Source organism: Prevotella sp. BV3P1, from assembly GCF_000479005.1.
GTDB lineage: Bacteria > Bacteroidota > Bacteroidia > Bacteroidales > Bacteroidaceae > Prevotella.
Genome location: NZ_AWXC01000041.1, coordinates 115343 through 173013, shown reverse-complemented (window position 1 = coordinate 173013; position 57671 = coordinate 115343). Strand labels below are relative to the sequence as shown.

At 45.5% G+C, this 57671-nt stretch carries 49 protein-coding genes, 1 tRNA gene and 6 pseudogenes (2 of these 56 running past the window's edge); 33 read left to right on the top strand and 23 right to left on the bottom strand.

What is annotated here, in order from left to right; genetic code table 11:
- On the top strand, positions 1–662 hold the 3' portion of the coding sequence (locus HMPREF1254_RS07760; protein ID WP_023058085.1) for a uroporphyrinogen-III synthase. It extends 133 nt beyond the left edge of the window; the window shows 662 of its 795 coding nt (coding positions 134–795); its start codon lies off the left edge, out of view; the stop codon is at positions 660–662.
- Between the two features lie 122 nt (positions 663–784).
- Here HMPREF1254_RS07760 and HMPREF1254_RS12345 read toward each other — a convergent pair.
- Positions 785–923 (bottom strand): annotated as a pseudogene (locus HMPREF1254_RS12345) (IS1380 family transposase); the annotation flags it as partial.
- Between the two features lie 147 nt (positions 924–1070).
- Between HMPREF1254_RS12345 and HMPREF1254_RS07750 the strand changes: the two are divergent.
- Positions 1071–2111, top strand: coding sequence for a hypothetical protein (locus HMPREF1254_RS07750; protein ID WP_231385830.1), 1041 nt, complete (start codon positions 1071–1073; stop codon positions 2109–2111).
- A 2-nt stretch (positions 2112–2113) separates the two neighbouring features.
- Here the strand turns inward: HMPREF1254_RS07750 and HMPREF1254_RS12340 are convergent.
- Both HMPREF1254_RS12340 and HMPREF1254_RS11780 read right to left on the bottom strand, forming a co-directional pair.
- Positions 2114–2293 (bottom strand): annotated as a pseudogene (locus HMPREF1254_RS12340) (hypothetical protein).
- Between the two features lie 12 nt (positions 2294–2305).
- Positions 2306–2521 (bottom strand): annotated as a pseudogene (locus tag HMPREF1254_RS11780) (IS1380 family transposase); the annotation flags it as partial.
- A gap of 435 nt (positions 2522–2956) precedes the next feature.
- On the opposite strand from HMPREF1254_RS11780, the gene HMPREF1254_RS07745 reads away from it, so the two are divergent.
- The 7 genes from HMPREF1254_RS07745 to HMPREF1254_RS12180 all read left to right on the top strand — a co-directional run bounded on the left by HMPREF1254_RS07745 (position 2957) and on the right by HMPREF1254_RS12180 (position 8196).
- Entirely contained in the window at positions 2957–4084 is a 1128-nt protein-coding gene (locus tag HMPREF1254_RS07745) for a nucleoside recognition domain-containing protein (protein WP_051331305.1), read from the top strand.
- 134 nt (positions 4085–4218) lie between these two features.
- The gene (locus HMPREF1254_RS07740) at positions 4219–4674 is read left to right on the top strand and encodes a hypothetical protein (RefSeq protein ID WP_155945444.1); all 456 of its coding nucleotides are present in this window, start codon (positions 4219–4221) and stop codon (positions 4672–4674) included.
- A gap of 216 nt (positions 4675–4890) precedes the next feature.
- Complete coding sequence (locus HMPREF1254_RS12040; protein ID WP_023058017.1) at positions 4891–5040, top strand: hypothetical protein; 150 nt, start codon at positions 4891–4893, stop codon at positions 5038–5040.
- Positions 5041–5202: 162 nt separating this feature from the next.
- Positions 5203–6144 carry an IS30 family transposase gene (locus HMPREF1254_RS07730; RefSeq protein ID WP_023058054.1) on the top strand — a complete coding sequence of 314 codons (942 nt, stop codon included), beginning with the start codon at positions 5203–5205 and terminating at the stop codon, positions 6142–6144.
- A 265-nt stretch (positions 6145–6409) separates the two neighbouring features.
- Complete coding sequence (locus tag HMPREF1254_RS07725) at positions 6410–7051, top strand: hypothetical protein (RefSeq protein ID WP_023057986.1); 642 nt, start codon at positions 6410–6412, stop codon at positions 7049–7051.
- Between the two features lie 268 nt (positions 7052–7319).
- A complete protein-coding gene (locus tag HMPREF1254_RS07720) occupies positions 7320–7967 on the top strand; it encodes a hypothetical protein (protein WP_023058084.1) in 648 nt (215 codons plus the stop codon).
- 91 nt (positions 7968–8058) lie between these two features.
- The gene (locus HMPREF1254_RS12180; RefSeq protein ID WP_196806300.1) at positions 8059–8196 is read left to right on the top strand and encodes a hypothetical protein; all 138 of its coding nucleotides are present in this window, start codon (positions 8059–8061) and stop codon (positions 8194–8196) included.
- 60 nt (positions 8197–8256) lie between these two features.
- Here HMPREF1254_RS12180 and HMPREF1254_RS12335 read toward each other — a convergent pair.
- Positions 8257–8420: pseudogene (locus HMPREF1254_RS12335) on the bottom strand (IS1380 family transposase); the annotation flags it as partial.
- Positions 8421–8593: 173 nt separating this feature from the next.
- Between HMPREF1254_RS12335 and HMPREF1254_RS07710 the strand changes: the two are divergent.
- From HMPREF1254_RS07710 to HMPREF1254_RS12175, 3 genes are all read left to right on the top strand, one after another.
- On the top strand, positions 8594–9658 hold the full coding sequence (locus tag HMPREF1254_RS07710; protein WP_023057992.1) for a hypothetical protein: 1065 nt from the start codon (positions 8594–8596) through the stop codon (positions 9656–9658).
- A 361-nt stretch (positions 9659–10019) separates the two neighbouring features.
- Positions 10020–10970, top strand: a complete 951-nt coding sequence (locus HMPREF1254_RS07705) for a hypothetical protein (protein ID WP_023058049.1) — start codon at positions 10020–10022, stop codon at positions 10968–10970.
- Positions 10971–10975: 5 nt separating this feature from the next.
- Entirely contained in the window at positions 10976–11236 is a 261-nt protein-coding gene (locus tag HMPREF1254_RS12175) for a hypothetical protein (protein ID WP_196806299.1), read from the top strand.
- On the opposite strand, the pseudogene HMPREF1254_RS07700 reads toward HMPREF1254_RS12175, so the two are convergent.
- A pseudogene (locus HMPREF1254_RS07700) lies at positions 11154–11327 on the bottom strand (IS1380 family transposase); the annotation flags it as partial. The gene HMPREF1254_RS12175 and the pseudogene HMPREF1254_RS07700 sit on opposite strands and share 83 nt — an antisense overlap.
- A 268-nt stretch (positions 11328–11595) precedes the next feature.
- Here HMPREF1254_RS07700 and HMPREF1254_RS07695 point away from each other — a divergent pair.
- Entirely contained in the window at positions 11596–11964 is a 369-nt protein-coding gene (locus tag HMPREF1254_RS07695; RefSeq protein ID WP_155945442.1) for a hypothetical protein, read from the top strand.
- 334 nt (positions 11965–12298) lie between these two features.
- Here HMPREF1254_RS07695 and HMPREF1254_RS11775 read toward each other — a convergent pair.
- Positions 12299–12472: pseudogene (locus HMPREF1254_RS11775) on the bottom strand (IS1380 family transposase); the annotation flags it as partial.
- Between the two features lie 17 nt (positions 12473–12489).
- Between HMPREF1254_RS11775 and HMPREF1254_RS12170 the strand changes: the two are divergent.
- Both HMPREF1254_RS12170 and HMPREF1254_RS07685 read left to right on the top strand, forming a co-directional pair.
- Complete coding sequence (locus tag HMPREF1254_RS12170; RefSeq protein ID WP_196806297.1) at positions 12490–12903, top strand: hypothetical protein; 414 nt, start codon at positions 12490–12492, stop codon at positions 12901–12903.
- Positions 12904–13172: 269 nt separating this feature from the next.
- Positions 13173–13820: a hypothetical protein gene (locus tag HMPREF1254_RS07685; RefSeq protein ID WP_023058094.1), complete on the top strand. Its 648-nt coding sequence runs from the start codon at positions 13173–13175 to the stop codon at positions 13818–13820.
- A gap of 323 nt (positions 13821–14143) precedes the next feature.
- Here the strand turns inward: HMPREF1254_RS07685 and hemG are convergent, their stop codons facing one another.
- Both hemG and hemN read right to left on the bottom strand, forming a co-directional pair.
- Positions 14144–15550, bottom strand: a complete 1407-nt coding sequence (gene hemG / locus HMPREF1254_RS07680; protein ID WP_051331304.1) for a protoporphyrinogen oxidase — start codon at positions 15548–15550, stop codon at positions 14144–14146.
- Between the two features lie 254 nt (positions 15551–15804).
- Positions 15805–17175, bottom strand: a complete 1371-nt coding sequence (gene hemN / locus HMPREF1254_RS07675) for an oxygen-independent coproporphyrinogen III oxidase (protein WP_023058009.1) — start codon at positions 17173–17175, stop codon at positions 15805–15807.
- 636 nt (positions 17176–17811) lie between these two features.
- Here hemN and HMPREF1254_RS07670 point away from each other — a divergent pair.
- Together HMPREF1254_RS07670 and HMPREF1254_RS07660 are read left to right on the top strand one after the other, a co-directional pair.
- A complete protein-coding gene (locus HMPREF1254_RS07670) occupies positions 17812–19152 on the top strand; it encodes a UDP-N-acetylmuramoyl-tripeptide--D-alanyl-D-alanine ligase (protein ID WP_036878299.1) in 1341 nt (446 codons plus the stop codon).
- A 570-nt stretch (positions 19153–19722) separates the two neighbouring features.
- Positions 19723–19795: transfer RNA gene (locus HMPREF1254_RS07660), tRNA-Pro, on the top strand.
- Positions 19796–19868: 73 nt separating this feature from the next.
- Here HMPREF1254_RS07660 and HMPREF1254_RS07655 read toward each other — a convergent pair.
- The 3 genes from HMPREF1254_RS07655 to HMPREF1254_RS07645 all read right to left on the bottom strand — a co-directional run bounded on the left by HMPREF1254_RS07655 (position 19869) and on the right by HMPREF1254_RS07645 (position 23919).
- Positions 19869–21536: a formate--tetrahydrofolate ligase gene (locus HMPREF1254_RS07655; protein ID WP_023057990.1), complete on the bottom strand. Its 1668-nt coding sequence runs from the start codon at positions 21534–21536 to the stop codon at positions 19869–19871.
- A gap of 206 nt (positions 21537–21742) precedes the next feature.
- The gene (locus HMPREF1254_RS07650; protein ID WP_023058060.1) at positions 21743–22918 is read right to left on the bottom strand and encodes a CobW family GTP-binding protein; all 1176 of its coding nucleotides are present in this window, start codon (positions 22916–22918) and stop codon (positions 21743–21745) included.
- 80 nt (positions 22919–22998) lie between these two features.
- Complete coding sequence (locus HMPREF1254_RS07645) at positions 22999–23919, bottom strand: helix-hairpin-helix domain-containing protein (protein WP_023058091.1); 921 nt, start codon at positions 23917–23919, stop codon at positions 22999–23001.
- A 152-nt stretch (positions 23920–24071) separates the two neighbouring features.
- On the opposite strand from HMPREF1254_RS07645, the gene HMPREF1254_RS11770 reads away from it, so the two are divergent.
- Positions 24072–24476 (top strand): VanZ family protein, encoded by a 405-nt coding sequence (locus HMPREF1254_RS11770; protein ID WP_081699055.1) that lies wholly within the window; start codon positions 24072–24074, stop codon positions 24474–24476.
- Here the strand turns inward: HMPREF1254_RS11770 and HMPREF1254_RS07640 are convergent.
- The 9 genes from HMPREF1254_RS07640 to dut form a co-directional block, all read right to left on the bottom strand.
- Complete coding sequence (locus HMPREF1254_RS07640; protein ID WP_023058022.1) at positions 24424–24924, bottom strand: CYTH domain-containing protein; 501 nt, start codon at positions 24922–24924, stop codon at positions 24424–24426. The two genes, HMPREF1254_RS11770 and HMPREF1254_RS07640, sit on opposite strands and share 53 nt — an antisense overlap.
- Before the next feature lie 3 nt (positions 24925–24927).
- On the bottom strand, positions 24928–25065 hold the full coding sequence (locus HMPREF1254_RS12165) for a hypothetical protein (RefSeq protein WP_023058109.1): 138 nt from the start codon (positions 25063–25065) through the stop codon (positions 24928–24930).
- Positions 25066–25088: 23 nt separating this feature from the next.
- Complete coding sequence (gene prfB / locus HMPREF1254_RS07635; protein WP_023058031.1) at positions 25089–26213, bottom strand: peptide chain release factor 2; 1125 nt, start codon at positions 26211–26213, stop codon at positions 25089–25091.
- Complete coding sequence (locus tag HMPREF1254_RS07630; RefSeq protein ID WP_023058042.1) at positions 26213–28021, bottom strand: AMP-dependent synthetase/ligase; 1809 nt, start codon at positions 28019–28021, stop codon at positions 26213–26215. Before HMPREF1254_RS07630 ends, prfB begins: the two co-directional genes overlap by 1 nt.
- 73 nt (positions 28022–28094) lie before the next feature.
- Positions 28095–29429, bottom strand: coding sequence for a Na+/H+ antiporter NhaA (nhaA, locus tag HMPREF1254_RS07625; protein ID WP_023058032.1), 1335 nt, complete (start codon positions 29427–29429; stop codon positions 28095–28097).
- Between the two features lie 104 nt (positions 29430–29533).
- Positions 29534–31168, bottom strand: a complete 1635-nt coding sequence (locus HMPREF1254_RS07620; protein ID WP_023058095.1) for a murein hydrolase activator EnvC family protein — start codon at positions 31166–31168, stop codon at positions 29534–29536.
- Positions 31169–32068, bottom strand: a complete 900-nt coding sequence (locus tag HMPREF1254_RS07615; protein ID WP_023058026.1) for a DUF4292 domain-containing protein — start codon at positions 32066–32068, stop codon at positions 31169–31171.
- Entirely contained in the window at positions 32065–33861 is a 1797-nt protein-coding gene (locus tag HMPREF1254_RS07610) for a tetratricopeptide repeat protein (RefSeq protein ID WP_023058102.1), read from the bottom strand. The genes HMPREF1254_RS07615 and HMPREF1254_RS07610 overlap by 4 nt, the downstream gene beginning before the upstream one ends.
- 15 nt (positions 33862–33876) lie before the next feature.
- Positions 33877–34314 (bottom strand): dUTP diphosphatase, encoded by a 438-nt coding sequence (gene dut / locus HMPREF1254_RS07605; protein ID WP_023058006.1) that lies wholly within the window; start codon positions 34312–34314, stop codon positions 33877–33879.
- A gap of 101 nt (positions 34315–34415) precedes the next feature.
- Between dut and dgt the strand changes: the two genes are divergently transcribed.
- Positions 34416–35753, top strand: coding sequence for a dGTP triphosphohydrolase (gene dgt / locus HMPREF1254_RS07600; protein ID WP_023058075.1), 1338 nt, complete (start codon positions 34416–34418; stop codon positions 35751–35753).
- 723 nt (positions 35754–36476) lie between these two features.
- Here the strand turns inward: dgt and HMPREF1254_RS07595 are convergent.
- The 3 genes from HMPREF1254_RS07595 to HMPREF1254_RS07585 all read right to left on the bottom strand — a co-directional run bounded on the left by HMPREF1254_RS07595 (position 36477) and on the right by HMPREF1254_RS07585 (position 40934).
- Complete coding sequence (locus HMPREF1254_RS07595) at positions 36477–38834, bottom strand: GH92 family glycosyl hydrolase (protein ID WP_023058080.1); 2358 nt, start codon at positions 38832–38834, stop codon at positions 36477–36479.
- 152 nt (positions 38835–38986) lie between these two features.
- The gene (locus tag HMPREF1254_RS07590; protein ID WP_023058097.1) at positions 38987–39988 is read right to left on the bottom strand and encodes a GNAT family N-acetyltransferase; all 1002 of its coding nucleotides are present in this window, start codon (positions 39986–39988) and stop codon (positions 38987–38989) included.
- Between the two features lie 97 nt (positions 39989–40085).
- Positions 40086–40934 carry a 1-acyl-sn-glycerol-3-phosphate acyltransferase gene (locus HMPREF1254_RS07585; RefSeq protein ID WP_023058016.1) on the bottom strand — a complete coding sequence of 283 codons (849 nt, stop codon included), beginning with the start codon at positions 40932–40934 and terminating at the stop codon, positions 40086–40088.
- Between the two features lie 324 nt (positions 40935–41258).
- Between HMPREF1254_RS07585 and mraZ the strand changes: the two genes are divergently transcribed.
- The 14 genes from mraZ to HMPREF1254_RS07515 all read left to right on the top strand — a co-directional run.
- Complete coding sequence (gene mraZ / locus HMPREF1254_RS07580; RefSeq protein ID WP_023058116.1) at positions 41259–41729, top strand: division/cell wall cluster transcriptional repressor MraZ; 471 nt, start codon at positions 41259–41261, stop codon at positions 41727–41729.
- Positions 41730–41731: 2 nt separating this feature from the next.
- The gene (gene rsmH / locus HMPREF1254_RS07575; protein WP_023058117.1) at positions 41732–42673 is read left to right on the top strand and encodes a 16S rRNA (cytosine(1402)-N(4))-methyltransferase RsmH; all 942 of its coding nucleotides are present in this window, start codon (positions 41732–41734) and stop codon (positions 42671–42673) included.
- Positions 42670–43158: an FtsL-like putative cell division protein gene (locus HMPREF1254_RS07570; protein ID WP_023058018.1), complete on the top strand. Its 489-nt coding sequence runs from the start codon at positions 42670–42672 to the stop codon at positions 43156–43158. Before rsmH ends, HMPREF1254_RS07570 begins: the two co-directional genes overlap by 4 nt.
- On the top strand, positions 43155–45311 hold the full coding sequence (locus tag HMPREF1254_RS07565; RefSeq protein ID WP_023058055.1) for a penicillin-binding protein: 2157 nt from the start codon (positions 43155–43157) through the stop codon (positions 45309–45311). Before HMPREF1254_RS07570 ends, HMPREF1254_RS07565 begins: the two co-directional genes overlap by 4 nt.
- A 43-nt stretch (positions 45312–45354) precedes the next feature.
- The gene (locus HMPREF1254_RS07560; RefSeq protein ID WP_023058037.1) at positions 45355–46803 is read left to right on the top strand and encodes a UDP-N-acetylmuramoyl-L-alanyl-D-glutamate--2,6-diaminopimelate ligase; all 1449 of its coding nucleotides are present in this window, start codon (positions 45355–45357) and stop codon (positions 46801–46803) included.
- 36 nt (positions 46804–46839) lie between these two features.
- Positions 46840–48108 (top strand): phospho-N-acetylmuramoyl-pentapeptide-transferase, encoded by a 1269-nt coding sequence (mraY, locus tag HMPREF1254_RS07555; protein WP_023058112.1) that lies wholly within the window; start codon positions 46840–46842, stop codon positions 48106–48108.
- A gap of 151 nt (positions 48109–48259) precedes the next feature.
- Complete coding sequence (murD, locus tag HMPREF1254_RS07550; protein WP_023058053.1) at positions 48260–49591, top strand: UDP-N-acetylmuramoyl-L-alanine--D-glutamate ligase; 1332 nt, start codon at positions 48260–48262, stop codon at positions 49589–49591.
- Positions 49591–50868 (top strand): FtsW/RodA/SpoVE family cell cycle protein, encoded by a 1278-nt coding sequence (locus HMPREF1254_RS07545; protein ID WP_023057991.1) that lies wholly within the window; start codon positions 49591–49593, stop codon positions 50866–50868. The genes murD and HMPREF1254_RS07545 overlap by 1 nt, the downstream gene beginning before the upstream one ends.
- A 94-nt stretch (positions 50869–50962) precedes the next feature.
- Complete coding sequence (gene murG / locus HMPREF1254_RS07540; protein ID WP_023058078.1) at positions 50963–52075, top strand: undecaprenyldiphospho-muramoylpentapeptide beta-N-acetylglucosaminyltransferase; 1113 nt, start codon at positions 50963–50965, stop codon at positions 52073–52075.
- Positions 52076–52198: 123 nt separating this feature from the next.
- A complete protein-coding gene (gene murC / locus HMPREF1254_RS07535; RefSeq protein WP_023058089.1) occupies positions 52199–53572 on the top strand; it encodes a UDP-N-acetylmuramate--L-alanine ligase in 1374 nt (457 codons plus the stop codon).
- Positions 53569–54360 carry a cell division protein FtsQ/DivIB gene (locus tag HMPREF1254_RS07530; protein WP_023058063.1) on the top strand — a complete coding sequence of 264 codons (792 nt, stop codon included), beginning with the start codon at positions 53569–53571 and terminating at the stop codon, positions 54358–54360. Before murC ends, HMPREF1254_RS07530 begins: the two co-directional genes overlap by 4 nt.
- A gap of 62 nt (positions 54361–54422) precedes the next feature.
- On the top strand, positions 54423–55862 hold the full coding sequence (gene ftsA, locus HMPREF1254_RS07525; protein ID WP_023057988.1) for a cell division protein FtsA: 1440 nt from the start codon (positions 54423–54425) through the stop codon (positions 55860–55862).
- 51 nt (positions 55863–55913) lie between these two features.
- Positions 55914–57245: a cell division protein FtsZ gene (gene ftsZ / locus HMPREF1254_RS07520; protein WP_023058041.1), complete on the top strand. Its 1332-nt coding sequence runs from the start codon at positions 55914–55916 to the stop codon at positions 57243–57245.
- Positions 57246–57298: 53 nt separating this feature from the next.
- Positions 57299–57671: the 5' portion of a GatB/YqeY domain-containing protein gene (locus HMPREF1254_RS07515; RefSeq protein WP_023058067.1), read on the top strand. The gene runs 77 nt beyond the window's last position; 373 of the gene's 450 nt are visible here — the first part of the coding sequence; its start codon is at positions 57299–57301; its stop codon lies beyond the right edge, outside the window.

Below are 57671 nucleotides of genomic sequence, written 5' to 3'. Positions count from 1 at the left end.
ATGAGATGCAGAAGCTATGCGCCGACTTGGGCATGTTTGATTTCGTGGTATGCCTCAGCCGAAAGGCCGTTGACGCCATGCACAACTGCTGTGACCGTGCAGAACAACTGGACAAGACGCAGTTCCTGGCCATTGGAAAAGACAACGAATATCTACACGACGTGCTGGGTGTAACGCCTCCGTTCATCTCAAAAGAGCCAAGTCCCATAGGCATCGCCCATGCACTGAAAGAGCATGGCATCAACGAAGGATGCCGCCTGGCAGCCCTCGCGCCTGCGTTTGTTGGCATGGAAGAGCCTCGAACCGTTCCCGACTTCATGGCAAAACTGAGCGAACTGGGCGTACAGGCCCACCGTGTTGATGCCTACGTCAACATGGCAACAGAGCTTTCCGCAAGGAAACAAGCCTACGACCTCATCATCGACAAGCGCATTGACTGCGTAGCCTTTACCAGCGGAAGCGAGGTGATGGCGTTCAATGATGGACTGAAGGAAGTGTATGGCACCGATGCCTGTTGTATTCTCAACGATGTGGCTATCGCCTGCATGGGGCCATACACCGCCATGCAAGCCAAACGCATCGGGTTGAAAGTAGATTGGGTGCCTGCCGAGTTCAACTCTTTTGATGACTTCACAGCCTGCCTCGTTAAGCATTGGCGATAATCAGCACTGAGGCCTACAATTGCCACAACGTACTTCTTTGAGGATGCAACGACTCCCGCTCCCCCTCCAAAAAGACCATCAACACATCGTATATCGTAGGCTCCGTCCTTGCCAGCAATTCCATAACCGAACGATCTACACCTTAGACCGAGGGTTGAGTCGATTACAGATGATAATGTGTGGAGTCAAATTGCTCCATGATTGAAAATAATCCCCCAAAAGGAGTGAGTCTCTCTCAGATTTAATTTGTATCTTCGCCATGTCTATCGTCGGATTCTCTTGTTTTTTTTGCAACACTAAGATAAGTGAAAATTCTGACATGGCAAAATCCTGAGCAACTTTTTGTTGCTCAGGTACTTAAAAAGTTTAATTTATAATCGTGTTGTGGAATTAAGGTAAAATAAAAAGATGATGAAGATAAAAGGAGTCAAGAATATAATAAAAGGGGGCTTTTTAATACAAACGGCCAAAGATAACAGTTTGATGTATCAAATCAGTAATAATACTTTTATAAATAATAAAAGCTATCATTATGTAGCTCGTTTCGAGCAACATACTTTGAACGATACTTTGTATGTGAATAATTTAAAACATACCGTATATAAATTTGACTCTCAGACAAAGGAATTACTTCCCTATATCACTCATGGAAAAGGATGGGTAGAAGGTGTTACACCTAATGGATATATATTAGCTAATTACAACAAGGAAAAGAAATTGAGAGAGTATACATGTATTCATAATGATAATAATATATGGGAATTGGAATCTCCTTTTGAATCTTTTTCCTTATTCAAGCAATATGCACTTGCATGGAAAGGGAAAAGAGAATATGCTAATACATGCCAGCTAATCGACTTGGAGACAGGAAAAGTAATGTGGGAGAAAAAATATACAGAAGCTCATATAGACTTAGTTATTCCTTTTGAAGATAAGATAGTCATAGAATGGTGCACAGAATTATCATCTGACAAAAAAGATAAGATTATTTGTGTAGAGATTCCGTCAGGTAAAGTCTTATGGGAAAATTCTACAAGTGGAAATTATAAAAAATATGGAAAAAATAGACTTGTGAATTTTTGGTCACATTATTCAACGGTTGGACCATCCAAAAACCATAATCAATACGCAGAGATTGATACTGAGACGGGTGAGGTATATATTCATAAATTTGAAAACTATAATAAAGAAGTCTTCACAACTATGGTTTATAAAGACTATCTCTTTTATGCTTATCATTCCGACAACTCAGAATATTCAGACAGAATGGGAGTCGGCATTATTGATTTGCGGACACATGAAATGATCCAAGAATACGACATCGACTTCACTCGTGGAGATTGCAACTATATAAAAAGCATGGGCGTTTACAAAGGCGACCTTTACGTGGAAGTGGAGACAGAAGTGAATCATAGCGACATTCATGTATTCGAATTGGAAGAGGAATAAACTCATGCAGAAAAAGTATTTTTCCTCAAATCCGCAACTAAGCCCTTGAACGTCCCTATTGCGTTTACACGTCCTCTCATTACTGAATTTGCAGATAATTTGAACTTGAAGCCCCCACTTCTGCCTACAATATCCCCTTACCCCACAATGTGACTTGAGGCAATACACAATATCATTCCCATAAGTTGTAGGCATTATCCAAAATCAGTCTGGAAAACATCTGCGTAAGCATTATTACAGGTATAGATATTCAGCACATACCGCCATGATGTCCTGATCCACTTGGCTGGTACAGAGATAAACCTGAAGACAAACGTTTTTATGCAACTTGTTGCATTGAGTCCGAACTTCTTTACGTCAAGTCTTTGAATAATGGCCTTATAAAAATTACGGATTATACCGACTATCAAATCTCCAATAACCGCCACAGAAGTAGATACTCATGAGAGAACGGATGATTTCGCTGTACTGATAAAAGTTTAATTTATAATAGTGTTGCGGAATTAAGGTCGTACAGAAAATATCAATGATGAACAAAAAAATTAAGTCAGAAATAAGATAGATACTAATAAAAATCTTAAATTTGTCAGCAAAATACAAATGAAATCACAAATATAAAACCATTATATGGAAGCAATATCTGAAAACGCCACGGCTCCAACCTCATAGAATGGTGGCATTTACAGATATCTTTCAATAATGAGAGTAAAAGATACACACGATTACGAACCTTAATGACAAACAAAGTGAATAATACAGAGGTCAAGAGAGAAACTGTCTCTACACAGGATGAATTGCCCCAACAGCAAACAACAGACAGGAGCAATGATAAGAAAAAGAGAAGAATGCCAAAGGGGATTATATGTCTGCTTATCATCACTGGACTGTTTGGAGGAATAGCAAGCATTATGGGAGTGGCTAACATGCTCAACACCATTATGCACACGGCTCACGACTTGTTGCTCAACACCTGCTTTTATCTCATGGGCATCTGTGTGTTGACAGGTGCCTTAGGGAAGCTATTTGTTGAGTTTGGAGTTGTGGACTTAATAGAACGAGTACTGCGACCATTGATGAAACCCGTGTTCAGACTGCCCGGAGTGGCTTCACTTGGAGCAGTATTAACGTTTCTCTCCGACAATCCAGCCATTATCACTTTGGCACAAGATAAGCATTTCGGTAGTTACTTCAAAAAGTATCAGTATATTTCGCTCACCAATTTCGGCACAGCGTTTGGCATGGGTCTCATCGTCATCGTCTTCATGTTAGGCAACGGTTATTTCGTGGAACCCCTCATTGGTTTTATAGGAGCCTGCATTGGGTGCGTAGTCTCTACAAGGCTCATGCAACACTTTGTACTGAAAGCTTATCCACAATATCGTTCCGAAGAAGCTTTGGATGGAGAGAAGTTTCGCCAGCAACCCATTCGGCAGTTACACCGTGAAGAAACATCGGTGTTTCTGCGCATACTCAATTCTCTATTAGACGGAGGAAAATCGGGCGTCGACGTTGGTGTTTCCATCATTCCCGGTGTGCTTATTATTTCTACGTTAGTGATGATACTTACCTTTGGAGCCAGCGCAGAAGGCAATTTCACAGGCAAAGCTTATGAGGGAATTGCCATTTTACCAGCCATTGCTAACAAATTAGATTGGTTACTCAATCCACTCTTTGGGTTTTCAGACCCACACCAAATCGCCTTCCCTATCACTGCGCTCGGAGCAGTTGGTGCTGCATTGAGCTTAGTGCCCAACTTTATGTCACAAGGATGGCTGGATGGCAATGCCATAGCTGTATTCACAGGTATTGGAATGTGTTGGAGCGGTTTCCTTAGTACACATACAGCAATGCTTGACACCATTGGCTATCGGGAACTTACCTCTAAGGCCATTGTTTCTCATACTATCGGAGGACTTGCAGCTGCGCTTGCTGCGCATTGGGGATATCTGTTATATGCTGCGCTTTTCATATAAGGCTTTTTTATTTGTATCCAAGCTATCCTTTTATTGAAAGTATGAGTTAATGGTAGTATGGCGATAAGTTGCGCTTATTCATGACAAGACAGATAAATATAAGATTAATCAAATTAATATATGGTGGAAGGATTATGAAAATCAAATTAAGTAATGTCATACGATATATTATTGTTTGCATAATATTGGCAGGATGTACAAATAACTCAATTTATCTTGATATTACCAACAAAGCGATATATACAAAACAAGGAAATGGTATTTATTATATGTTAATAGAAGAAGACGGATTAAATTACATGATGTATGATGTGAAACTTAGAAAAGATTCTGTAGCAGTTAATGTATTCTATTTCAATAGACATAATCCATCTTACAAAGTAGTTACGGCGCTACATCCCAAGGAAATACAAATGATAAATCTCAAACCTTTTACAAGATACACAATAGAAAATCACTCAAATGGAGATAGAAATGGTGGTCGTGTTATTTTCAAAACAGATTCGTTAGGAAGACCATTAGTTAACACATACAAAGAATTGAATACTGTCGATGAAATTGTTTTGCATATGAACATGAACGGTAATTAGAAATTAGTAATGCTCCAAATCGGGAAATATCAAAAAAAATAGGGTCTGCTAATTAACTATAACTACCTGACAATTAATTATTTATGTTGTATAAAATTTGGTCAATTTGCCCAAAATGACTACCTTTGGATGTTAAAACATTCAAGAATCGAGGTGAAATACTACTCACAATATCGCTGTCACGACCTGTTTGAACTTCAGTAGTCACTTTCGGGATTGAGCAAATCCAACCTTTGGGTCAAGCTGGCCGACCACCTTCCCTGGGACAGGATAAAGAAGGAATACAACAAACGTCTGAGGAACAGTCACAATGGCGCCGGCAACGACCATGACGGTACGATGAAGATTGACGTGTGTGCAGATTAAAAAACGAAGTGCAATAAAAGAGTAGTCCTCGCCGAGAGATGCAGACGTTCTCGAAGCGTAGCGAGAGGTTGTCTGCATCTCTCGGCGAGGTAAAGAAACAACCAGCAATACAAATAAAAAAAGGGAGACCGCAGTCTCCCAAAGATTAATTAACTTTGTATTGTGAAATATCATCAATTAACCTCGGAGCAAAGGTCGCAAATTTTCGCCTTACTCCAAAAGAAAACAGCGAGAAAAGAAATTGCCCGCATTGTGGGCACGAGTGAGGCTACGCTCAGTCGTGAGCTAAAGAGAAACAGCACGCCATCGGGAAAGTATATCTGGACAAAGGCGCACGACATGGCTATGCAGCGCAGAGAGAGAACGGTAAAGAACGCCAAACTCTCCGACGAATTGGTATGGAGAATCAAGGAATACATCATCAATGACCAGTGGTCTCCAAGACAAATATCAGGTTATCTGCTCAAGAACGAGGGGATAAAGGTGTCCCACCAATCCATCTATAACATCATCCACAATGACACGACAGGGGAACTTGCCAAGCACACAAGGCATAAGATGAAATACAGGCATCGTCCCAAGGGCAGACATCTTCCAATCAAGGACAGGGTGAGCATCCATGAAAGAAGCAAGGAAGTTGACGGGAAGAGATTCGGGGATTTTGAGATGGACTTGATCGTAGACCCTGCCCAGCACGCCATACTCACACTGGTAGAGAAATCCACCAATATGCTGCTTATGCAGAAACTGCCATTCGGGAAGCAGTCAAAGCCTCTGGCAAAGGTAGTTAGGAAACTGCTGCTGCCATACAAGGACAGTCTGAAGACCATTACAACAGACAACGGGCCTGAATTTGCGGCACATAAGGACATTACCAAGTTCTTAGGCGTACCCGTGTACTTCGCTGATCCATATTGTTCTTGGCAAAAGGGAGCTATTGAGAATACAAATAAACTAATCAGACAATATATACCGAAAAAGGATTCGTTTGAACATTATACAGAAAAAAGAATTATGTCCATACAAAAGAAATTGAACGAAAGACCGAGAGAAAAATTAAACTTTTCTACACCTAAGTGCGAGTTCTTCAAACACGTTTTGTAATTTTGCACTTGCTGGTTGACTCTACGGTGGAGTCAAATTGCTCCATGATTGAAAATAATCCCCCAAAAGGAGTGAGTCTCTCAGATTTAATTTGTATATTCGCCATGTCTATCGTCGGATTCTCTTGTTTTTTTGCAACACTAAGATAAGTGAAAATTCTGACATGGCAAAATCCTGAGTAACTTTATGTTGCTCAGGTACTTAAAAAGTTTAATTTATAATAGTGTTGCGGAATTAAGGAGAAATAAGATTTTAAATAAAGCTCATGAAATTGCAGAATAAAAAAGAAATGTCTTCGTTGTTCAATAAAGCAAAATGGACATTTTCATTGACAGAGGAAGAATTTCTATACCTGAAGAATTTGTTAAATAAGATTAAAACATGTTCTTGGGAGGAGGATTTTTCCTATGGAATTCACAATGGTATTGCAGCTTTTGGTCTATGTACGAAACCAACTAAAGGAAACATAGCTATAGTTGAGAAATTCATTAATACAGAAGCATTTTGTGATTCAATCACAGCCGTTGCTTTGAAAGTGTTATGTAGTAGTAGTTATTGGAATTTAGCGGAAAAATATGAAGATGTACTTTGCAAGTTCATCAATTTAGATGATGAATCTTATGAAGATACTATCCATACAGCTATTAGTTGTATGGGGACTTATTGCCATACTACAAAGAATAAGTTATATATATCCTTGCTATTTTCATTATTCAACAACGCATTAAGTAAATATAGCAATGATGAACTTCAGATACCAAGTATAGAGGCTCTTTACAATGCTCTTGAATCGGTTATATGGGGAGATAAGTATCCTAAAAACAGAAGAGTCACATTTGGAGATATGCAGATACCTGAAGATATTAGTGAGGAAGTCATAAAAAAAATTCAGTCAATTATACAATGATTTTTTTAATATAGTGGTGGTACAGTAATGTTTCTAATCAGTAGCTAGGGTCTGCTTTCAAATTGTAATTTGTGGCAAAGATACTCTTTTCATAAGTAGGGAGTCTATTTTATCTCCTATAAGCTTGTATTTATAGGTGTTTCAAGAGATTGTTAAAAGATTTTCGTGGACAGTAGTGTAAAAGAATATAACCGTGTAAATAAAAAATAAATGAATTTCAATGATAGTACTTAGGGAATACTATCATTGAATCGTAAAATTATGAATTATGATATTTGATAAAATAATAAAAGATTTACTTAATCTTAACTTTTTTTCTGAATATAAATTTAGAAAAAGAGACTCTTCCTTCTTGTTGAAGACAAAAGGTGGTAAGCAATTTATTGAGATGGATCACTGGATTGACGAAGCAACATCATCTCTCGTAATATACCCTATCTATGGTGTAAGATTCGATATTCTATCAAAATGGTTTGAGAAATTTAGTATGAAAAATTTGCAAGACCAAAGAGACAGAGCCAGTATCGCTTTTTCTGGGAATATGCTATCTATGCAAGACAAGTTTTATTTCAACTTGAATGGGGAAAAATATGCAACCGATTTTAATGAATTACAAGCAAAAGTTCAAAAGTGTGCAGAATATGTCTTTTCAGAATATTCGTCACTTGATAAACTCTATAATAAAACAATAGTGCCAATTTTAAACGGAGAGGTTTCTCTACCTGATGTTGGAGCTGACTGGATCTTTATTGATTTGGCTTTGTGTAAAATCGTAAATCCTTCAAATTTTCATAAGCTAAAACAGATAATTCTTTCCCATGTGAGAAAAATGTATATGCGTAAAGAACCGAACATATTGGATTATTATGATAATTTGGAAGATATTTTACAATATTTAGAATACACTCAATTATAAGTAGGGCCTACTAATTAACTTTAACTATCTGACAATTAACCATTTATGTTGTGTAAAGTTTGGTCAATCCGTCCAAAATGACTACCTTTGGATGTTAAAACATTCAAGAATCGAGATGAAATACTACTCACAATATCGCAGTCACGACGACCTGTTTGAACTTCAGGAGCCACTTTCGGGATTGAGCAAATCCAACCGTTGGGTCAAGCTGGCCGACCACCTTCCCTAGGACAGGATAGAGAGGGAATACAACAAATGTCTGAAGATCGGACTGATTAAGAAGAAACGCAAGGGAACGGATGATTTCGCTGTACTGATAACCGAACGATCTACACCTTAGACCGAGGGTTGAGTTGATTACAGATGATAATGTGGAGTCAAATTGCTCCATGATTGAAAATAATCCCCCAAAAGGAGTGAGTCTCTCTCAGATTTAATTTGTATCTTCGCCATGTCTATCGTCGGATTCTCTTGTTTTTTTTGCAACACTAAGATAAGTGAAAATTCTGACATGGCAAAATCCTGAGCAACTTTTTGTTGCTCAGATACTTAAAAAGTTTAATTTATAATAGTGTTGAGGAATTAAGGTATTATAGTTTTGGATGACAATAAGTTCTTTTATTAGTATGAAAGTAAAAATTTGCATTATTTTACCCTTATTATTCATTGTAAATCTGAATGTCTTAGGTCAGGCTGTATTGCTGGATAAAACAACAAATCAGCCAATATCCTATGCGCAGATTTTAAATAACAAAGGGGCTGTCGTTGGAACGACAGATATTGACGGTAATTTACCTAAAAACTTGAGTGATGAGATTGTTACTATACAGCATATTGCCTATAATCCAGAGAATGTGAAATCCTCACAATTTAAGAAAGGCAAAAATGTTTTTCTTTCTCCTATTGACTATCAATTGAAAGAGGTGACAGTTACAGCAAAGAATACAGATTACATTTATCTTAAGACTTACTTTCGAAGCTATCAACTGAATGATTCTTGCATGAAATATTTCAGAGACGGCTTCTTGGATTTTTTTATCAATGTAAAACATAAAGATACGGAGAGATTTGTTCAAAAGATCCGTACTTTCCAAAACAACGAATTGATTGAAAAGGATAAAAAAAGAACAAATACTCTTGTTGATAAATATATTTATACTCCATATTTGGATGGTCTCACATTGATAGAATCATTAAAAAAAGAAGGATGGAGATATAATGCAGATAGTATAGATTGCCGATTATTCTTAAACGAAATGGTTGGAGGTGTAATAAGGTTAGATACAGTTCAAGGGGTATTGCGAGTTGAATATGATGTTCTTAGTACTAAAGAAAAGAAGCCTAAAACACTATTTGGCTATACTACACGGCTTGAGAACTTTTATCAGACAGAAAATTATATATATAAGTCTGAATATCAATCTTATATGGATTTGATAAACCGAAAGAACTATAGAAAGTTGTTTTTTAGTCACAAGAAGGAGCCCAAAGAACAGATGATTGAAGTTTTCGATGAACTATATGTTTTGGAACACAAGTATATCTCAAAAGACGAAATGAGGCAGTACAAAAAAGTTAGGAAATCAAAATCAAACGAGCCTTTTTCTGAATGGGATGATAGTACAATAGTCACTCCATTAGCACCACAATTAGTGCAAATAATGGAAAGTCATATGACACAGGTTGAATAATGGTTTCTTCTCTCTTACTCTACAAATAAAAAGTAGGCCTTGCCATGGATACATTTTACCATGGCATGAGCTACTTTAACGTAACCTCAAATCCGCAACTAAGCCCTTGAACGTCCTTATTGCGTTATTCTATGAAAATGTTCTATTTGGGTCGACATTGATTGAGCATGTAGAACCTTAGATTTAATTTATGACACCTATGGTAACGACCATAGCAGTTTAGACTTGCTGAACAACATAGGTTTACTACTGTTATAATTGATATAAATCAATTAATATAGCGTTGTATTATGTGTCGTTGAAAATGCTTGTATAGCAATTGATAAAATGCCACCTTTGCACTAACAAAACATACCAAACTATGCAGAGATACCCTTATATAAAGAAGGGTGCACAATATGCATTTTGCTACATATTTACACCAATGATGTTGTTTGCTTGTGGCAATGATGAACCATTACCAAATAAGCAAATAATCCACAATGAGAATGACAGTACAATCTCTCAAAATGATACTATAAAACATAGTCAGTATAATTTTGACCTTTACGATATTCCTATTGTTGAAGAAAACTACGTACAATGTTTTCTTGGAAATGTTGTTGATTTAGAGAACACTTCAGCACGACATATTACTTCTTTGCCAAACCCTCAATATAATAAGGTTTCGACCATGCTGTCATATGGAGCAGAATTTTATGAGTATAATTATACTCCAAATCTGTTAGAAACACAGAGGATTATAAAGTCATTAAAAGAGAATGATATTGAGCAAAATGAACAATTCACCTTTTCTCAAAATCGCTTTAATACACTGAAAGAGATTCGTTTGGCATATGGAGGGAAAGAATGTATCTCATTAGACTCCTTATGGCTACAAAACAACAGTATACAGCTTCGATATCAATCCTTTATTGTATATAGCTTGAATCAAGTAATGGCACATTTTTCCCTTGCTGATGAAACAGAGAACATACTGTCAGTATATCCTGTTGAGAAAAATCATTATGGCTGTATTAATTCGATAACTCTGGGGAAAATATGTTATGTCATAGCAGCGATAGAAAACCATAACGATGATGAACGAATAAATACAGCTGTTTCAATAGAAAACAATGGTATTGTACGCAATGCACTAATTATCACATTTGACAATCAGTGTAGACCTATTGTTCAACAACGTTCAAACTTAACAAAGCAAGATATACTTAATATTTTTAACCAACAACCCATTCGGCCTCTATATTTTAATATATATAGTATGAAGAATGGCGCAATTTGTACGTTAAGGAATACGATAAACATAAAATAATATTTATGAAACGCTTTTTAGTTGTTATTCTGCAGGCTTCAACCATGATGCTTGCATTAACTCTTGTTTTTTCATGCTCTAATCAAAAGGTCAGTCTTCAAACCATTTCAACAGAAGAAAACAATCCATATAAGTGGGATGAGTCATTTCATGTGAATTCTTCCACAAGAGCAGTTGTAGGCATTATCCAAAATCAGTCTGGAAAACATCTGCGTAAGCATTATTACAGGTATAGATATTCTGCACATACCGCCTTGATGTCCTGATCCACTTGGCTGGTACAGAGATAAACCTGAAGACAAACGCTTTTATGCGACTTGTTGCATTGAGTCCGAACTTCTTTACGTCAAGTCTTTGTGGAGTCAAATTGCTCCATGATTGAAAATAATCCCCCAAAAGGAGTGAGTCTCTCTCAGATTTAATTTGTATCTTCGCCATGTCTATCGTCGGATTCTCTTGTTTTTTTTTGCAACATTAAGATAAGTGAAAATTCTGACATGGCAAAATCCTGAGCAACTTTATGTTGCTCAGGTACTTAAAAAGTTTAATTTATAATAGTGTTGCAGAATTAAGGTTGAATACAATCCAGTTAGTAATACAACGACTATAGGCAAAGGGGATGAAGATGATGCAAAGAAAAATCATTAAGCGAGCATCAATATTCTTTATTACATCTGTTATTTTAAGCGTTTTTATTTTAATAATGGTTGTAATTAGAATAGAAGACTTTAATACTCCTAAAGGTGCAATAAGAAAAGGAGATTTGAAAGAATATTATTGGCTCAAGAAGGTATCTGTATCTCAAAATACAATGAGAATTTGTATTTATAATGATTATAATGGAAAGTTAGCGTTAGATGCTGACTTTCCATTAGCAAGTTTTAGTGACACAACACTAAATAGTGTCCGTATTTTTGAACCTTGTTATTTAGTCTTGTATAATGGGGAAAAAATAAAACCTGCAAAAATTTATGCTGGATACCTAAAAGAATAATAACATATAAGGTCTCCATAGAGCTGTAGAATGTTACCCATATAAAGGTAACAGACAACACCTATATTAGGGTGTCCTCAATACTCTTATATGGGAATCAAAAAACGTAAGGAATAACATTACAAGACCTCTACAAAAGTCTCATAGCAGAGGACTTTGAAAGACATAACTTGCTGATAGCCAAGTATGGTATTCTTGAGCAAACGTAGTTTTGCAGAGGTCTCGAATTTGCAGATAATTTGAACTTGAAGCACCCACTTCTGCCTACAATATCCCCTTATCCCACAATGTGACTTGAGGCAATACACAATATCATTCCCATAAGTTGTAGGCATTATCCAAAATCAGTTTGGAAAACATCTGCGTAAGCATTATTACAGGTATAGATATTCAGCACATACCGCTTTGATGCCCTGATCCACTTGGCTGGTACAGAGATAAACCTGAAGACAAACGCTTTTATGCGACTTGTTGCATTGAGTCCGAACTTCTTTACGTCAAGTCTTTGTGGAGTCAAATTGCTCCATGATTGAAAATAATCCCCCAAAAGGAGTGAGTTTCTCAGATTTAATTTGTATCTTCACCATGTCTATCGTCGGATTCTCTTGTTTTTTTTGCAACACTAAGATAAGTGAAAATTCTGACATGGCAAAATCCCGAGCAACTTTTTTGTTGCTCAGGTACTTAAAAAGTTTATTTTATAATAGTATTGCGGAATTAAGGATTAAGACAATGGAATTTAAATCAAATTATCCACATGTTTTTAATGAACAAACTTTAAAAAGTGCAGGTAGTGCTGGAAGTAGTTCAGGACGTCTTGGCTCTAGTGCTGGGTCAAGTGCAAACAGTTCTAGCACACGTTCTTATTTTAGTGGAAATGGTTCTGGTTCTTTTGGAAGTGGAAGTAATAGCAGCAGTAGTCAAGATTTTAATAGATGATTGCTATGAGAAAGTTGTTAATATATTACTTAGTAATATCATTCTTGCTAGTTATAGTCTATGCCTTATTTGTTATTAACGCATATGTTAGCATAAAATATGAAGTAGAAACACTATATAACGATGTGATAGTAAGTATGATTTACCAGATATTCGATACAGGTATTATTGTAAACTTTATAGGGCTTGTTATAAACATGCTAATAGTTATAGGCTTGTATATGAAGATTCGCTGTATCAAAAATAAAAAAGAACAAAAATTATGAATTATGATATTTGATAAAATAATAAAAGATTTACTTAATCTTAACTTTTTTTCTGAATATAAATTTAGAAAAAGAGACTCTTCCTTCTTGTTGAAGACAAAAGGTGGTAAGCAATTTATTGAGATGGATCACTGGATTGACGAAGCAACATCATCTCTCGTAATATACCCTATCTATGGTGTAAGATTCGATATTCTATCAAAATGGTTTGAGAAATTTAGTATGAAAAATTTGCAAGACCAAAGAGACGGACCCAGTATCGATTTTTCTGGGGATATGCTATCTATGCAAGACAAGTTTTATTTCAACTTGAATGGGGAAAAATATGCAACCGATTTTAATGAATTACAAGCAAAAGTTCAAAAGTGTTCAGAATATGTCTTTTCAGAATATTCGTCACTTGATAAACTCTATAATAAAACAATATTGCCAATTTTAAACGGAGAGGTTTCTCTACCTGATGTTGGAGCTGACTGGATCTTTATTGATTTGGCTTTGTGTAAAATCGTAAATCCTTCAAATTTTCATAAGCTAAAACAGATAATTCTTTCCCATGTGAGAAAAATGTATATGCATAAAGAACCGAACATATTGGATTATTATGATAATTTGGAAGATATTTTACAATATTTAGAATATACTCAATTATAAGTAGTGTTTTTTAGGATGCATATTATATGTCTATTTGTAGCATCAATTACAGATGATAATATGTAGAGTCAAATTGCTCCATGATTGAAAATAATCCCCCAAAAGGAGTGAGTCTCTCAGATTTAATTTGTATCTTCACCATGTCTATCGTCGGATTCTCTTGTTTTTTTGCATCACTAAGATAAGTGAAAATTCTGATATGGGCAAAATCCTGAGCAACTTTTTGTTGCTCAGGTACTTAAAAAGTTTATTTTATAATAGTGTTGCGGAATTAAGGATTAAGATATGTCCTCAGTGTAACCCGTCTCATATTCACTTTAGGATTATATGTTTTTGGCCACGGCCACAGCCTGCCGAATGCGGTCTGCCATGCCGATGCCTCCCTTGAGGTTTCCTGCCAGGACAAGGCCAGGGTAGCGTTGCTCCACTTGGTCAATTGCCGCGAAACGTGCCCCACTGGTCACCTCGTATTGAGGAATGGCCCGATGGTGGCGGAATATACGTAGCTCGTCGGGTTGAATACGCTTTGGCAATTGTAGCATCCGGTGCAAAGCATCATCAACAATGTCTGTCAACTCATCATCTGTCTTGCTTATAAACTCCTGGTGTCTCACTCCTCCTAAGAAGAATGAGAACACTGCCCCGTGCTCTGGCGCGCGCTCCTCAAAGCAAGCCGATGGGAAAAGGATGCCCAACACCTGCTGCCGTTCACACGAAGGGACCAGACCGCCAAACGCTTGATACTGCCTTCCGCCTGTGTTCCTTATGCCCACGCCTACCTGCACGATAGGTGCGTAGAACAGGTTGTTGACATCCTTCATGAGCCTTTCATCCACAAATGGCAGGAGGGCGGGCAAGGCATAAGCACCACATGTGGTCACCACCTTGCGGCAAGCAATGCGATGTTCCATGCCGTCTGCCGTAGTATATCTCACCTCATACCCATTAGCATCAGGAAAAACTTGCACGCCATTGGCTCCGGTCGTGATATGCTCCGGCCCAATAGCCACACCCAAGGCCTGCACCAGGCACTCCAGACCGCCTTTAGCCGAGAACACCTGCTTGGTAGCCAGTCGGTCGCGGTCACTCTTAGGCTCTCTGGCCTTGGCCATGGCACCACGGATGAATCCCCCGTACGTTTGCTCCAGATTGTACAGCTTAGGCAAGGCATAACGGGTAACGAGCGTCATGGGGTTGCCCGCATAGACTCCCGACACGAAAGGATCCACGGCATAATCAAGATACGACCTCCCTAATCGTCGCGCAGCCAGCTCGCCAACCGATTCATCAGGATTGGTTCCTTTGGCACGGAACGGCTCACCCAGGATGCGAAACTTGTCGTGCCAGGTGAACAAGGGCGTGCGCAGCCCGCCAATCAGTCCGGACGGCAGCTCTCGAAAGCGGTCGCCCTTCCATATCAAACGGTGCTTGGAAGATGCGCGCGCCGTCTCCAACTGACAGTCACCGTCCAGCGCGTTGAACAGTTCGACTATCTCCGGATAGGAGATTGCCCCCGTGTTGGGGCCGCTCTCCATCACGAAATCGCCTATCCGGTGCGTGTGGATTTGTCCGCCAATGCGGTTGGCCTTCTCCACCACACGCACGCTACGTCCTTTTTTTATCAGGTGGAAGGCTGTGGTGAGGCCGGTGATTCCGGCACCGACCACGCAAACGTCAACGGGTTCTGGTGTTTCCGTGGACAAGGCAGACGGTTGGTCGGCCACAGCCATGGTACCTTGTTGCCTTTGAATATCCTCTAATGGCATCATTCTTTCTATGTTTTAGCTTATGGCTGGTTCTATAAATTAGCTTTGTTAGATTTTGAGCTTATTTTTGAGGTCAAAATGCAAGAGAGTGAAGGAGTGTAGCGAGCTACACGACTGAACAATCTTACATTTTGAACTAAAAAAGAAGCCAAAAGATAACAAAACGTATTTCATAAACATTTAATGACTATATGCGGTGGTAATTTATAGAACCAGCCTTATACTGGCTTTGAAAATTTCTTGTCGGTGTGTTGCATCAGCGGGTCGAGAGTAGCCACTACATTCCGTACGAATGGCGAGCCTATGCTGGTCATGGCCACGGCATCATTGCTGAGCAGTATTAATCCGTCGGCCTCCATTTCGCGCAACTTAGCCTCGTCGTAGTTGGTGGCAGCCTTCACCTCGGCCGGCGTGATGCCGATTCGCCCAGCTATCTCAGACCAGGAAAGATGGTAGTTGCACATCATCTGCTCAATGACCTCGCGCACGATTTGCTCCTGCCGCGTGAGTTGGTAGCCGCGCCGGGTGTACAACTTGCCCTGTCGTATAGTGTCGATATAGGCTTGGATGTCACGTCCGTTTTGCGCATAGGCCGTTTCCAGCTGACTGATGGCCGTTACGCCGAAGGCATAGACCTGCCCTGTGGTGCGGCGCGTGCAATATCCTTGGAAGTTGCGGTGCAGCTGCCTGGTGTCCAGTGCGATGCTCAGTTCGTCGGTAGGCAGCACAAAATGATCCATGCCAATGCTGCGATAACCGGCGGCATGAAAGACATCCGCAGCTTTCCGGTACATCTCCTGCTTGTCGGCATCCTTGGGCAAGCCCAGCTTCTCGAGTACCAATTGCCTTTTATGCACCCATGGCACATGTCCATAGCTGAACGTCACCACGCGGTCGGGATGCAGGGCGGCCGCTTGCTGGGCGGCCTGTGCGAACGACTCGGGTGTTTGAAGCGGCAGCCCGAACAGCAGGTCCATGTTGATGGTCGCCCCCTGGGCGCGCAACATGTCCATGATTTCGCTTATAGGCATCAAGGGCGGCCTGCGGTTGACGGCCTTCAGCACGCGCTGGTCGAAGTCCTGTACGCCTAAGCTGTAGCGCGTAAAGCCACATCTGCCTAATTCCTCCCAGTTGCTGGCCGTGAGATAGCCGGGATGGCATTCGATGGCTATCTCGGGATTCTCTATGGCCGGCATCAGTGACAACAGGTGCTCGTTCAGCTCCTGCAGGTAATGGATGGGCAGTGCCGTGGGACTTCCGCCGCCATAGTGTATCTGCGAGATTTTCCGTGTAGCCGTGTCAATCCGTGCAGCCACCAAGTCGATCTCCCGATGCAGGGCGTCCACATAGTGGCCTATCACCACATCATCCGCCATGGGGTAAGAGTTGCAGCCGCAGTAATGGCACAGATGCCTGCAAAACGGAATGTGCAGATAGAACGACACCAGCGGCTGGCGCGCCTGATGGTTGGACGCGTCGACGGCAGCAAGATATTCGCGTTCTGTAAATTCGTGGAAATAGTTGGCCGGTGGATAGCTGGTGTATCGCGGCACCGGAATATTGTATTTGTTTAGTAATTGCTGCTTCATCGTGAGAAAAGATTATCACTTACGCCTCGTCTCATTTCCAGAAGCACCCATGTCCGCAAAGGCCTTCCAGCCTACGGAAACTTTGGCAATTGCCCCCACCTCTGCCAGCATGGCTACATGGCTTGGGCAAAGGCGAAAAAAAATGACATGCGCAGTATAAGTAGTATTCATCTGTCTGCATGCAAAGTTACTATTTTTCTGTGAATATCATGTATCCTATCTTATGAGGATATTTGTATCTTACATGCGGACAGCAAGAGGTTGGTCACGTCACTTTCATTTAGGAAAGGTTGTTTGTTTTGAAAAAACTATCTTTTTCTCTTTGTTTCAACAACAATGCTGACATTGAATGAACTGGCAACAAAGATGTTGCATGAAAGAGTGCAACATATTGCATTGTACACAGCCTCATTACTCACGTCATGCGTGCGTTTGCCAACGAGCGAACGTTTGTATGGTGAGGTCGAACTCTGTGAGTGATTATAAGGTGAGATCATCAATCATCCAGCCGTATTGTATAATATTATTAATCGACTGCAAAGTCTAAGACGAAAAAAATATTTTGTCAACAATGTGATTTCAATTACCTTTGCAATTGAAACAGAACGATCATTGATCGCTCATAATAAAGAAGGTATGGATATTTCTGAACTATACAAACTGTTTTTAACGCATCCAGTGGTAACCACCGACAGTCGCGACTGCCCCAAAGACAGTATGTTTTTTGCCTTGAAAGGAACTTCGTTTAATGGCAACGAGTTTGCACATAGTGCCTTGGAAAAGGGATGCGCATACGCTGTGATTGACCAAAAGGAATACCAGATACAAGAAGATGAACGCTATATCCTGGTAGAGGATTGTCTGCAAACGTTAAAACAGTTGGCCAACTACCACCGCCGCACACTGGGCACGCCCATCATCGGCATCACCGGCACCAACGGGAAAACCACCACCAAGGAGTTGCTGGCGGCCGTACTGGCTGAACGTTTCAACGTGTGGTACACGCAAGGCAACTTCAACAACGAGATTGGTGTGCCCAAGACACTCTTGCGCTTGAAGCCCGAACATGAGATAGCGGTCGTGGAAATGGGTGCAAGTCATCCCGGTGACATCCAATCACTGGTAACAGTGGCAGAACCCGATTATGCGCTCATCACCAACGTGGGGCGCGCTCACCTGCAGGGCTTCGGCTCGTTCGAGGGCGTGATGCGCACCAAGGCCGAACTGTACGACTACATGCAGCAGCACAAACCGCAAGGCCTCGTGTTCATCAACCAAGACAACGAGTACCTTAAAGAGATGTTCCGCACCCACTGCCCCAACGTCAAAGCCATGGGATTCGCACAGACCGACCGCCCGGGCATCTGCATCCGAGGCGAGGTAGTGAGCTGCGCGCCCTACCTGAAGTTTAGATGGCGCAAGACAGCGGCTGTCCCCTCGTCCTGCGAGGACACACGATGGCACGAGGTGCAGACACAGCTCATCGGCGCCTACAACCTCGACAACATGCTCGCCGCCATCACCATTGGGTCGCACTTCGGCGTTTCCGACGAACAAATCAACCATGCCTTGGCAGGGTATGTGCCGAGCAACAACCGCAGCCAGCTGCAGATCACGGCCCACAACAAGCTCATCGTAGACGCTTACAACGCCAACCCAACGAGCATGGAGGCCGCGCTGACCAACTTCCAACGCATGGACGTGCCGAAAAAGATGGCCATCTTGGGCGACATGCGCGAGCTGGGCGACGTGAGTTTGGCTGAGCATCAGAAGATTGTGGACCTCATCGCCACGCTCAACTTGGACAAGGTGTGGCTCGTGGGCGAGGAATTTGGGCGCACAAACACATCGCTTCGCAAGTTCAAGGACATAGAGGCTGTGAAGGAAGTCCTGCGGCAAGAGCCACCACAAGGCTATTACATCCTCATCAAAGGCAGCAACGGCATCAAGCTATTCCAGCTTCCAGAGCTGCTGTAAGAACATTCGTTTGCAAAGGATGGACACGAATGTGCAAGGATTCACCGTTCCGACACACTCCGTGTCCTACCGTTGCAACCGCACTTCCTCGCTTTTCTTTTCTCTCAACTAATTTTGACAAAAAAAGTGATGATAATCATGTTCCATTTCACCTTGCCGCACACGGGGGCGCAATGTCATTGACTTTGTGCATCAAACCCATTGAGATTGGTGCCCAAACCCATTGAGTTTACAGGTCAAAATCAATGCTATTGGAATGGGACATTTGTCCATGAAAAATCTTTTGCAGCAACGTCTTTTTTGCTTCTTTCGCATTTTTCGTTGTTAAAAAATGAGATACCCGGACGCATCTATGTTGGCAAGCAAGATGTTACCTGTGTTTCATTCGTATTTTTGCCATAGACGAAACCTACGGACGACTGTTTTTTAACGACGTGGATTGTTTCTAATTGGAAGGGCCATATTGACGAAAACAAATAAACACGGTTTTTTGTTGCGGTTTGCAAAAAATGATGTACCTTTGCAAACGCTTTTCGGTTTGCCACTTACAGCAAATAACAGAAAGCACATCGGGATGTAGCGCAGTTGGTAGCGCACTACGTTCGGGACGTAGGGGTCGGGCGTTCGAGTCGCCTCATCCCGACAAAAAAGACGACAAGTGAGCATTTTCACCTGCCGTCTTTTTTTGTTTCCCTACGTTTATATCAGTCCTTCCATTACGACAATCCCTGTATCACGCCATTTTCAACATACACCCTTTCGGCCTGCGGACTCTTGGGCAAACCAGGCATACGCATGATGCTGCCAGCGATGGCCACAATCATTTCGGCACCGGCATTGATTACAAAGTCGCGAATGGTGATTTTGAAATGGGTGGGCACACCGTATGCTTTGGCATCTTCAGAGAATGAATACTGCGTCTTGGCGATGCAGACGGGGAAATGAGTATAACCCAAAGCAGCGATATGCGCCAGTTTTTTCTTCGCAGCTGGCTTGATAACAACGTCATCAGCACCATAAATGCGTTGAGCCACCTTGCGCACTTTCTCCTCAACAGACTCATCATCGCAATATAACATCTTCAATGGGGCAGACGGATGCTCATCGATGGTATCGACAACCAGTTGTGCCAAGGCTTCAGCCCCTTTTCCACCATCGGTATAAGCCGTATTGACGGCACAGCCTACGCCCAGCTCCTGACAATGCTCTTGTACCAGTGCCAATTCTTCATCAGTATCATCGGGGAAGCGATTGATGCACACCACGACGGTTTGGCCAAAGGCCTGCATGTTGGCAATGTGCTTATCCATGTTGGCCATTCCTTGACGAATGCCGTCGAGATGCGGTTGTTTGATCTCCGTCACGTCAATGCCGCCATGCAACTTGAGTGCCTGTGCCGTAACCACAAGCACGGTGAGTTTAGGTGAAAGACCGGCCTTGCGACACTTGATGTCCAAGAATTTCTCGGCACCCAGGTCAGCACCGAATCCAGCCTCCGTGATGACATAATCGCCAAACGTCATTCCCATCTTGGTGGCCATGACGCTGTTGCAGCCATGTGCGATATTGGCAAACGGACCTCCGTGGATGAATGCTGGCGTGTGCTCGGTGGTCTGTACCAGATTAGGATGGATGGCATCGTGCAAAAGAGCCGTGATGGCCCCAGCCACGCCCAGATCCTTCACGGTGAAAGGCTTGTCGTCAAAGGTGAAACCCAAGAGGATGTTCTCTACCCGACGCTGTAAATCTTCCTCATCTTTGGCCAAACAGAGGATGGCCATGATTTCAGAGGCAGGCGTGATGTCAAAGCCCGACTCATTGACGACGCCGTCGGTACGATGTCCCAAGCCTGTGACAACATTGCGCAGGTTACGGTCGTTGACATCCAACACTCGCCGCCAAAGCACCTCTTTGAGTGCGAAGCCCTGGTCCTGGTTTTGATAACAGTAGTTGTCGAGCAACGCCGATATCATGTTGTTGGCCGAGGTGATGGCATGGAAGTCGCCGGTGAAATGGAGATTGATTTTCTCCATAGGCAGCACTTGCGCATAGCCTCCGCCAGCCGCTCCACCCTTCATGCCGAAGCAAGGACCAAGGGATGGCTCGCGAAGAGCAACCACCGCCTTTTTTCCAAGACGGTTCATACCCAGGGCAAGTCCCACGCTGACCGTTGTCTTGCCATTGCCTGTCTTGGTGGGCGTGATGGAAGTGACCAAGATGAGATTAGCTTTTTTTACTTTTTCCTCATCGATGAGGGTGTATGGAACTTTGGCCATGTACTTGCCATAAGGCTCAAGAGCCTCTTGAGGAATGTTGATTTTCGCGCCTATCTCAGCGATAGGCAGTAGCTTTGTTTCGTGTGCGATTTGTGAATCTGACTTCATTTTTTCTAATAGTAGTAAGTGTTAAAGATTGATTTGCCGTTCAAATGTACTGGAAAAAAATGCAATAGACAAAGTTTTCAGCAAGAATCTAATAATATACGGATAGAATGGGCAAAAAAAGAGTTGGCATTTGCGGTGTCAACTCTTGATGGGTATGTTGTTTTATTCGTAAAGAAAGATACTTTCAGTACAAAGTCTTGCCGGTATTAGTCGCGCAGACAAGCATCCAACTCCTTGGTGATGGCTTCCTGATCGAGGTTTTGTCCAATGAACACCAACTTCTGCATGCGGTCGCCATACGTTTCATCCCAGTCGCGACGCAAAGCCGGTGTTTGTGCTTTCATCCGCTCCAATTGGTCGGCTGGCATGGTGGCATACCACTGACCGGCATCGCGTATCTGCACTTGCTTGCCAGCTTGCTCGAAGACATAGCATTTATTTTTTTCGTCATTGAAATAGCAAATGCCTTTGCAGCGAATCACATTCTTGGGCCAACGGCGCGCCACGAAGTCATCAAACAATCCCAAATCCATGGCTGGCCGACGATAGTAGACGAAAGTCTGGATGTTATACTCAAGTGCTTCACCACTCTCCTCGTTCTCAATGCCCTCGGGATGGTCGTGATGGTGATGGTGTTCGTCTTCGTCATGCTCACCCTCCAATTCTGCTATCCAACTGGCCGACGTAGCCACCTCTTCAAAATTGAATTGCCCCGTGCCAATGATTAAATCGAGGTCTACATCGCCGTAATTACACTCAAGGATGTTTGCCTTGGGTTGCAGTGCACGGATGATTTTCTTGACCTTTGCCAACTCTTCAGGCGTTACCTCAGCAATCTTGTTGATGATGATAGTGTTGCAGAACTCAATTTGCTCGATGACCAAACGCTTCAAATCATCTTCCCCAATATTCTCTTTCAGCAAATCGTTTCCACCGCCAAACTCATCCCGCAGACGCAGGGCATCGACCACCGTCACGATGGAATCGAGCTTGGCGATGCCGTTCTTGGCAAGCTGTGGGTACAATTCGGGGTAAGCACAGATGGTTTGTGCGATGGGAGCAGGCTCACAAATGCCACTCGCCTCGATAACAATGTAGTCGAATTTGCCCATGCTCACGATGTCGTTGAGCTGCTCTACCAGGTCGAGTTTCAGGGTACAGCAGATGCAACCATTTTGCAAGGCCACCAAACTGTCATCCTTCTGTCCAACCACTCCACCCTGTTCAATGAGGCTGGCATCGATGTTCACCTCACCGATGTCGTTAACAATGACGGCAAACTTGATGCCCTTCGTGTTGGATAAAATTCGGTTGACCAGCGTTGTCTTGCCACTTCCCAGGTAACCTGTGAGCAACAAGACGGGTATTTCTTTTATTTTCATCTCTAAACCAGTTTATGATTGTGCCACAAAGATATAAAAAAAGTTGGACAGGTGGCCATCCGTTCACAATATTTTAAGTACTACTCCTCAAACGAAACATAGTGCTTGAGGCGTTCAATGGCCTCGGGTGTGAAATCTTTCAACATACCCAGGTCTTCCAACCGATGGATAGGTCCTTTCAATCGGCGATAGTCAGCGATGGCACGGGCTCGGTAATAGCCCATATAGGGGTGCCGTTTCAATTGGTTGATAGTTAGTTTGTTGATGGACAGGCGATGAATTTGACTGGCATCGCGCGGTGGTAAAGAAAAATAAGTCAATGCTTCTTCGGGGAAATCCTCAATTTCTAACAGCTGTCGAGTATTATAAAAGCCTCCTAAACGCGTTCGGTAGTTCACGATTTGGCGTGCGAAATAGCTGCCAATGCCCGGCACTTTTTTCAACATGGATGTATCGGCGGCGTTGAGAGCGACATGCTCGGTAGATTTGATTTTGATGGGAAAACGAACGGTATCACGCTCCAATTCAGGCGTTTGTGCTGCATTTGCGGAGAGTGTTGACGCAGGTAGATAATCAGAACTGATGTGAATGTATGGCTTCATGGCAAGATATTGCTTACGCGTCAGTCCATACAAGCGAGCAAAATCGGAAGCTTTGCGATACACACCACCTGCCGCTCTGTATTTGTAGATGTTGCGTACCTGCCAGGGTTGCAATCCCAAGCGCAACAGGTCTGTGCTATCAGCTGTGTTTGGGTCAAAGGGAAAGAGTTCGGCTTGTCGTCCTTCCACCCGATAATATGCTACAGGTTCAGAGCTGGAATAGTAGGATCTGCCTGGTTCTTTGACGAAAACGGTGTCACAATTAGGGCCGCCAGTCGCTGTTTTCTCTTCGTCACTGAGCAAGAAAAATAGGGCAGTAGCACAAATTCCAACCGTGAGCAGGAAGATGAGCGCTTTGCGGTCGGACTTGTTGAAATAAAAAAAATCTTTGATGGACATGGCAGATTCGGCAAATGATTTGATTCAAACGTGCTGTTGATATCTTGAAAATATTGTATCTTTGCATAAAATAGGCTACGCCTCAACAAAGTAAGTAAACCTCCTTTGTCTTCGGCTTGCACTATTTTTACATGAAAATAGTTCGGTTTCTTATGCAACAAATCATACAATTTATCAAGCGTTACCCCTTTACTACCGTACTTATCCTTGGCATTTGGGTTGTTTGCTTGATTCCTATTCCAGAAACCCCATTAAGTGGAGTCACGCTCATTGACAAATGGACGCACGTGGCCTTGTACACTATTTTGGGTTGTTGCATTTGGATTGAAACTGTCCGCAGCCGCCAAAAGCTAAGTAACAAACAGCTTTTCATCCTCACATTTGCGACACCAATCATCATGGGAGGTCTGATAGAAATCGTTCAAGCAACCTGCACAGGGGGCAATCGCAGTGGCGAGTGGATGGATTTTCTGGCCGACAGCATCGGTGTTGTGCTATCACTGCTTATCGGTATTCTTCTGGCAACGTGTCTTTCCAAGCGGAAAAAGGATTCGTGAGCATGTATTTGTTGTAGAAGCGCGCATCTCCAGTGACCTCCGGACCAATAAAATCTGGCTTCTCATAAGGCTCATTTTCTGACTTCAATTCCACCTCGGCCATGACAAGTCCCTCGTTATCGCCGTAGAATTCATCCACTTCAAACACATGATTACCACTTTTAACGAGATAACGACGCTTATCGATGGTACCTCCTTGACAAAGTTGTAGTAGATGCGAGGCTTCATCGAGCGTGATTTTTGTCTCAAACTCATAGCGTGTCATTCCGCCATGAGTGGATCTTCCCTTGATGGTCAGGTATGCTTCGTCGTCACGAACACGAATCCTCACCGTCGCATTGAGGCAAGGTATGTATCCCTGTTGGATGTGACTACAGGAAAAGGCGGCACGCTTGAATGCTCCGCCTTTCTTGACAAGAAACTTGCGTTCTATCTCAAATCCGCTCATCCGTTATACGTTCATGGCGACAATAATCCAAATGATGGCACAAACAAGCAATGCAATGGAGAGCCATTTAATGACATTCTGCGCTTGTTTTTCTTGTCTTGCCTCGCGCTTAGCTCGATTCATTTTGCTTTTTTCACTCATAGTTGTATTATTTTAAAGGTTCATTAGTCATTCTCATCCGCAACCGGAAATTCCATCAGGTAAGCCTTAATAAACTCATCCAGCTTACCATCCATCACTGCGTCTACATCGGTTGTCTGATAATTGGTGCGGTGATCTTTCACACGACGGTCGTCAAAAACATAACTTCGGATTTGACTTCCCCACTCTATCTTCTTCTTCCCGGCCTCAATTTTAGCTTGCGCCTCCAACCGTTTCTTCATGGCACGGTCGTAAAGTTGGCTCTTCAAGAGCTGCATAGCTTTGGCTCGGTTCTTCGGTTGGTCACGTGTTTCGGTGTTTTCAATCAGAATTTCTTCTTCCTCACCTGTGTCAGGATCTTCGTATTGATAGCGAAGACGAACACCGGACTCTACCTTATTCACATTTTGTCCACCCGCACCACTCGATCGGAACGTATCCCACGACACCCGAGCAGGGTCAACAAACACCTCAATGGTATCGTCCACCAGGGGTGAAACAAAAACACTGGCGAAGCTGGTCATACGCTTACCCTGGGCATTGAATGGAGAAACGCGCACCAAGCGATGGACCCCATTCTCGCTCTTCAAGTAACCGTAAGCATATTCACCACCTTCTATCTTCATCGTCACGCTCTTGATACCAGCCTCATCACCGTCCTGAATATCACTGATGGTACACTTGTAACCATGAGCCTCGGCCCATCTCATGTACATACGCATGAGCATTTGTGCCCAATCCTGGCTCTCCGTACCGCCTGCTCCCGAGTTAATCTTCATCACACAATCCATTGGATCTTCGGTTTGACGAAGCATGTTCTTCATCTCCAAATCCTCTATGGCGGCGACAGCCTTGGCATAGTCGGCATCCAACTCGTCTTCCGTTATCATGTCATCACGATAGAAATCGAATGCCAACTCCAACTCATCTGCCAACTGGCGCACCTGCTGATAACCAACCAGCCACTTCTCAATGCTCTTGACCTTAATCATCTGTTCTTGGGCACGCTTTGGATCTTCCCAAAAATCAGGTGCTTGTGTGCGTAGTTGTTCTTCTTCGAATTCTACCTTTTTCTGGTCTATGTTCAAATACCGATGAAGTGCTTCAGCACGCTCCATCACATCTTTTAACTGGTCGCTTGTTATCATTATTCTTCGTACATGCTGTCAATGACGTCCTTGTAGATTTTATAAACGGCCGGACGTCTAATTTTCAATGTATTGGTCAATTCTCCGCGTTCCATATTGAAATGGTGAGGAAGAAGTGTGAAACGCTTGATTTGCTCATAGTGGGCCAACGACTGCTGTAGCGTCTTGATGCGTTCCATCATCATATCATTGATTTGCTTGTTTCCACATAATTCTTCTCTATCCACATAGCTGATGCCATGATCACTGGCATATTCTTCCAAGAGCCTGAACTCTGGTACAATCAAAGCCGAAACAAACTTCCTTTGGTCAGCGATTATAACCACTTGATCAACATACTTGTCCACCAAGAGCATCGCCTCTATCATCTGCGGTGCGACATATTTTCCGTTACTTGTTTTGAAAAGATCCTTGATTCGCTCAGTCAAATACAGCTCTCCGTCTTTCATGTAGCCTGCATCGCCCGTATGGAAGAACCCATCCTCATCAAAAGCTGCTGCATTCTCATTGGGCAGTTCATAATATCCTCTTGTGATGGTAGGGCCTTTGAGCAGGATTTCATTATTCTCTCCTATTTTAATCTGAATACCATCAACCGGTCTACCTACCGAGCCAACCGTGTATGGCCTGTCCATACGATCACAAGAAACGGTGGCCAAGCTCTCGGTGAGGCCATACCCAACCATCATGAAGATACCAATGGAATGGACAAACTCCTCAACTTCTGGTGAGACATAAGCACCAGCCGTTGGAAAGAAATGTGGGTTCTGCAACCCTATCTGCTTGCGAACCAATGCCATGACACTCTTATTATATACTTGATACTCTGCTGACAAGGCAAGAGGAGGTCGTTTTCCTTTACTCAAATAGTCGACATTATACTTCTTTCCAATCTGCAATGCTCTGTTGAAAAGTTTCTTTTGCATGGGATTGGCACTGTCAATGCGCTCTTTCACCGCTACATATACTTTCTCCCAAAAGCGAGGAACAGCCGACATAGCAGTAGGTTTCACTTCACGCATGGTCTGTTGTATTTCTTTGGGATAGGTGTTTATAATAATGTGGGCACCTGCCGTTAGACACAAATACATCCAACCACGTTCAAAAATATGTGTAATGGGCAGAAAGCTCACCACACGGTCTTCCTCTCCAATAGGCACACATCTTCCATTTGCTTCCATGGCTGCGTCGTACTGACCGTAGGTCAAGACCACCCCCTTGCTTACCCCCGTGGTTCCACTGGTATACAGGATGTTGCAAATATCTTCGTCATTGGCATCTGCCCATCGCTTATCTACCTCCGTCTGATGTAACAGATTCTCACCTATTCTAATAAAGTCTTCAAAGTAAATAGCATTTGGGTCATACGAACTCACTCGCACACTGTGGTCAAAGATGATGATTCGCTCGAGTGTAGGACATAGAGAAAAAATACGATGTGCCTTATTATACTGATCTTGCTCACCAACAAAGAGGAAGCGTATCTGTGCATTGTTTATTATATATTGTATCTGTTGCTCGCTGCTGGTAGCATAGAAAGGAATGGAAACGGCCCGAACCCCATACGCACCAAAATCTGTATACAGATACTGTATGCAGTTTTGTGCAAACACACCGATTTTTTCTTGTGGTTTGAGTCCAAAGTCAACCAAGGCATTAGACACCTGTTTCACGCGCAAAGAGAACTGCTTCCAAGAAACGGTTTTCCACTTCAAACTGCCAAAGCTACGAAAGGTCAGCGCACCACGCGAACCATATTTCTTTGCTTGTTCATGAATCAGCACAGAGAGGTGATGTCTTGTTTGCATGAGATAGAAAAGTTTTATATTATGTACTCACAAAGGTACGATAAATTGATTCATTTTCCAAGAAATGGCACTCTTAATTTTCTTTGCCCGATGATTTCAACAACTTGTATCCAATGAGTCCACCAAGGATTGAAGCCATGAAGATACCAATCTTTGCCTGCGTAAGCATCATGTCTGTTTGAAAGGCAAGGGTAGAAACGAACATCGACATGGTGAAGCCTATGGATGCCAGAAAGCCCAGTCCCAACAATCGACGATTTGACATATCTGCCGACGTTTTTGCAAATCCTAACTTACTCAACAGCCAGGAAACACCTACCACTCCCAATGGTTTTCCCAATAAAAGTCCCAGCGCAACCCCTATGGTAATATTCGTAGCAAACACTGCTGACCAATCGATGTCCACCAAGTTTACACCAGCGTTGGCAAAAGCAAAGACGGGTAGCACGATAAACGTCACGATTGGGTTCAAATGATGTTCTATCAACTGCAGGGGAGGAATGGCGGTAGTGGTGTCTTTCTGGATATGAGCCAGTATCTCCACTTGCTCTTTCTCGAGCGTCCGAAAGTCATTCGACTCGGCCGCATCGAATCGTTTGGTCAGCTTTCGTACACGATGTAGGAATGCATTCTCATCAATCTCCGAATCTGCAGGAATGGTCATGGCAGCCAGTACGGCTGCGATGGTGGCATGAACGCCCGACAGGAGGAAACAAACCCACACGCCGGCAATGCCCAGCAAGGCGTAGAAGAACAGGCTCTTCACACCCAACTTGTTGCCAACGAACATCAGCAGCAGAAAGCCCAACCCCAACAGCACGTTGACTACGGAGATTTGCGAGGTATAGAACAAGGCGATCACGATGACAGCACCCAAATCGTCAACAATGGCCAAGGTTGTCAGAAACACCTTGACGGATGATGGCACGCTACTGCCCAACAAACTAACCACGCCCAAGGCGAAAGCAATATCGGTTGCCATGGGAACGCCCCATCCCATGGTCTCTGGCGTGCCGGCGTTAAACAAAAGGTAAACCGCTGCGGGAATCAACATGCCTCCCACAGCGGCTCCTATTGGCAAAACCGTGTTGCGCAAGTCGGACAGCTCACCGGCAATGAACTCGCGCTTCAACTCTAACCCTACCAGGAAAAAGAACACGGACATCAGTCCGTCGTTAATCCAGTGGTAAAGTGTAAAATTAAAATACGGATCGCCATTCAATAAGAACCCAAATGTCTGCTGAAAAAAGTTATGATAGTTTGATTCTAAAGCTGAATTGGCCAACACCATGGCCAGTACCACGCTAACAGCCAGCACGATACCGCCCGACTTCTCCTGTCCCATAAACAGCCTTACGGCTCCTAATACCTTATTATTTATCCTGCTTGCAATCTGAGTTTTATTCATCTCTATGTTTTTTAGGGTTAGCTTTTTATTCACGGCCAGCCTTCAATCCACACACAAAACCGCTCCATGGCAACTGATGGATGCTGCCGCACAAACGCTCGGGACTACCTACCCAGCCACGACTCGGGATTGAGTTTGGCTGTCCCGTTACGCAATTGGAACTGCAAAATGTTATCCCGTCCGACACTTCCAAGCACTTGACGGGTTTTTACTTTCTGTCCTTGAGAAACGTTAACCGACCCCAAGTTGCAATACACTGAAATATACGAGCCATGACGAACCATCACAACCGTTGTACCTGCGTAAGTCATCACGGCACTCACCTCGCCATCATAGATAGCCCTCGCCTTGCAACCAGGGCTTCCGAGGATATTGACACCTTTATTATCAAGCGTTACATTTTTCAATCCCTCCACATTGTACTGCCCGAAATGGCTCACGATGCGGTACCCTCCGGTAATCGGAATGGGCAAACGTCCGCGATTCGCCTCAAACCCACCGCTCAACATGCGGTCTACCGAACTCATCTTAAGGCTCTCATCAGCCCGTTTCTGTGCCCTGGCAATGGTCTCCTTGTTGCGCACCGCGTCACTGGCAGCCTTGCGCTCGGCAGCCTCACGGGCAGCTTTAGCCTCGCGGGCGGTTTGTTCTGCGGCCGTTTGAGCCTCGGCTGCTGCCTTTGCTTGTGCAGCCGATTTCTCCTGTTGCGCCTTCTCTGCAGCGGCTGCAGCGGCGCGTGCCTCGGCTTTCAAACGCTCCTCACGCTCTTTAGCCTCGGCTATTCTGCGGGCGTTCTCACGGGCAGCAGCCTCGGCTTCGGCTTTCTTTCGTGCCAGTTCGGCCGCTCTTTTGCGTGCAGCCTCTGCAATAGCGGCCTTTCGTTTGGCCTCAGCTTCTGCACGAGCCTTGGCTTTGGCCACTTCGATGGCAATCAACTTATCAATCTCGGCATTGAGGGCAGCATCTTTCTTGCGCTGCTCAGCAATAACGTTTTGAATGGTTTTTTGCTGCTTTTGCAGGTTGCTAACCATCTGCTTCTGTTCCACCTGCTGCCCCTCGAGGGTTTGTTTTTCTTTCTTTCCTTGATAGAGCAGATTATTTTTCCTTCCTTTAGCATTCTGCAGTTGTACATGTTTTTCTTCCACCTGCGCCTGCTTGGCTTTCAAACCTTCGCCCTGTGCGCGCTGATAAGTGGCATAGTCGCGCACGAACTGAAAGCGACGGTACATCTGAGCAAAGTTCTTCGCCGAGAAGATAAACATGATTTTATCCTGAATGGTATGGCTGCGCGTCATGTAAGCCATCGACTTGATGTACTTTTGTTTGCGCTCTGCCAATTGTGTTTGCAGCGTTTGCAGCTGCGATTTGATGATGTCAATATTCCCATTCAAATGATGGATGTCGGCCTCAATGCTGTCGATGTTTTTCTGACGATCGTTGATAGCTGTGTTAAGAATCAGCAAATCTTGCAACCTTTTCTTCACATCCGACTGGTTGGTACGCAACGCTCTTTCTTGCTGTTTAATCTTCTTCTGGATCTGACTGCGCTGACTTTCCAATCCTTTGATGGATGAATTAGAATATCCAGCTGTCTTTGTCGACTTTTTCTGGGTTGTTTTTTTCTTCTTGGTCGTGGTTTTTGTGGTTCTTGCTCGCTGTTTTGTGGGCGTACGTTTCTTCTGTGCCGGCAGCGAAACCGTCAAAGCCAATGCTAGGAGTATAATTAAATAACGTTTCATTTACCTGTTTAATAGTTTGCCTAATACCGCTTTTACATCCATCTGCTTGTACCGACTAGATACCGTGGAACGCTCTTCCCAATTGCTGTCTGTCTGTACATCATTCATGTCGATGGTTACTTGGCCTTGTTGCGGTGTCTTAGTAGCGGTGGTCATGAAGGAGAACACCTGCTTGGCTGGAAACTGTTTCACGCCAACGGCCTTAAAATTGTCGTAATTCCAGGTCAAGGTTGATTTCCCGTGTTGATTGCTTTGATAGGAAACCACGGCAGACAAGATGCGTCCATTGTCTTTTTGAGCATTCCAACGATATTCCATGCTGCCCTTTTTCAGCACCAACGGCACGGTTTCACCCACTGGCGACAGGCGCACGTAGAATGACTTCAGGTCAGATTCACTGACCTTTTCTTTCCCGGGAACCAACAACTGATTCCAAAAGAGGGCCTGCAAGCTGTAGAATGTCAGGCCATTGTCGCGCAAGAAATCCAACTCACGATAATCAGCTCGCACATACTCTTTGTGCATGCGGTCTATGATGAGCACGCCATCGGGGGTGAACTCAATCCGTCCCACTTCTGTCCCCAAAAAGGGAATGAACACTTGCAGACGAATCACCTTGTCCTTCCGTATGCGTACAGAGCCTGGCGCAGAAATCCTTTTGCCACCTCGGGTAAGACTGAACGTCATGTTCCCAACGATGTTTTGCGCATATACTTGATTATCAAACACACGCTGCACGAAAGCCAGCTCTTGCATATCCTCAGCGATGACAGGCGAGGTTGCACCCGTATGAGGCTCTTTACCTGGCAAGGGTTCCTTGACTACCGCTTTTTTGGAGGCACACGACGCCAGCAACAAAACAGCGCACACGGTCAAAGCCCCATGGAGTATTTTCTTCATTTCTTGATGTATTTCTTCTGTTTAATCTTCCGTTCAATCAGGGCTTGATCACCTTTTGGTGCCCGTTTCAAGGCCTCTTGCCAATATTTCAGCGCCTGATCGATGTTTCCATTCATGGCATAAATATCCCCGGCATGTTCAATGATGACGGCGCTTTGCACGGAATCGGTATCATTCTTCAATGCCAGATCAATATACAACTTAGCCTCGGTGTATCGCTCTTGCATGAACAGTATCCAAGCGTAGGTGTCCAGATAGGTCGCATTATTGGGCGATGCCGTCACCGTTTTATAACTCATTTGCTCTGCACGCTTCAAGTTCTTACCATCTTCACTTAGAAAATAAGCATAATTGTTCAAGCAGGCAATGTTGTCATCCTTCCATTGCAGGCAACTGTCGTAGGCCGCAAAAGCCCCCTGTTGGTCGCCTTGCTGGTGCAACAAGTCGCCCATCATGGAATAAAACTCGCTCACCAATTCGGTATCGCTCTTGTCGTTGATGGTACTCACGCCGCGTTTAAGGGCATCAATGGCCTTGGGTTGCTCGTCTTGCTGCACATGTGACCAAGCCATATAGTAGTAATAAGCCATCTCGTCGGGCGTAAACTGTGCGCCTTCTTCACAAAGGGCAATGATTTTCTTCCAGTTTTTTCCGGGCAGATACATGCGCAACAACTGCAAACGGGCGGGCGAATTGTCGGGCGCAATGTCAATGACATGTTGCAAGGCTGCCATCACCGTGTCTTGCGGCATCATCTTCAAACTCATGTAGGCGGCTGCCAAAGAGGCGATGTCAGCATCTTTAGGATGGGCTTTCATCATGCGCTTGAACAGATTGAGCACCTCAGTGCTGTCGCGCTTGTGGTCTTCATTGTCCCGAATCACTTGCTGCAACATCGTCATCTTGGTCTGAACCTCCGTGTCCTTACTCATCAAGATTCGGTCTCTCAACGCGATTGCCTTCTCTTTATCGCCCACCTGGTTATGATAATCGTATAGCGAAGCCAATACAAAGCCGTTATCGGGTTCCTCTTCCAAGGCCTGGGTAAACAGTTTATAAGCCTTCTTTTGTCCGCCATGCTGCATGAGCCAATTGCCTAACATCACCCTGTAGTTCACGTCATTGGGATGACTGTCGGCCAGTTGTTGCAAGGTTTTGCGAGCCGATTCCTTATCACCCATCATCTCATAAACGCTCATTTTCGAAAGCGTGAGTTCCTCATTGGTTCCTTCAGCCTGCTCGATACGTTCCAAAACAGAAAGCATCTTGCCGTAATTTTTTTGCTGATTGTACAACTGTCCCAAGATGCTGAGCACATCCGTGCGCTGATGATCGTTTTCATACAGACGCTCGTAGGCGGCGATGGCCTTGTCGTAAGCACCCGTTCCGATGTAATATTGTGCCACCCGCTCTTGGTAATGACTGTTTTCCGGTTGCAAGGCAGCCGCCTTCTCAAACTTTTTCAGCGCCAACGTATCTTTCTTTTGTTGGGCCAACAAGCGTCCCTGAACATAATAAGCTTCGGCTCCCTGTGGATGGAGGGTCAAGCACTGGTGCAACAAACTGTCCGCCAACTCCAGCTTGCCGGCATTCAGTTGACTAACAGCCTCAAGAAAGAGATAGTGGTATTGTGACTGCTTGTCCTCAAACAGCATTTTCTTCAATTCCGCTTCGGTCAGCGGTTTGTCTTTCGGCTCCTGTGTCCAAGCTGGCAATGCCAAACCCGTCAGCATCCAGCCCACAAGCAAACAGCAAAGAATGGGATTCAAACTAATTTTCAAGTTTTGCTTCATTATATTGACGCTTGCCTATTTCACACCCGTGTGGCCATAGCCTCCCGTTCCACGTTCGGTCTCATCCAGCTCCTCCACTTCAACGAAATACCCTTGTTCGTGTCGTGCTATCACCATTTGGGCGATGCGCTCACCATCACGGATGACAAATTCTTCCTGCGAGAAATTCACCAACAGCACCATCACCTCGCCCCGATAGTCGGCATCTATGGTGCCAGGCGTATTGAGTACCGTGATGCCATGCTTCAATGCCAACCCGCTACGAGGTCGAACTTGAGCCTCGAATCCCTCGGGTAGGGCGATGAAAAGCCCCGTAGACACCAGCTTTCGTTCCATCGGCTTCAACACGATGGGAGCCTCAAGGTTGGCTCTCAAATCCATTCCTGCACTCTGACTGGTTGCATAAGCAGGCAACTGCTGATGACCTTTATTGATGACTTTTATCTGTATCATAACTATTCAATAATGTGCAAAAATAAGGAATAATCGCCATAAAGTGGCATTATTACTATTAAAAAGAACCAAATTACGCAAATTTCCACTACTTTTGCGTTATGAAATGGCAAAAATTAATTTCCAACAAAAGGCTTGGACAAGAGCTCAAGCACACCGAACGTCATGACGACCGGTCGGAGTTTAAACGCGACTACGACCGCCTTATTTTCTCGGCACCGTTCAGACGCATGCAGAACAAGACGCAAGTGTTTCCCCTACCAGGCTCCATCTTCGTGCACAACCGCCTCACCCACTCGTTGGAAGTGGCCTCGGTGGGCATGTCGCTGGGCAATGACGTAGCTGCACAACTGTGCGAGAAGCATCCCGAACTGCGTGGAACGATGTTTGAACAGATAGGAACCATCGTCAGTGCGGCCTGTCTGGCACACGACATGGGCAACCCTCCGTTCGGGCACAGCGGCGAAAAAGCCATCCAAACCTTCTTCACCGAGGGTGCCGGAACCTACTTGCAGGAGCGCGTAGGAGAACGATTCTGGGACGACATCACCCACTTCGAAGGTAACGCCAACGCCTTCCGCCTACTTACGCACCGTTTCAACGGTCGGCGAATAGGCGGCTTCGTGATGACCTCCTCTACCCTGGCCAGCATCGTGAAATATCCGTTTGCCAGCAGTTTGGCTGGGAGTCACCGAAAATTCGGCTTCTTCTCATCCGAAGAAGACACCTACGTCAAGGTGGCAGAAGAATTGGAAATCGCCAAACTCTCTGAGCCACACCAGCCCTTACGGTATGCGCGCCACCCGCTGGTTTATCTGGTTGAGGCCGCGGATGATATCTGCTACGAGATTATGGACATTGAGGATGCCCACAAACTCAAGATTCTTTCGTACGAGGAAACAGAGCATTTGCTCATGAATTTCTTTTCCCCAGAGGTGCAAGCGCACATCCAACAACGCATCAAAGACGAGGGTGTGACTGACAACAACGAAAAGGTGGTGTATATGCGGGCCTCGGCTGTAGGCAAACTGGTTAACGAATGCGTAGAAGCCTTCGTGGCAAACGAGGAGGCGATACTGAACGGAACGCTACAAGGCTCACTCATCGACCATATCAGTGAACTACAGCGTAAGGCTTACAAGCAATGCGCGGAATTGTCGTACGAGCGCATCTACCACAGCAAACCCGTGCTGGATGTGGAGCTGGCGGGTTATAAAATCATGCAAACGCTCATGCAGACGCTCATCGAGGCGGCCGTCAATCCCGACCGTTTCTATTCGCAACAGCTCATGCGGCGGTTCAGCAGCCAGTACGACATACAAAGTCCTGACCTCGAAACGCGCATCATGGCCGTGATTGACTACATCAGCGGCATGACCGATGTCTATGCCTTGGACATCTATCAGAAGATTAATGGAATCTCCCTACCAGTTATTTGATGTGCATAGGGGCTAAACCGATTATGCGTGGCTCTGTACAAAATCATCCTCACAGTGCTTCAATGCGGGTTGTCAGCATACGCTATGGTTATCAACACAATTTGCGAATAGCATAACACTCAACTAATTCATACTTCTTCGCACATAGTATAACACAGTTTTGTGATGACCACCTGACAGCATACTCAACCTACCAATCCGCCCTATTCATGCAAGCGTAGGGGCATAATTACAGGTTTATCCTATAAAAGAGGTATGTGATAAATCACGCAACTATGAAATAGTAGATTCTTATGGGTTGCGAATACAACTATTATTTAATATATATCATTTATTCGCATCGAGTTTATGGAGGGAAATACGAACAGTTGGGAAATGAACAACGACGCCTCTAAAATGCTACCAAATACCCGATCATCACGCCCTCACAATTAGGTACATTTCAAACTCATTGACTTTACCGTTCAATCTACATGGGTTTACCGTCCAAAGTGATTGAGTTTGCGCATTAAACTCAATGACATTGAAAAGCAAGAATCACGCCTTTCCAACATCTTGGAAATTCTACTCCATACCAAAGGGAAAACGTGTATCAAACTATACCGATGAACTTGACAGAAAACAGAAAAAGAAATGCGTGCAAAGTCACCACTTATTGGTGGCTTTGCACGCATAATTACAATCGATGCTTCTCACAAAGAGAAGCATCAAAAGAAGCCTATTTTAATACTTGTCCTTAGGTGTTGTGCCCATGGTCACATCCAGTGTGCCGCCCTCGGCGAAGGTTGCGAAAGGCAAGTAAGTGCTGTCAAGCGTCTTTCCGTTGAGCTTGTATTCCTGCACATAGATGTTCTCCTTGCTATTGTTGCTCACGTTGATGACAAACTTGTCACCCTTGTAATAATCCTTGTTCAAACGAATGGTAATCTTGTCGAACAAAGGACTGCCTAAACCAAAGGACGGTTGCTCGGCCGTGAGTCCCTTGACATCGAACATGCCGATGGACGACTGTACGAACCAAGCGCCCAACTGACCCTGGTCTTCATCCTGTCCGTAGCCGTAGCCATGGATGCCATCTGTGCCATAGAACTCGTCTAAGATGGCACGCACCCACTTCTGGGTGTGCGATGGCTTGCCGGCCTCGTTGAACATCCATGAGATGTGCAGACAAGGCTGGTTGCCTTGGTTGTAAAGCGTCTTCAATCCAGCGAAAGCACCCACCTCGGTACCACCGCTGAAGATGAGCTTCTGCGATTGGGTGAAGATGCTATCCAAACGGTTGTTGAACTCTTCGGCACCCACCTTAGCCACCAACGCTTTGGCATCGTGCGGTGCATAGAACGTGTACTGCCAAGCGTTGCCTTCCTGGAAGCCGCGCCATACCTGCATCGGGTCAAAATTCTCAATGAAGCTGCCATCGGCCTTCTTCGGACGAACAAAGTTGGTTGACGTGTCATAGATTCGTTCCCAGCCCTTGGAAAGATCCATCAACTTTTTGTAGTCGTCTGTCTTTCCCAATGCCTTGGCCATCTGTGCGGTAGCCCATGCGCCAAAAGCATACTCCAAGGTGTGCGAAGCAGAGAACATGAACATTTCGTCTGATCCTTCACCCGTGTCCTGATGTGGCACATAACCGTGTTCTACAAAGAGTTTGGTATCGGTCTTTCCTGCACCAAATGGTCGGTTCTCACCATCCAACTCGTTCTTGCGGCAGGCCTCGTAGGCAAGATTCACATCGAAATCACGGATTCCACAAGCATAAGCCGCTGCAATCATCAAGCTCAACTGATTGGTTCCTACGCCCGACACATAACGGCTGTTTGCCAGTCCGTCGCCCAGCCATCCACTGTCTTTGTATACCTGAAGATGACTGCTGATGAAGTCGGACATGTGTTCGGGGTAAGCCATGATCCACACTTGGTTGAGATTCCATTGTGCTCCCCACATAGCGTCCGTGTTATAGAGGTTGAAAGCAGGCTTTCCATCCTTCATCTCAATTTGCCCTACCGTACCATCGTGTTTGGGATAAGCACCATTGACATCGCTGGCAATGCCACGACCCAAGATGGCATGATACAATCCTGTGTAGAATTTCACCTTATCATCCTTGTTCGTTGTTTCTACCGCAATGCGACTCAAATGCTCATTCCAAGTATCATGCGACTGCTGCTTCGCCTCATCAAAAGCCAAGTCATGCGCCTCAGCCTCAAGGTTCTTACGGGCGTTCTCCACCGAAGTGTAAGACACACCCACCTTCACGGTGATCTTTTCCTGATCAGTTGTCTCGAACGTCAGATAAGCACCCGCGCCCAAACCCGTAGTTGACAGCGAGTCAGCTTTAACGGTTTCGCCGTTGAAAGTGCCTACTCCAACTGGTTTCTTGTCGATAACGGCATGGAAATACAAGGGGACTTCGGCGCCCGGCTGGTATTTCTTTACATACTCAGGCAGGGTAATCACCCAGCCTTCCACCACGGTTCCGTTGTCCTTGATCTGTACAGAGGCATCCTTCACGGCACCACTTTCGCCCTGGCGGTTACCGATATCAAAGAGGATTCGGCTCTCCTTGCTGGCCGGGAAGGTGTAACGCTGGAAGGCAACACGCGTGGTGGCCGTCATTTCGGCCGTGACATTGTAGTCCTTGAGTAGCACAGAGTAGTAGCCAGCCGTGGCAACTTCATCATCGTGCGAGAAGCGTGAGCGGTAGCCTTTACGCTCGTCCGTCATGGCGGTGTCGCCAGGTACGGTGAACAATTTGCCCACGGTAGGCATCAGGGTGATGCCACCAATCTGGAATTCGTGCAGGCAGGGGAATCCCTCGATGCTGGTGTCACGATAATCATAACCCGTGGCCTCCCAACCAGATTTATTCCCATAATGTCCATTGGTTGATGGTCCAGGCTTGGCCATGCCGAAAGGTAAGGCACCGGGAGCCATGTGGAAATAACGACAGTGCGCCGTTCCGATGCGTGGTTCGACATAGTTTGTCAGGTCTTCTGTTGTTGCATTGTCAGTTTTCGTACAGGACATCATGCCAAAGATGCCAGCGAAAGCCAGTAATGCCATTGAAATTTTTCTCATGTCTGATGGTTCTTGTTAGTTAATATTATTGATTTAGTGAATTAAATACGCCACCTTCTACAGCTAAAATTCTGCAAATTCCGACTGTTGAAGATGGTGCAGATGCACAAACATGCGCCTGCTATCCTCCTCTGATTGTAGCTTTCGGCTGCTTATGACTTGTTGTTGTCTTCCTTGTAAATAATGTTGTTGACACCCGAAGTGATTTCAAGCGACTCGCGATGCTCCTTGATGAAACTATCGATATGTCGCACACGTTTGTCCTCCAATATCTCGTCTACCGAAATCAGAATTCCCGTTTCTTCCACATCACCGAACCCATTGTTGATGGCAGTGCCAAACAGTTTCATCGTAGGACTTAACCCCATGTAGGCATTAACCAAGGGAGGGATGTTGTATCCCAATTGGCGTATCTCTCTGTTGAGGATTCTGTAATCTGACTTGAAATCCGTTTCAGAGAACAACTTTTCCAATTCTTTGGGATCTTCCTGTAACTCCAAAGGATTTCTGGGCACGATGAGGTGTTCTTTGTCATTAAAATGTTTCTTCAAAAAATACAAAATCATGTCACGTCCCCTGCGGATATAAGAAGGGTACATCGTCATCTTACCGAAGAAATACTTGAGGTTAGGATTGAGAACAGTCAGTGCTCCGAGGCCATCCCACAGGTTGTCCAAGGCGAAGATGCTTTTGGTGTTGCTTCGCACGTTTTGATATTCCAGCGCCACGAAAGACCTTCCCAGCTCTACGGTATAGGGCATATAGTCGCTAAGGAATTTGTCCGAGAAATGGAAGAGGTGACTGGTGGCCAACTTAGGCTGTCCATTGTCGTCCAATTCCCAGTTGGAACCATACAGATACCGATAGCCGCCAATGATCTCATCCGCATCGGGATTCCACACAATCAGCTGCTTGTAACAGTTGTCGCAAGTATCAAATTCATCGATATCCACGGACTTGCCAGTGCCTCCGCCAGCGGTACGAAAGGCAATTTCGCGCAATCGTCCAATCTCCTTCATCACATTGGGTGAATCATGAGCTGTGACCACGAAAATCTTGTTGTGGCTTTTGTTCGTCATCCGGAGCCGCTTCTCAGGCGTCAATTCAGCTTTCAACAGCTCCCTATCGATAGGCTGGATAATCTCTTCTTGCATGGTTTCTTAGAGGATTGACGAAGAAGGACCGTTCATTGCGAGTATAGGATTCTCTCAAATAAGATCTCTCAACGCTTGATTGATATTTCAGTTATCTCTATTCTGCTGTTTGTGTCGGTTGCAGTTGGTATACTTTATTTTGTACATACTGCGCCCATTGCTGCGCATTCTTACGCTTGTCAAAGGTTTGCCAGGGTATCGGTTTGCCAATCGTGACGCGGAATGTCTTGTGTCTGTTGCGATACATTTCATCAACTAAGAACAACATTGCTACATTGAACTTCAATTTCAGGGCCTTACAGATGTTGGCGATGCGATAGAACCGGTCTGAGTTTCTCCCCTCAAAATGAATGGGTACCACGTCTCTCTGGTATTCAACACTCTTGGTGATGAATGTTTTCTTCCAGGGAATGTCCCGAATTTGACCATTCATTTTACGCGAGCAAAGTCCAGCGGGAAACATAATGATGTGGTTATCACTTTGGAATGCTGCATCCACCATTGCGGGGAAGTTGCGGCTTTGCTTACCAGTTTTGTTGATGCCGATACCCAAAGGACGCAGTCCCGGCAGGTTCATCAACAAATCATTCAACAGGTATTTGATGCGGCCGCCATAACGTCGGCCGATGATGGCGCCCAAAGCCACCCCATCAGCACCGCCCAGAGGATGATTTGATGCGAAGATGTATAATCGACCATCTTGTTGGTTCGGCAGATTTTCCCTACCTCTGACCTCCAAGGTAACATCCAGATATTTGACACACGCTTCAAGCCAATCGACTCCCATCAAGTCTTTGTTTTCCCAAAGAAATTGATTCACTTCATCTTGATGGGTGATCTTCTTGAGCCAACTAACTGCAAAATGTGGAACATATTTAGCCTTATCGCCAAGTTTACTCCGCAAGATGTCATCGATGTCTATAGTTTTCTTTGTTTCGTCACTCATTTAGGTCAAAAAACTTTCTTTGCAAAAATAGCATAACTTTTTGTAATATGCCGCTTTTTTATGTAAAAATGTTGAAAAATTATCTCATCTGTTATCCCGTTGTCACACGAAGAAACAGATGTCTCAAGGAAGTTACAGATATCATTTTGAATGATTGATCTGACAGAAGTAGAAACCATCGAATCGAGAAGTTGAAGGGAACAAAATACGTTAAATAAATTAAAAATACAATTTTCTTATCATTTTATGTATGAAAGTGGGGAAGTGTGGGGAAAAATATGTATCTTTGACGACAAATATTGATTTGCATATAAATAGGTACACATGCGATTTTTAGGAAATATAGAAGCAAAGATAGACGCCAAGGGCAGAGTGTTCTTGCCAGCAACGTTCAGGAAAGTACTGCAAGTAGCAGGCGAAGAGAGTCTCGTTCTGCGAAAGGACGTGTTCCAATCATGCCTTACCCTCTATCCAGAATCGGTATGGAACGCACAGTTAGACACCTTGAGAAAACGCCTTTCACGCTGGAATGCGCAAGAACAGATCATCTTCCGTCAGTTTGTTTCCAATGTAGAACTGCTGTCACTTGACGCCAATGGGCGTTTATTGATACCGAAGCGTTACCTAAAAATGGCAAATATCGAACAAGCTGTGAAATTCATTGGCATGGACGACACAATAGAGATGTGGTGCAACGACGAAACGAAGAATCCTTTCATGCAGCCGGAGGAGTTTGGCAAGGCTCTGCAAGAAATCATGAGTAAAGGCGCAGAGCCAACCAAAGAGACTGAATAAAAATGAGCATCAAGACAGCAGAAACATATCATGTGCCGGTTCTCTTGCAGGAGAGCGTTGAGGGATTGAACATCCACCCCGATGGGATTTACGTGGATGTGACCTTCGGAGGCGGTGGACACTCCATGCAGATTCTGCGCCAACTGGGGAAAAATGGCCACTTATTCAGCTTCGACCAAGACCTGGATGCAGAGAAAAACATCCATCAAGCGGGCAATGAACTGCTGCGACAAGACAACTTTACGTTCGTACGATCAAACTTCAGATACCTCAAGAACTGGATGCGATACTACGAAATAGAGCAGATTGACGGACTATTAGCTGACTTAGGTGTGTCCAGTCATCATTTTGATGACGAAAGTCGGGGGTTTTCTTTCCGCTTCGACGCACCGCTCGACATGCGCATGAACAAGACAGCGGACATCACGGCTGCCGACATCGTGAACACATACAGCGAAGAACGCCTTGCCGATGTGTTCTACCTCTATGGAGAATTGAGAAACGCTCGGCGCATCGCCACGCTCCTGGTGAAAGCGCGAACCGAAAAGATAATTGTGACCACACAGGACTTCATTCAGGCCACAGCACCCCTGTTCAAGAGAGAACGAGAGAAGAAAGACATGGCTAAGCTGTTCCAAGCCCTGCGCATCGAAGTGAATCACGAGATGGAAGCCTTAAAAGAAATGCTTGAAGGAGCCAAACAACTGCTACGACCAGGAGGCAGATTGTCTGTCATCACCTACCATTCTCTGGAAGATCGAATCGTCAAAAACATGATGAAGACAGGCAATGTGGAGGGAAAAATGACGCAGGATTTCTTCGGAAAGACAACAACTCCATTCTCACTGATCAACAAAAAAGTGATTGTGCCTGCTGAGGATGAGCAACAACGAAACCCACGAAGCAGAAGTGCTAAACTAAGAATCGCCGAAAAGATACAATGAAAAAAGAAGATTTAGACATAGAATCACAACCCACCGTATCAGTTTCGGAGGAGAAACAACCGGAAGAATCTGCGACCAACCAAAAGAAAGTTGCAGATGAAGGTCCAACGCTCAAGGAAGTTATCTTAGAGCAAGCCACGGAAGAAGAGGCTCCACTGTCCAAGAATTTCACTTTGAAGAAGATTCTTGGCGGAGACATTTTGACTACTTCCACCATCCGCAAGCAAATCTGGGTGGTACTGCTCATCACTTTTTTCATCATCATCTACATCTCAAACCGATACAGCGTGCAGCAAAACCTCATTGAAATTGACCAGTTACAGAAAGAGTTGCAAGATGCCAGATACAAAGCACTGTCTACCAGTAGCCAACTAACGGAAAAGAGCAGAGAGAGCAACGTGCTCGAAATGTTAAAGAACAATAAGGACAGCGTCCTCAAAATAGCAAACCAACCACCATACATCATCACAGTTCCTGCAGAATGAATAAGTTTGATTATAAAAAGATAATGCCCCGCTACAGTGCCCTCGCCATCATGATGACACTGATAGCACTTGCCGTGGTTGGCAAAACAGTTTATATCATGACTGCCAAGCGTACCTATTGGACTAAAGTGGCTAATCGCGTAAAGCGCGATAGCGTAGACATCAAGCCTATGCGAGGCAACATTCTTAGCTGCAATGGTGAACTCATGGCCAGTTCATTACCCGAGTTTAAAGTGTACATAGACTTCAAAACCTTGCATGAATCAAAAACCGACACGCTGTGGGATGAGAAGATTGATTCTATCTGTCAAGGCCTGGCAGCCATCTTTCCAGAAAAGCCTGCGCATGCATTTAGAGCAGAACTGGAAAAGGGAAGAAAGAAGCAAAGCCGTCACTGGCCTATTTGGAATAAGCGCATCGACTACAACACTTTCACAGATGTGAAAGCGTTGCCGTTGTTCAATCTTTCTAAATATTCCAGTGGTTTCCATTACGAAGAATTCAATGCGCGACAACGCCCCTATGGTTCGCTGGCTGGTAGGACCGTGGGTGCCATGTATGGAGCTAAAGACACGGCGCGATTTGGACTTGAGTTGTCCTACGACTCCATTCTCCGTGGGAAGAATGGAATCGTGCATCGCCGCAAGGTTCTCAACAAGTTTCTTGACATCATGGACACGCCTCCTGTCGATGGGGCAGACATTGTCACAACCATTGACGTTGGCATGCAAGACCTTGCGGAAAGAGCTGTCATCGACGAGTTGAAGAAAATCAATGGAAATGTTGGCGTGGCACTGGTCATGGAGGTGGCTACCGGTGACATCAAGGCCATCGTCAACATGGAGAAATGCTTTGATGGTGAATACCGGGAAGTAAAGAATCATGCCGTCAGCGACCTGCTGGAACCAGGATCTGTGTTTAAAGTTGCCTCAATCATGGTCGCATTAGACGATGGAGTTGTGGACACCACGGCCAGAGTAGAGACTGCCAGTGGCGTTTGGCCGATGTATGGCAGGCAGATGAAAGACCACAACTGGCGTAAGGGTGGCTATGGTTTGTTAACGCTTCCACAGACTCTTTTATACAGCTCTAATATCGGTGTCAGCCGCATCGTCGATGACAATTATAAAGATCATCCCGAGAAATTCGTGCGAGGAATCTATCGAACAGGCTTGGCGGACAACCTGAATATCCCGCTTGTGGGTTCATCTCCTGCTGTCATCCGTCTGCCCAAGAAAAACGACCGCGGCCAATGGCTCAACTGGAGCAAGACAGCTTTGCCCTGGATGAGCATCGGATACGAAACACAGATTCCACCTATTTCCATGCTAACGTTTTACAATGCCATCGCCAACAACGGCAAGATGATGCAACCGCGCTTTGTAAAAAAGGTGGTGAAAAATGGAGAAGTGCTAATAGAGTTCCCGCCCAAGGTACTCCGCTCACAGATATGTAAGCCCAAAACGCTTGGTGAAATTCAAACCATACTTGAACATGTGGTCAGCCAAGGATTGGGTAAGAAAGCCGGATCACCATCTTTCAAGGTGGCTGGCAAGACTGGTACCGCACAAATCTCACAGGGTTCGGGTGGATATAAGGTAGGACGAACCAACTACTTGCTGAGTTTTGCTGGCTATTTCCCCGCCAACGACCCACGCTACAGCTGCATCGTTTGCATCCAGAAGTCGGGACTTCCCGCATCAGGGGGTGGCATGAGCGGTGTCGTGTTTCATCACATTTCAGAGGGAATTATGGCTCAAGACCTTAAACTTGACGTTAAAGATGCCAAAGACTCCACATCCATTATGTTGCCAGAAGTAAAGAATGGCAATATCCTCGCAGCCAACTACGTGCTCAGTCACTTAGGAATCAATGCCAATCAAGATTGGTCTGGCTCGTACACCAAGGGCAATCCCATCTGGGGTTCTGCAGAAATACAGAACAACACGGTTGTCAAACTCAGGAAAGTAAAGGTGCATGGACACAAATTCATCCCCAATGTTGAGGGTATGGGGGCGCGTGATGCCGTTTATATCTTGGAGAGCCGAGGCGTCAAAGTCAAGCTCGACGGACGTGGAAAGGTGACCAGTCAGAGTCTGGAACCAGGCCATTGCATCAAGAAAGGCGACGTATGCCACCTGACATTACAATAGATTTGGCAATACACTATAGTAACATTTATAAGAAATTACCTATATGACATTCAGTGAATTGATTCAAGGCATCAAGACATCTGCCATCATCGGCGAAGCCAATGTCAACATCACAGGCGTGGAGATCGACTCCCGCAAAGTAAAAGAGGGCAACCTATTCGTAGCTATCAAAGGCACACAGGTGGACGGTCATCAATACATACCCAAAGCCATAGAGCTGGGAGCCGCCGCCATCTTATGTGAAGAAGCGCCACAACAGCCACAACCAAACGTCACCTACGCTGTGGTAAAATCCACAGAAGACGAAGTAGGGAAAGTTGCCACCCGCTTTTTTGGCGACCCATCCAAACACCTCAAGTTAGTAGGTGTCACAGGTACCAACGGAAAGACCACCGTTGCCACCTTATTATATTATCTCTTCAGAAAGTTGGGACACAAGTGTGGACTGCTTTCTACGGTCTGCAATTTTATCGAAGAGCAGGAGATTCCTGCCGACCACACCACCCCCGATCCTATTGAGCTCAACGAATTGTTAGCCAAGATGCTGGCTGCCGGCTGCGAATATGTATTCATGGAGTGTTCGTCACACGCCATTGCACAGAAGCGAATCGGCGGGCTTACCTTCACGGGAGGCATCTTCACCAACCTCACACGCGACCATTTGGATTATCACAAGACCTTCGAGAACTATCGCAACGCTAAGAAATTATTCTTTGACGGCCTACCCAAGTCGGCTTTTGCCATCACCAACGCTGATGACAAGAACGGAATGGTGATGGTGCAGAACACCAAAGCCACCATCAAAACCTACTCCATCCAGTCGATGGCCGACTTCAAAGCGCGCATCATCGAATGCCATTTTCAGGGAATGTACCTGGAGATTGACGGTCAGGAGGTTGGCGTGCAGTTCACGGGCAAGTTCAATGTCAGCAACCTGCTGGCCGTTTACGGTGCCGCACGCATGCTGGGCAAGCAACGCGAAGAAACACTTATCGCCATGAGCACCTTGCACACCGTCAACGGTCGCATGGACACGTTGCAGTCGCCCGAAGGGTTTACAGCCATCGTAGACTACGCTCATACGCCCGACGCATTGAAAAATGTGCTGTTGGCCATACACGAGGTCGACGGAAAGGGGCACATCATCACCGTTTGTGGTGCCGGTGGCAACCGCGACAAGGGCAAACGTCCACTCATGGCGAAGCAGGCTGTACAGCTTAGTGACAAGGTTATCATCACCAGTGACAACCCTCGTTTTGAAGATCCGCAAGACATCATCAACGACATGTTAGCGGGTTTGGATGCGCAAGACCTGAAAAAGGTACTGACCATCGTCGACCGTAAGGAGGCCATCCGCACGGCCTGCATGCTGGCACAGAAGCAAGACGTGGTTCTTGTTGCAGGAAAAGGACACGAAACGTATCAGGAAATCAAGGGCGTGAAACATCATTTTGACGACAAGGAAGTGCTGCGCGACATCTTTGCACAGTAGCATCGTCATTGAACAATAAAACAAACAGCACACAGCATGTTATACTATCTTTTCAGATTATTAGAGCAATACGGCATCTCGGGAGCTCATGTCTGGGGTTACATCTCCTTCAGAGCCCTGCTTGCCCTCATCTTCTCACTGGTCATCTCGGCCTGGTTTGGTGAGCGATTCATCAAGTACCTGCGCAAGAAACAAATCACCGAGACGCAGCGCGATGCCTCCATCGACCCCTTTGGTGTCAACAAAATTGGCGTTCCTTCCATGGGTGGTGTCATCATCATTGCCGCCATTATCATCCCCGTGTTGCTTCTGGGCCGACTCAGAAACATCTACCTCATCCTCATGGTGGTGACTACCCTTTGGTTGGGGTTCCTCGGCGGCATGGACGATTACATCAAGATATTCCGCAAAAACAAAGAAGGTCTGAAAGGAAAATACAAGATTGTGGGACAGGTAGGCATCGGATTGATAGTCGGACTGGTACTTTGGTCGTCGCCAGATGTCAAGATCAACGAAAATTTAGCCATCGTACAGCAAGGAAAGGAGATGGTTATTAAGCACCGAACTGATGCGCGCAAGTCGCTCAAAACCACCATTCCGTTTGTCAAAGGGCACAACTTAGATTATTCGGGCGTGATGCGTTGGTGTGGCAAATACAAGACAGCGGCCGGTTGGATATTGTTTGTCGTGATGACCATCATCGTGGTGACGGCGGTTTCGAACGGTGCCAACCTCAACGATGGCATGGATGGCATGTGCGCAGGCAACTCGGCTATCATCGGCGTGGCATTGGGCATCCTGGCCTATGTCAGCTCGCACATTCAGTTTGCCTCGTACCTCAACATCATGTACATACCGGGTTCGCAAGAGCTGGTGGTGTTCATGTGCGCCTTCGTGGGTGCCCTCATCGGTTTCTTGTGGTACAACGCCTACCCCGCACAGGTGTTCATGGGCGATACAGGCTCGCTGACCATCGGCGGCATCATTGGCGTTTGTGCAGTAATCATTCATAAAGAACTGCTGCTGCCCATCCTGTGCGGCATCTTCTTCGTGGAGAGTCTGAGCGTCATCTTACAAGTATATTACTACAAAATGGGCAAACGCAAAGGGGTAAAGCAACGCATCTTCAAGCGTACACCCATCCATGACAACTTTCGTACGCAGGACTCGCAACTGGATCCCGACTGCCAATACCTCATCAGAAAACCTCATTCGGCCGTACACGAGTCGAAAATCACCATTCGCTTTTGGATCATCACCATCATCTTGGCAACCATGACCATCATCACACTGAAAGTGAGATAGTTACAAACTCATTGAGATTGACACGCAAAGTCATAGAGATTGGAGCCTAAAGTCATGGAGATTAAGCGCCAAAGTCAATGACTTTGTACAAGCAACCATAACAACAGCCAAATTAGTGGGTGCAAGTAAATAAAAAAAAGGAGTAGAAAACATGAAAAGAATAGTTATTCTCGGAGCAGCAGAGAGTGGAGTTGGAGCTGCCATCTTAGCCCAAAAAGAAGGCTTCGACGTATTTGTGTCTGACATGGGTGAAATCAAAGACAAATACAAGAAGACGCTCGATGAGCACAACATTAGATGGGAAGAGAAGCATCACACCCCCGAACTCATTCTGAACGCTGACGAAATCATCAAGAGTCCGGGCATCCCGAAAGAGGCTCCGATGGTGCAAAAGGCCATGGCAAAGGGCATCGGCATCATCAGCGAGATAGAGTTTGCCGGGCGCTACACCCACTCTAAGATGATTTGCATCACGGGCAGCAACGGCAAGACCACCACCACGTCGCTGATTTACCACATTTTCAAGGCGGCTGGATACGATGCCGGACTGGCTGGCAACATCGGGCGCAGTCTGGCACTGCAGGTGGCCGAGGACCCGCACGAGTACTACATCATCGAGCTGAGCTCGTTCCAGTTGGACAACATGTACAAGTTTAAGGCCGACATCGCCATCCTACTGAACATCACCCCCGACCACTTGGATCGCTACGACAACTGCATGCAGAACTATGTGGATGCCAAGATGCGCATCATACAGAACCAGACCGCGCAAGACAGCTTCATCTACTGGAACGACGACCCCATCATCAAGCGCGAATTGAAGAAGTATGACATCAAGGCCGTGCAATGCCCCTTCTCCGAACTGAAGGAGAAAGGCTCCATAGGATACATCGAAGAGGGCGAGTACACCATTGAGAAGCCCACACCGTTCAACATGGAACAGGAGGCACTGTCACTCACCGGCAAGCACAACATCTACAACTCGCTGGCCGCAGGCATCGCCACCGACATCGCAGGCATCAGGAACGAGGTTATCAGGAAGAGCCTCAGCGACTTCCCTGGCGTGGAACATCGTTTGGAGAAGGTGTGCAAGGTGGGCGGCGTACAGTACATCAACGACTCTAAGGCCACCAATGTGGATGCCTGCTGGTATGCGCTGGAAAGCATGAGAACGCCCACCATCCTCATTCTGGGCGGTAAGGATAAGGGAAACGACTATGGCCCAATCAAAGATTTGGTGAAAGAAAAGTGCGTCGCACTGGTATATCTCGGAGCCGACAACAGCAAGCTGCACGACAATTTCGACAACTTGGGCATCCCGGTTCGCGACACTCACTCGATGAAAGACTGCGTGGCGGCATGCTACGAGTTGGCCAAACCAGGCGACACGGTGCTGCTCAGTCCCTGTTGTGCCAGCTTCGATTTGTTCAAGAACATGGAAGATCGGGGCGATCAGTTTAAAACGTTGGTAAGAAATCTGTAATGGACAAGACGTTAGGAAATATCTTCAAGGGAGACAAGGTCATCTGGATGGTCTTCTTCTTCCTCTGCATCATTTCGGTCATCGAGGTCTATTCGGCCTCTGCCGGACTGACTTACAAGGGGGGACACTATTGGGCACCCATCCTCAAGCACACGGGCATCCTGCTCGTTGGCGTGTTTGCCATGGTGGTAACCCTCAACATCAAGTGCAAGTATTTCAAGATTGTAACCCCCTTCCTACTACTGATAGCCGTCGTCACGCTGATAACGGTTTTACTGGCAGGACAGTCTACCAATGGCGCCCAACGATGGATTAGCATCGTAGGCATACAATTTCAGCCCTCCGAAATTGCCAAAGGAGCGTTGGTACTAGCCACCGCACAGATACTAAGTGCCATGCAAACCGAGCATGGGGCCGACAAAAACGCCTTTAAATACATTCTCATCGTGAGTGCTTTCATCATTCCGCTCATCATGGTGGAGAATCTTTCCACGGCCATGTTGCTGTGTATGGTCATCTTCATGATGATGATCATCGGTCGGGTACCTGGCAAAATCCTTGGGAAGGTATTGGGGGTGGTCACATTGTTGATTCTAACTGTCTTCACGCTGGTAATGGTTGTGGGGAAAGACCATGAGAAAGAAAACGCCAACCCAAACCACATTGAACAGGTAGCCACGGTGGAACAAAAGAAAGATCCCAGCATGTTTGGCTCTGTGTTCCACCGCTTTGACACCTGGAAAGGGCGCATCGACCGATTCATGGCTGGCAAAGAGACCCCTCCGGAGGAATTCGACTTGGATAAAGACGCACAGATAGGGCATGCCAACATTGCCATCGTGTCGTCAAACTTCATTGGTAAGGGACCGGGAAACTCGGTAGAACGCGACTTTCTGTCACAGGCTTTCTCCGACTTCATCTATGCCATCATCATCGAGGAGATGGGACTTTTCGGCGGATTCTTCGTGGCCATGCTGTACATCATCCTGCTCTTTAGAACCGGACGCATCGCCAACCGCTGCGAAAATAATTTCCCCGCTTTCCTCGCTATGGGACTGGCTCTGCTGCTGGTGACGCAGGCTTTGTTCAACATGTGCGTGGCCGTGGGGCTTGCTCCCGTTACGGGTCAGCCACTGCCGCTAATCAGCAAGGGCGGAACTTCCACCATCATCAACTGCGTGTACATCGGTGCGATACTCAGTGTCAGCCGTTCGGCCAAGAAAAAACCAGACGCCGACAATGACGAGGTGATGTCCGGAAAGCTCACGACAGCATAGTCTTATGAGCTAACGGCTTAAAATAAATATGGTGAAATATGACAAAAAGACATATTTTTTGATTACTTTTGTACATTAAATACATCTGAGTTAGATGAATAACGAATTGAGAATTATTGTCAGTGGTGGCGGAACGGGAGGACATATCTTTCCTGCCATCTCCATCGCCAACGCCATCAAGGCAAAGCGTCCTGATGCGAAGATACTCTTTGTGGGGGCTATCGGGCGCATGGAAATGGAGCGCGTGCCCAAAGCTGGCTACGAGATAAAAGGACTACCCATTTGCGGATTCGACCGCAAACACCTGTTAAAGAACATCTTCGTGCTGTTCAAAATATGGAAAAGCCAGCGCATGGCTAAGGCCATCATCAAAGACTTCAAGCCGATGGCCGCTGTCGGAGTGGGTGGATATGCCAGTGGCCCCACCTTGAACGTTTGTGCAAAACGGCACATTCCTTGCTTGATACAGGAGCAAAACTCGTATGCTGGGGTGACCAACAAGCTGTTGGCGAAGAAAGCAGACAAGATATGTGTGGCTTACGAAGGCATGGAACGATTCTTTCCAGCCGACAAAATCATCATGACAGGCAACCCTGTGCGGCAAAATGTGTTGCAAACAGCCTTGACACAACAAGAGGCCAAAAAGTCGTTTGGGCTCGAACCCGACAAGAAAACCATACTTTTGGTAGGTGGAAGTCTTGGAGCCAGAACCATTAACGAGAGCGTGATGAGCCACCTGGACATGGTAAGAACGAGTGGTGTGCAATTTATTTGGCAAACTGGGAAATATTATTTCGAAGGCATCACCAAAGCCTTGCAATCGGAAGACCCACTGCCCATGCTCCACGTAACTGATTTTATCAGCGACATGGGGGCTGCCTACAAAGCGGCAGACTTGGTGATAAGCCGTGCCGGAGCCAGTTCCATCAGCGAGTTCTGCCTTATTGGCAAGCCCGTCATCCTGGTCCCCAGTCCGAACGTGGCTGAAGACCATCAAACGAAGAACGCCATGGCTTTGGTTAACAAGAACGCTGCCATCTATGTCAAAGATTCCGAAGCGAAGGACATGTTGCTACAACAAGCCATCGAAACCGTACAGAACGACAGTAAGTTGGCATCGCTGAGCGAGAACGTCTTGAAGCTTGCATTGCCTCATTCTGCCAACATCATCGCAGATGAGGTCATCAAACTGGCAACGCACCGGTAGACAAAAACGCCGGCAAAGAAAAGCATTGAACATGAAAGGTAACGTCCGCAAACGACGTTGAACGAAGCGAACGAGTTACCTGTAACTTTCGATAACTCCACAAGACAAAAGAAGAGAAGAGAAATGGACATAACAGAAATCAAGTCGGTTTATTTCATAGGGGCTGGCGGCATTGGCATGAGTGCCATCGCTCGCTACTTCATTCATAAAGGTGTAGTGGTAGCTGGTTACGACAAGACACCCTCCGCATTGACCAACCAGCTTGAGAAAGAGGGAATGCTCATTCACTATAAAGAGAGTGTGGAAGAGATTCCGCATGCATGTAAGAACCCTCAGACATGCCTTGTTATCTACACACCCGCCATTCCAGAAACCCATCAAGAGCTGAAATACTTCAGGGAAAACGGCTTTGAGATACAAAAACGAGCACAGGTGCTCGGCACATTGACACAGACACACAAAGGACTGTGCTTTGCAGGAACGCACGGCAAGACCACCACCAGCACCATGTGCGCGCACATCATGCACCAGAGTCATGTCGACTGCAATGCCTTTCTCGGCGGCATCTCAAAGAACTATGGCACCAACTACATTCTGTCAGATGCGAGTGATTATATCGTTATCGAAGCCGATGAATTCGATCGCAGTTTCCATTGGCTGCGTCCGTGGATGAGTGTAATCACCTCCACCGACCCCGACCATCTGGACATCTACGGCACAAAAGAGGCTTATCTGGAGAGTTTCCGTCACTATACCACCCTCATTCAGCCAGGTGGAGCGTTGATTATCCATCGGGATTTGGAAATGAAGCCTGCGGTTCAGGAGGGCGTAACCATCTATGATTACAGCAGGGACAAGGGAGAATTCCATGCAGAGAATATTGAAATTAAAAATGGTCACATCACTTTCGATTTCATTTCGCCCATGGAAAATGTAGAAGGTGTAGAATTAGGTCAGCCCATTCCCATCAACATCGAGAACGGCGTGGCTGCCATGGCCATGGCGCAACTGAATGGTTGCACGGCCGAAGAACTGCGATATGGCATGTCTACCTATCATGGAGTGGAGCGAAGGTTCGACTTCAAGATTAAGAACGACCGCCATGTGCTACTTTCCGACTATGCGCATCACCCAAAGGAGATATACCAAAGTGCCAAAAGCCTGCGCGAGTTGTATCACGATCGCAAGGTGACGGCCATCTTTCAGCCGCATCTTTACACCCGAACCAGAGACTTCTATAAGGAGTTCGCCAAAGCGCTGAGCCAGCTGGACGAAGTGATTTTGTGCGATATCTATCCCGCTCGCGAGCAACCCATCAAAGGAGTGACGTCACAACTGATATACGATGAACTTACCTGTAAGGAGAAGAGCATGATTCACAAGGAAGAGGTTCTCGACCTGGTGAAGCGACGCGACTTCGATGTCCTCGTGATATTGGGTGCCGGTGACTTGGATAATTACGTACCACAAATGGCTAAGATCATAGAAAGCAAGTGAGAAGAAACCTGAAAAAGATAATAACCATCGTACTGGACGTGGTGCTGGGCATCTATCTGGTCTTTGCTTTCACGGCATTCAACAAGCCTGATGAAACGGCCAACGTGTGCACAAAGGTGAGCATCGACATTGCAGACGAGGCCCAACATGGTTTTATCAACGCCGCAGAAATCAGGGATCGACTGGAGAAACACAAGCTCTATCCGTTGGAAAAGCCATTGAAATACGTGGATGTCCGCAAGATTGAGAACATGTTGAAGACCAGTCCGTTTGTCAATACGGCTGAATGTTACAAAACACAAAATGGACATGTCAACATCAGCATCACGCAACGAATGCCCATCGTGCGCATCAAGTCGATCAATGGTGACGACTATTATCTGGATGATAAGGATGCCATCATGCCCAATTCCAGTTACACGAGCGACCTTATCATTGCAACTGGCTACATCAACAAATGGTTTGCCACGCACTATGTGTCGGCTCTGAGCAAGGCATTGATGGGCAACGAGCTCTGGAAAAACCAGATAGAACAAATACATGTTCTCCCCGATCGTGGCATAGAGTTGGTTCCCAGGGTGGGTGACCACATCATTTATTTGGGTCAGTTGCCTACTAACAATGACCGAACGAAACGGTTCTCGCTGATTGAGAGCTTCACCAAGCAGAAACTCACACGTCTGGAAAAGTTCTATAAATATGGCCTTTCACAAGCGGGATGGAACAAATATTCTTACATCAACCTGGAGTTTGACAACCAAATCATCTGCAAAAGACGAAACAATTGAACGGATGTGAGAACAAAAGAACATAACACGAACAAAAAGATTTGATAAAGATATAAAAACGTATGGCAAAGGAATTTATCGTAGCTATTGAACTGGGATCGTCAAAAATCACAGGTATTGCAGGAAAAAAGAATTCAGATGGAAGCATCTCCATTCTTGCTGTTGTCAAAGAAGATTCCACCTCGTGCATACGCAAAGGTGTAGTTTTCAACATTGACAAGACAGTATTGTGCTTGACCAACATCATTAAAAAGTTGGAAACTACGCTCAAAACCAACATAGCCCGAGTCTATGTCGGGGTCGGAGGACAGAGCATCCGCAGCGTCAAGAACGTCATCATCAAGGATCTGCCCGCAGAAACCGTCGTTAGTCAGGATATGATTAACGAGCTGATGGATGCCAATCGCAGCATGACTTATGCAGAACAAGAGATATTGGACGCTGCCACGCAGGAATACAAGGTTGACGCGCTGTACCAATTAGACCCGGTTGGCATTCCTTGTTCAAGGTTGGAGGGTAATTTCCTCAACATACTTTGGCGCAAAACGTTCTACAAAAACCTCAACCAATGCCTCAACAAGGCGGGCGTGGAGATTGCCGAACTATATTTAGCACCACTGGCTTTGGCCGACGCCGTATTGACAGAGACCGAGAAAAGAACTGGCTGTGCACTGATAGACCTCGGTGCTGACACCACAACCGTGCTGGTATATTACAAAAATATCCTGCGCCATCTGGCCGTCATCCCATTGGGTGGCGAGAACATCACCAAAGACATCACTTCCTTGTTGATGGAAGACAGTCAGGCAGAGCAAATGAAATTGAAATACGCCTCGGCCTACACCGACAACAGTGACATTGATGACAACAAGAAATACCCTATCGACCAAGACAGAAAAGTTGATAGCCGCAAGTTCATCGAGATTGTAGAATCGCGCCTACAGGAAATCATTGAGAACGTTTTTTATCAGATTCCAAACGAATATGCCGACAAACTCATTGGCGGAATCATCCTTACAGGCGGCGGTTCAAACATGCCCAATATCGAGAAAGCCTTTACCAACCAAGCCCCAACGGAGAAGATTCGCATAGCCAAGTTTGTAAACCAAAACATCAATTCCAACCTCCCAGAGATCACAGCTCATACGGGAACGATGAACACCATCCTGGGATTGCTTGTCAAAGGCGACATCAATTGTGCTGGCGAAGAGATTACTGCCGACTTATTCCAAAGCAACGAACCCAAGCACACCACACCAACGCCCGCACCAGCCAAAGGTCCTCGATCGTATAAGGAAACATCCGGCACGGGCATTGTACAGACCGAAGAAGAAAAAGAACAGCTGCGTAAGCAAAAGGAGGAACAGGAAGAAGCTGAACGAAAGGCGCAGGAAGAGGAGCAACGCCGCATAGCGGAAGAGAAGAGAGAAAACTCTCCTGTCAACAAATTATGGAAAAGCATTAAAAACTTTGCCAGCAAAATAACCGAAGAGGAAGAATAAGCAGCAGTCCAATCACTACTTCCCAAGAACGAACCATTAAGAATTACAATTATGTCAGACAATATCAACACCCCTAACATTCTCGATTTTGGAGAACCAGACAAAGCAAGCAGCATCATCAAGGTAATCGGTGTTGGCGGTGGCGGTGGCAATGCCGTCAACCACATGTACCGCGAAGGTATTCACGACGTAACCTTCGTGCTCTGCAACACCGACAATCAGGCGCTCAACGATAGTCCGGTACCCTTCCACTTGCAGCTCGGCAAAGAAGGATTGGGAGCTGGCAACAAGCCCGAGAAGGCACGCCAAGCCGCCGAAGAGAGCCTCGAAGACATCAAAAACATGCTCAACGACGGTACCCGTATGGCATTTATCACGGCCGGTATGGGCGGTGGTACGGGTACAGGAGCCGCTCCGGTTATCGCCCGCGTCTCCAAGGAACTAGGCATTTTGACCGTTGGCATCGTCACCATTCCTTTCCGCTTTGAGGGCGATAAGAAGATTAACCAAGCCTTAGACGGCGTGGAGGAAATGGCCAAGCATGTGGATGCCTTGCTGGTGATTAACAACGAACGCTTGCGAGAGATATACCCTGACCTCACTGTACTCGACGCTTTCGGCAAAGCCGACGACACTCTGAGCATTGCTGCCAAGAGCATTGCGGAGATTATCACCAACCACGGACTGATTAACCTCGACTTCAATGACGTGAAAACGGTGCTGAAAGACGGTGGCGTGGCCATCATGAGCACGGGCTTTGGCGAAGGAGAGGGCCGGGTGAAGGCAGCCATCGAGGACGCATTGAACTCTCCGCTGCTGAACGATAACGACATCTTCAACTCCAAAAAGATACTGCTCAGCATCAACTTCTGTAATGAAAAGAATGACAACAGCGGTCTGATGATGGAGGAAATGAACGATGTGAACGACTTCATGGGACGCTTTGACAGCGACTTTGAAATCAAATGGGGCATCGCCATCGACCCAGACCTTGGCAAAAAGGTAAAAGTAACCATCTTGGCCACAGGTTTTGGCATCAGCGATGTAGAGGGAATGGACAGCCACATCGGCAAACGTCATTCGCAAGAAGAAGCCATGCGCCTGGCCGAAGAGGAAGAACGAAAGATACAACTCATCAACCGCAAGGAGCAATATTACAAGGATGGGAAAAACTCTAAATACAAACGTCACCCGCACGTCTATCTCTTCAGCAACGAAGATCTTGACAACGAGGACGTTATCCTGGCCGTAGAGAGCTTCCCCACCTACAAACGTACGCGTCAGATGCTGGACGACATACGCAAACAGGCATCGGGTGAGCCCAAGGAACCCGAACAAAAAGAGAACAATGAACCCATACAGGGCCTCATCAGTTTTGAATGAAACAATATACACCGACGACAGCTCGTCAACAAATACAATAAAACATCAAACAAATGGCACTATTTGAAAAGGTTAACGAAGACATCAAAACCGCAATGAAAGAGCGTGACAAGGTAGCACTTGACACGCTGCGTAACATCAAAAAAGTTTTCCTCGAGGCCAAAACAGCACCGGGAGCCAACGATACATTGGAGGATGCAGACGCCTTGAAGATTATCCAGAAGCTGGCCAAGCAAGGCAAAGAATCGGCACAGACGTACATAGACGCAGGTCGACAGGAACTTGCTGACGCTGAATTGGCACAGGTTTCGGTCATCGAGCGTTATCTGCCCGAGCAATTGTCGGAAGCCGAAATAGAGAAAATCGTCAAGACCATTATCGACCAAACGGGTGCCGCAAGCATGAAGGATATGGGAAAAGTTATGG

What these genes read in the sequence shown, in the direction of transcription:
- ftsA (WP_023057988.1), top strand. Translation starts at nt 54,423, where the DNA reads ATGGCAAAGGAATTTATCGTAGCTATTGAACTGGGATCGTCAAAAATC.
- mraZ (WP_023058116.1), top strand. Translation starts at nt 41,259, where the DNA reads ATGCGATTTTTAGGAAATATAGAAGCAAAGATAGACGCCAAGGGCAGA.
- HMPREF1254_RS07590 (WP_023058097.1), bottom strand. Translation starts at nt 39,988, where the DNA reads ATGCAAGAAGAGATTATCCAGCCTATCGATAGGGAGCTGTTGAAAGCT.
- HMPREF1254_RS07640 (WP_023058022.1), bottom strand. Translation starts at nt 24,924, where the DNA reads ATGAGCGGATTTGAGATAGAACGCAAGTTTCTTGTCAAGAAAGGCGGA.
- HMPREF1254_RS07720 (WP_023058084.1), top strand. Translation starts at nt 7,320, where the DNA reads ATGATATTTGATAAAATAATAAAAGATTTACTTAATCTTAACTTTTTT.
- murG (WP_023058078.1), top strand. Translation starts at nt 50,963, where the DNA reads ATGAATAACGAATTGAGAATTATTGTCAGTGGTGGCGGAACGGGAGGA.
- prfB (WP_023058031.1), bottom strand. Translation starts at nt 26,213, where the DNA reads ATGATAACAAGCGACCAGTTAAAAGATGTGATGGAGCGTGCTGAAGCA.
- HMPREF1254_RS07740 (WP_155945444.1), top strand. Translation starts at nt 4,219, where the DNA reads ATGAAAATCAAATTAAGTAATGTCATACGATATATTATTGTTTGCATA.
- HMPREF1254_RS07630 (WP_023058042.1), bottom strand. Translation starts at nt 28,021, where the DNA reads ATGCAAACAAGACATCACCTCTCTGTGCTGATTCATGAACAAGCAAAG.
- HMPREF1254_RS07645 (WP_023058091.1), bottom strand. Translation starts at nt 23,919, where the DNA reads ATGTCCATCAAAGATTTTTTTTATTTCAACAAGTCCGACCGCAAAGCG.
- HMPREF1254_RS12170 (WP_196806297.1), top strand. Translation starts at nt 12,490, where the DNA reads ATGATTGAAAATAATCCCCCAAAAGGAGTGAGTTTCTCAGATTTAATT.
- murC (WP_023058089.1), top strand. Translation starts at nt 52,199, where the DNA reads ATGGACATAACAGAAATCAAGTCGGTTTATTTCATAGGGGCTGGCGGC.
- HMPREF1254_RS07620 (WP_023058095.1), bottom strand. Translation starts at nt 31,168, where the DNA reads ATGAAACGTTATTTAATTATACTCCTAGCATTGGCTTTGACGGTTTCG.
- HMPREF1254_RS07615 (WP_023058026.1), bottom strand. Translation starts at nt 32,068, where the DNA reads ATGAAGAAAATACTCCATGGGGCTTTGACCGTGTGCGCTGTTTTGTTG.
- ftsZ (WP_023058041.1), top strand. Translation starts at nt 55,914, where the DNA reads ATGTCAGACAATATCAACACCCCTAACATTCTCGATTTTGGAGAACCA.
- rsmH (WP_023058117.1), top strand. Translation starts at nt 41,732, where the DNA reads ATGAGCATCAAGACAGCAGAAACATATCATGTGCCGGTTCTCTTGCAG.
- HMPREF1254_RS07565 (WP_023058055.1), top strand. Translation starts at nt 43,155, where the DNA reads ATGAATAAGTTTGATTATAAAAAGATAATGCCCCGCTACAGTGCCCTC.
- HMPREF1254_RS07560 (WP_023058037.1), top strand. Translation starts at nt 45,355, where the DNA reads ATGACATTCAGTGAATTGATTCAAGGCATCAAGACATCTGCCATCATC.
- HMPREF1254_RS07710 (WP_023057992.1), top strand. Translation starts at nt 8,594, where the DNA reads ATGAAAGTAAAAATTTGCATTATTTTACCCTTATTATTCATTGTAAAT.
- mraY (WP_023058112.1), top strand. Translation starts at nt 46,840, where the DNA reads ATGTTATACTATCTTTTCAGATTATTAGAGCAATACGGCATCTCGGGA.
- HMPREF1254_RS07545 (WP_023057991.1), top strand. Translation starts at nt 49,591, where the DNA reads ATGGACAAGACGTTAGGAAATATCTTCAAGGGAGACAAGGTCATCTGG.
- HMPREF1254_RS11770 (WP_081699055.1), top strand. Translation starts at nt 24,072, where the DNA reads ATGCAACAAATCATACAATTTATCAAGCGTTACCCCTTTACTACCGTA.
- HMPREF1254_RS07650 (WP_023058060.1), bottom strand. Translation starts at nt 22,918, where the DNA reads ATGAAAATAAAAGAAATACCCGTCTTGTTGCTCACAGGTTACCTGGGA.
- dut (WP_023058006.1), bottom strand. Translation starts at nt 34,314, where the DNA reads ATGATACAGATAAAAGTCATCAATAAAGGTCATCAGCAGTTGCCTGCT.
- HMPREF1254_RS07745 (WP_051331305.1), top strand. Translation starts at nt 2,957, where the DNA reads ATGCCAAAGGGGATTATATGTCTGCTTATCATCACTGGACTGTTTGGA.
- HMPREF1254_RS07610 (WP_023058102.1), bottom strand. Translation starts at nt 33,861, where the DNA reads ATGAAGCAAAACTTGAAAATTAGTTTGAATCCCATTCTTTGCTGTTTG.
- HMPREF1254_RS07570 (WP_023058018.1), top strand. Translation starts at nt 42,670, where the DNA reads ATGAAAAAAGAAGATTTAGACATAGAATCACAACCCACCGTATCAGTT.
- hemG (WP_051331304.1), bottom strand. Translation starts at nt 15,550, where the DNA reads ATGGCTGTGGCCGACCAACCGTCTGCCTTGTCCACGGAAACACCAGAA.
- HMPREF1254_RS12180 (WP_196806300.1), top strand. Translation starts at nt 8,059, where the DNA reads ATGTTAAAACATTCAAGAATCGAGATGAAATACTACTCACAATATCGC.
- HMPREF1254_RS07595 (WP_023058080.1), bottom strand. Translation starts at nt 38,834, where the DNA reads ATGAGAAAAATTTCAATGGCATTACTGGCTTTCGCTGGCATCTTTGGC.
- nhaA (WP_023058032.1), bottom strand. Translation starts at nt 29,429, where the DNA reads ATGAATAAAACTCAGATTGCAAGCAGGATAAATAATAAGGTATTAGGA.
- HMPREF1254_RS12175 (WP_196806299.1), top strand. Translation starts at nt 10,976, where the DNA reads ATGAAACGCTTTTTAGTTGTTATTCTGCAGGCTTCAACCATGATGCTT.
- HMPREF1254_RS07705 (WP_023058049.1), top strand. Translation starts at nt 10,020, where the DNA reads ATGCAGAGATACCCTTATATAAAGAAGGGTGCACAATATGCATTTTGC.
- HMPREF1254_RS07655 (WP_023057990.1), bottom strand. Translation starts at nt 21,536, where the DNA reads ATGAAGTCAGATTCACAAATCGCACACGAAACAAAGCTACTGCCTATC.
- HMPREF1254_RS07670 (WP_036878299.1), top strand. Translation starts at nt 17,812, where the DNA reads ATGGATATTTCTGAACTATACAAACTGTTTTTAACGCATCCAGTGGTA.
- dgt (WP_023058075.1), top strand. Translation starts at nt 34,416, where the DNA reads ATGAAATGGCAAAAATTAATTTCCAACAAAAGGCTTGGACAAGAGCTC.
- HMPREF1254_RS07585 (WP_023058016.1), bottom strand. Translation starts at nt 40,934, where the DNA reads ATGAGTGACGAAACAAAGAAAACTATAGACATCGATGACATCTTGCGG.
- HMPREF1254_RS07750 (WP_231385830.1), top strand. Translation starts at nt 1,071, where the DNA reads ATGATGAAGATAAAAGGAGTCAAGAATATAATAAAAGGGGGCTTTTTA.
- HMPREF1254_RS12165 (WP_023058109.1), bottom strand. Translation starts at nt 25,065, where the DNA reads ATGAGTGAAAAAAGCAAAATGAATCGAGCTAAGCGCGAGGCAAGACAA.
- murD (WP_023058053.1), top strand. Translation starts at nt 48,260, where the DNA reads ATGAAAAGAATAGTTATTCTCGGAGCAGCAGAGAGTGGAGTTGGAGCT.
- hemN (WP_023058009.1), bottom strand. Translation starts at nt 17,175, where the DNA reads ATGAAGCAGCAATTACTAAACAAATACAATATTCCGGTGCCGCGATAC.
- HMPREF1254_RS07695 (WP_155945442.1), top strand. Translation starts at nt 11,596, where the DNA reads ATGATGCAAAGAAAAATCATTAAGCGAGCATCAATATTCTTTATTACA.
- HMPREF1254_RS07685 (WP_023058094.1), top strand. Translation starts at nt 13,173, where the DNA reads ATGATATTTGATAAAATAATAAAAGATTTACTTAATCTTAACTTTTTT.
- HMPREF1254_RS07725 (WP_023057986.1), top strand. Translation starts at nt 6,410, where the DNA reads ATGAAATTGCAGAATAAAAAAGAAATGTCTTCGTTGTTCAATAAAGCA.